This is a genomic window from Methylobacterium carpenticola (assembly GCF_042748905.1).
Classification (GTDB): Bacteria; Pseudomonadota; Alphaproteobacteria; order Rhizobiales; family Beijerinckiaceae; genus Methylobacterium; species Methylobacterium carpenticola.
The window spans coordinates 680,153-736,491 of record NZ_JBHZEO010000001.1; the positions used below are offsets into that span (position 1 = coordinate 680,153).

The window sequence follows — 56,339 nt, forward strand, 5'->3', positions numbered from 1 at the left end:
CCTCACCCTCGTGCCGCTGCCGCCCTACAGTCCCGAGCTGAACCCGGTCGAGCGTGTCTGGCTCTACCTGCGCGAGCGCTACCTCTCCCATCGGCTCCTCGCCGACGACGAGGCCGTCGTCGAGGCGTGCTGCCGGGCCTGGACTGCGCTCGCGGCAGAGACCGGCCGCATCAAGTCCCTCTGCGCCTACCCCTACCTGAAACAGATCAGTTCATAAGTGCGGCGGTATTGAACCTGTTGGGTTCCCGTGTCAGGAAATCGAGATCGGGCGCCGATGGTCTCCTGCCCGCCTGTGACGCCGGCGTTGCTCGCATAGCGGTGTGGCTGACCGGTATGGTCAGCCACACCGCTTGCCCCCTCCTGTGAAATACTCGTTAGCGCCGGACCGGCGTTCGATCCGGCGAAGAGCGCCTCAGGCGCGGCTCCACTCCCGGACCATCTGCCGCTGCTGCCCGAGTCTCTCAATACCGAGACTCATCACGTCGCCCGGCTTGAGATAAATCGGAGCGGGTTTCTTGCCCATCCCGACCCCTGGCGGTGTGCCGGTGGTGATGATGTCGCCAGGAAGCAGGGTCATGATGCTGCTGATGTAGCTGACCAGCTTGGCGACGCTGAAGACCATCGTCCGTGTGTTGCCAGTCTGCATTCTTACTCCATTAACATCGAGCCACATATCTAATTGTTGTGGATCTCCGACTTCGTCTTTGGTGACGAGAACTGGACCGATCGGGCCGAACGTGTCGAAGCACTTGCCCTTATCCCAGGTGCCGCCGCGCTCCAGCTGGTACTCGCGCTCCGAGACGTCGTTCACGAGGCAGTAGCCGGCGACATGGTCCAACGCCTCGGCTTCGTCCACGGAACGGGCCGTCTGGCCGATGACGATCCCGAGTTCGACCTCCCAGTCGCTCTTGGTCGAGCCGCGCGGGAGCATGACGTCGTCGTTGGGGCCGACGATGCAGGTGGTCGCCTTGAAGAAGACGATCGGTTCCTGAGGCAGCGCCATGTTCGCCTCGGCGGCATGATCGGCGTAGTTCAGGCCCACGGCGACGAATTTGCCGACCTTGCCGACGGGACATCCAAGGCGGGGCGTTCCGTCCACGACGGGCAGCGTTGCAGGGTCGAGCCCGGACAGGCGCGCAAGCGTGCTCGGCGCGAGGACCTCTCCATCGATGTCCCGGATCTCGCCGGACAGGTCCCGAATTCGACCGTCGGCATCCAGTAAACCGGGCTTTTCCTGCCCGGGGGAACCGTAGCGCAGGAGTTGCATAGTTCGTCTCCTTTTTGAGCAAACGACATCCGCTGCGGCGGGACAGCGTCCCGCACGCGCGGCAGAACTTGTATTGGTGGCCGTCTAGAGCATTGTCCGACGAAATGGATCCCGGTTCGTCGCAGAAAATGCGGTAAAATCAAAGACCTAGAGCGGCGCCTGATTGCAACGTGATCGGGCGCCGCTCTAGGCGGGACCGGGCTTGATCCTCGGCAGCACCTTCTCCACGTCCTGGTCCGCCTGGTTCTGCAGGCGGGCGTCAGGGGCCCGTGCGGCGTCGTGCTCCAGCAGGACCTCCGCGACCGTATCGGGATCGAGCTCCTGCGCCTGCGCCAGCAGTCTCTCGGCCTCCTCGGGTTGCCCGATTGCCTGGTGGTGCAGCCCCCTCTCGGCGAGGCTGCGGGCCTCCGCTGCTCGCCCCGCCGGATCTGCGGCATGCGTCGGCCGCTCGCGGTCAGCCATGTGCGCCTCCCTTCCGTCGACGGGTCTCAGACGGTTGCCCCGATCGGCCAGGGCGCGAATTCGGCCGAGCCGGCGTCGTACGACTCGCTCTTCGTGCGCTCGCCCGAGGCGACCCTCAGGATGTGCTCGAAAATCCGCTGCCCAGCCTCTTGGATCGTTTCCGACCCGTCGATGATCGTTCCGCAGTTGATGTCCATGTCCTCTTCCATGCGCTGGAACAGGGGTGTGTTGGTCGCGATCTTGACCGAGGGGGCCGGCTTGCACCCGAACACGCTGCCGCGGCCCGTGGTGAAGCAGACCAGGTTCGCGCCGCCTGCAACCTGACCCGTCGCGGCAACGGGGTCGAAGCCGGGTGTGTCCATCAGGACGAAGCCGCTCTTGGTCACCGCCTCGGCGTACTTGACGACGTCGACAAGGTTCGTGCTGCCAGCCTTCGCCATCGCCCCGAGCGACTTCTCGATGATGGTCGTGAGCCCGCCCGCCTTGTTGCCGGGGGAGGGGTTCGCATTAATCTCGGAGCCGTGCTTGCGGGTGTATTCCTCCCACCAGCGCATCAACCCGACGAGCCTCTCGCCGACCTCGCGGCTGACCGCACGGCGGGTGAAGAGATGCTCGGCGCCGTACGACTCGGTGGTTTCCGCCAGGATGACGGTGCCTCCGTTGCGGACGATCAGGTCGCTCGCGATGCCGAGGGCCGGGTTGGCGGAGACACCCGAGTACCCATCCGAGCCGCCGCATTGGAGCGCGACCTTCAGATGATGGGCCGGGACGGGCTGCCGGCTCACGCCGTTTGCCTCCTTCAGGACCTCCCGCACGAAGTCGAGGCCTGCCTGCACCGTCTTGCGGGTGCCCCCCATGCTCTGGATGTCCATGTTGCGGATGCGATCGGTCAGCTTGTGCTCGCGAAGTATCTCGCCGATCTGGTTCACCTCGCAGCCGAGGCCGATCATGATGATGTGGGAGAAATTCGGATGACGTGCGTAGCCGGCGAGTGTTCGGCGCAGCAGGGCGAGTTCCTCCCCCTCTCCCATGCCACAACCGGTCTTGTGAGTGAGCGCGACGACGCCGTCGACGTTCGGGAACTCGGCCAGCGGGTCGTTGCCGGTGAATGGGTTGCGCTTGAACGCGTCGGCAATCAGGCCGGCGGTATGAGCGCTGCAGTTCACGGAGGTCAGGATGCCGATGTAGTTTCGCGTCGCGACGCGTCCATCCGGGCGGACGATACCCTCGAATGTCGCAGGCTCGGCGAAGTAATCGGTGGGCTTCGCGTCCACGCCATAAGCGTAGTCTTTGTCGAAGTCGCCCATTCCCATGTTATGGACGTGCACGTGCTCGCCCGGAGCGATAGGCTGGGTCGCAAAGCCGATGATTTGATTGTACTTGAGGACCGGCTCGCCGTTCTTGATCGGCCGCACCGCGATTTTGTGCCCTGGGGGAATGCGTTGCACCGCCGTGACACCGCCTCCGGCCGGCGCACCGGGCAGCAGGGTGCCCCGGCCGATCACCACGTTGTCGGCCGGGTGAAGCTGAATCACGGGATGGATTGAGGGAGCGCTCCGGTCCGCGCTCAGCGCTTGCTCATGCATGGGCTTCCTCCTCGATGGTGGAGACGGTGCGGCGCGGCTGCCGATCCGCCGCGCTCGTTTCAGTTTCACCTGAACATCAGAATGTCTGACGTTTAATGGATGCAACTTCGGCCTGTCAACCGTTCTCGGCACGGGGGCGGAAAACGGCGCTGCTTGCAGCGCTTCCGCTTGCCTCGCGCGCAGATTGCGCCCATCTGTCTGACATTCAAGAGGATCGCTGGCTCCGGGACATCCGGTCCGGGCCACCCGGCCTCTGCGACCGGAGTATGATTATGGCCAAGTCAGCTGGTCTTCGGGTGGTGTCGACTCCGTCCGGGCGAGCGGCGCCGGGGACGTCCGCGTCGGAGCAGCACCTGAAGCCGCTGCCACGGGCGACGCTGCCGCAGGAGATCGTCGCGGCCATCGCCGAGCTCATCTTGAAGAGGGTCTGGAAGCCGGGGGACTGCATCCCGCCCGAGAAGGAGCTGGCGGCCCGGTTCGCCGTCGGACGCTCCACGATCCGCGAGGCGATCAAGAGCTTGGTCATCCTCGGCGTGATTGAGGCCCGTCCCGGCGACGGCTCCTACATCCGCGAGGCAACGTCCCAGTTGCTGTCCGGCGCGTTCCAATGGGGCTCCCTGCTGACTGAGCAGAACCTGGGCGACCTCGTCGATGTGCGCGTGCTGATCGAGGTCGAGTGCGCAGGCCGCGCTGCGGCCGCCGGCGCGCCGGGCGTCGGCGCCCATCTGCTGCAGATCGTGGAACGTATGGGCGACGAGCGCAGCCGTTCCAAGGCGTTCATGGATCTTGATAACGAGTTCCATACGGCGATCGCCGCGGCTTCGGGCAACCCGCTCTACCTGAACCTGGCGCAGACGCTCCAGAGTCTCGTCGCCGTCTGGTACCTGGATACGTACCGGCTCGAACGAACGAAGGCAGCGACCCTCAAGGAGCACCTCGCGATCGCCAAAGCGATAGAGGCGCGGGACGAGCATGGGGCTCGTGAAGCGATGCGGCAGCATCTGCTGCGCGCCGCCGAGCGGCTGCGCAAGATCGTGGACACATCCGGGAGTGCCGGGTCGGATCAGCCCGCAGCACCTGCTGCGTCCGCCTGATCCAGGGCCAACGGGCAGGATGCCGGAGCGGGCAATCGAGCTCGCCCTCCCTGCCCTCGGCAGCCGGGGGCGGCCCCCGCGCAAGGCACGAGTGCCGACCCTGCACCGGGTAGTCCTGCACGAGGCACGGCAGAAGGCGCCGGACGGCCTCCGCGACCCTCATGCGCACCGTCGCGAGAGGCGGGAGGCATGGCCAGGGCATTGTCCCGGCCCCTTATGATACGGTTTCCGGACGATCACTTTCGGAAACCGTATCACGAGCCCGCGCGGCGCCTGAGCGAGGCCGGTTTCCGCATCGCGAAGCGATCATCCGGAAACCGTATGAGACCTGTGCGCGGCAGGTGTTGAGAGACCTGGGCGCGGCCCGCCGATGCGACCATGCATGGTAGCTCATGACATGATGGACCCCGATACGGTGTAGTCCGAAGGCTTCGCGCGCAGGTCTCGTTACGCCTGACAAGGCGCGCGCTCGTCCCCTGACGGGACCGGCCCGGCCTGGATGCCGATCGTCCGGGCTGACCTCAAACATCAGACAATCTGAATTTCGCGCTTGACGGACGACGCGGCGTTCCGGCAAATGTCTGACGTTCACAACATCATACGCATGCTGCTAGGGAGGCAAGCGATGAGCACCATCACCGACGCCCGCATGAGCCGGCGGGGCCTGCTCCTGGGGACGGCCGCGGCGACCACCGTCAGCACGTTCGGCATCAGGACCGCCAAGGCCGCCGCGGCCTACGAATACAAGTACGGCACCAATGTTCCGGCGACCCACCCTCTCTCGATGAGAGCGCAGGAGGCCGCCGACGCCATCGCCAAAGAGACCGACGGACGCTTCCTGCTCCGGGTCTTTCCCAATAACCAGCTCGGCGGCGACACCGATATGCTGGCGCAGTTGCGAAGCGGCGGGCTCGAATTCTTCTCGGTCTCCGGCGTCGCCGGGCTGTCAACCCTGATCCCAGCCGGCGCCATGTACGGTATCGGCTTCGTTTGGCCGGACTATCCGACCGTCTGGCGGGCGATGGATGGCGAACTCGGCGTGCTGCTCCGCAAGCAGATCAATGCCGCCGGGATCTTCGTGATGGATCGAATTTGGAACAGCGGGTTCCGGCAGATCACCACGCGCTCCACGCCGATCACGAAGCCGGAGGATCTCGCCGGGCTGAAGATGCGGGTGCCGGTGAGCACTCTATGGACGTCGATGTTCAGCGCTCTCGGCGCATTTCCAACCAGTATCAACCTTTCCGAAGTCTACTCCGCGTTGCAGACGAAGGTGGTCGATGGTCAGGAGAACCCTCTCGTAACGATCTCGACGGCGAAGTTCTACGAGGTGCAGAAGCACTGTGCTCTCACCAATCACATGTGGGACGGTTACTGGTTCCTCGGCAACCGCCGCGCCTGGGAGCGTCTGCCGACCGATCTCAAAGAGATCGTGAGCCGCCACATCAACGGCGCCGCGCTACGCCAGCGCGCCGATGTGGAGAACCTCGGCAACAGTCTGCGGGCGGAGCTTCAGGGACAGGGGCTCGAATTCACGGAGCCCGACCGGAGCGCCTTCCGCGAGAAGCTGCGCAAGGCCGGGTTCTACGACCAATGGCGAAAGAAGTTCGGCGATCAGGCCTGGGGCGTCCTCGAGGAGGCCGTCGGCAAACTGGCGTAGCGCACGAGCCAAGGCCGGTCGGCGCACGACCGCGGCCCGGGGGACCGAACCGCAGCAAGGAGGAGGAAACATGAAGACGGCGAGCACGAACCTCGTGGGCGAACTGGCGCCCCATGGCATCCTGGACGGCATCCCCCTTGGCTCACGCCGATGGGCCGCCCGGCTGGACGCAGGGGTGGGCCTCCTCGTCGAGATCCCTGCGGCCATCCTCGTTCTGACCGAGATCGTCGTCCTCCTCGCCGGCGTGATCGGGCGCTACCTGTCGCGCCCGCTCATCTGGACGGACGAGCTCTCGTCCATCCTCTTTCTATGGCTGGCGATGCTCGGAGCCGTCGTTGCATTCCGCCGTGGCGAACACATGCGCATGACGGCCCTGGTCGCCATGGCGAGCCCGCGGACCCGCGCCTTCCTCGACGTGATAGCCATTGCCGCGGCGCTGGCGTTCGTCGCGCTCCTGATGGAGCCATCCCTCAACTTCATGATGGATGAGTCCTTCCTCACCACCCCGGCGCTGGAACTCTCCAACGCGTGGCGCGCGGCCGCGCTGCCGGTCGGGTTCGGGCTGATGCTGGTGATCGCTGTGCTCCGCCTGATCGAGGTCGGGAACCGGCGCTTGGTGCTCGTGGCGCTGGCGCTCGTCGGAGCCATCGCCGCCGGCCTGGCCGCGCTCGAGCCGGTGCTGCGCGAGCTCGGCAATCTGAACCTGCTCGTCTTCTTCGTCGGTATCGTCGGCGGGCTGGTGTTCAGCGGCGTACCGATCGCGTTCTCGTTCGGGCTGGCGACCGTTGGCTTTCTCGGCCTCACCACGAACGCGCCCATGGAGGTCGTGGTCGGGCGCATGGATGAGGGCATGTCGCACCTCATCCTGCTCGCGGTGCCGCTCTTCGTGTTCCTCGGCCTGCTGATCGAGATGACCGGCATGGCGCGCGCGATGGTGACCTTCCTTGCCAACCTGCTCGGCCATGTCAGGGGTGGCCTGTCCTACGTGCTGATCGGTGCCATGTACCTGGTCTCCGGCATCTCGGGGTCCAAGGCCGCGGACATGGCCGCCGTCGCGCCGGTCCTGTTCCCCGAGATGAAGCGCCGCGGCGCCGATCCCGGCGACCTCGTGGCGCTGCTCGCGACCACCGGCGCCCAGACCGAGACCATCCCGCCGAGCCTCGTCCTGATTACCATCGGGTCCGTGACCGGCGTCTCGATCGCCGCGCTGTTCACCGGCGGCATGCTGCCCGGCGCGGTGCTGGCCGTCGCGTTGGGGGCCGTCGTCTGGTGGCGCTACCGGAATGAGGATCTCTCGCACGTACGCCGGGCCGGTGCGCGGGAGATCGGTCTCAGCCTGCTCGTCGCCCTCCCGGCGCTGGCACTGCCCTTCGTGATCCGGGCCGCGGTCATCGAAGGCGTCGCGACCGCCACCGAGGTCTCGACCCTCGGCATCGCCTACTCGGCCCTTGCCGGGCTGCTCATCTACCGGCGGTTCGACTGGCGCAGGCTGATGCCCATGCTCGTCAGCACGGCCGCCCTGTCCGGGGCAATCCTGCTCATCATCGGCGCCGCCACGGGCATGGCCTGGTCTCTGACGCAGTCCGGATTTTCGCGCCAGCTCGCAGCCGCCATGACGGGGCTTCCCGGCGGAGCGGCAACCTTCCTCGCCGTCTCGGTCCTCGCCTTCGTGGTGCTGGGCAGCGTGCTGGAGGGCATCCCCGCCATCGTGCTCTTCGGCCCGCTGCTGTTCCCCATCGCGCGCGAGGTCGGGGTGCACGAGGTGCATTACGCCATGGTGGTCATCCTGGCCATGGGCGTCGGCCTCTTCGCTCCGCCGTTCGGCGTCGGCTACTACGCCGCCTGCGCGATCAGTGGCGTCAGCCCCGACGCGGGCATGAGGCCGATCCTCGGCTACGTCATGGCCCTGCTCGCAGGCCTGGTCCTGGTCGCCGCGATCCCCTGGATCTCCATCGGATTCCTTTGAGGCGACTCCCGCGCGCCGGCCGGTCGCTGACACGCATCGGCTCCCACCACCTCGCACCGAGAACGACGATGCCCAGAACTCACGACACCACAGACAGTTTCGACTACGTGATCGTCGGCGCAGGGGCTGCGGGCTCCATCCTGGCGAACCGCCTGACGGAGGATGGCCGCACCACCGTCTGCGTGCTGGAGGCGGGCCCGAGGGACTGGCACCCCTTCCTGCACATCCCGGCAGGCTTCATCAAGGTGCTCTTCGACCCCGCCTTCACCTGGCAGTTCTCGAGCGAGCCGACGGCCAACACCAGCGGCCGGCGCATCCCGATCCCGCAGGGGCGCACGCTCGGCGGCTCGACCTCCATCAACGGGCTCGCCTACAACCGCGGCCAACCGTCGGATTTCGACGAATGGGCGGCATCGGGCAATCCGGGCTGGGGATACGAAGACGTGTTGCCCTACTTCAAGCGCACGGAGCGCAAGATCGGGGCCTGCGACGAGGCCTTCCGCGGAAGATCGGGAGAACAGGCCGTCACCGACATGGATTGGGTTCACCCAATCTGCGAGGCGTTCATTGCCGGAGCCGTGGGGCAGGGCATGCCGCGCAATCCGGACTACAACGGCACCAGCCAGGAAGGCGTGGGCTACTACCAGCGCACGATCATGAACGGCTGGCGGCAGAGCACCGCTCGCTCCTTTCTCCGCCCGGCGAAGAAGCGGCGCAACTTGGAGCTGCGCACGAGGGCCCAGGCCACGGCGATCCTATTCGAGGGGAAGCGTGCGACAGGCGTGCGTTACGCATGCGGCCCGAGCCGGGACACCCCATGCGAGGTGCGGGCCCGGCGCGAGGTGATCGTATGCGGCGGAGCCATCAACACGCCGAAGCTGCTGCAGATTTCGGGGGTCGGTCCGGCGGCGCATCTCCAGTCCATCGGTGTTCCGGTCGTGCACGAGCTGCCCGGCATCGGCGAAAACCTCCGGGATCACTTCTCGGTCCGCATGGTGGCCAAGGTGAAGGACTGCCTCACCATGAACGAGTTGGCGCGCGGGGCCCGTCTCGGGGGCCAGATCGCGCGGTGGATGGTGGGCCTTCCCAACATCCTGGCCTTGAGCCCGTCGCTGGTGCATTGGTTCTGGAAGTCGAGGGAGGGGCTGAACGCTCCTGACATCCAGGGCGTGTTCACGCCAGCGAGCTACCGCGAAGGCTATATCGGCGTCCTCGACGATTATCCTGGCATGACCTGCGGGGTATGGCAGCACCGGCCGCAGAGCACCGGTTACGTCCGGGCCCGCTCGTCCGATCCGTTCGAGCACCCGGTCGTACAACCGAACTATCTCGAGGACCCCTACGACCGGGAAGTCCTGCTCGGGGGTATGCGGGTGGCACGCCGGCTGCTCCGCAGCTCGGAGCTGGCCAGGTTCTTTGACGCCGAGACCATGCCTGGCGACGGCGTAGTCGGTGACGACGAGCTGCTCGATTACGCCCGGCGCTTCGGCGTGTCCTCCTATCACGTCATGGGCACGGCCCGTATGGGCCCGGCCCGCGACGCGACAACGGTGGTCGACGACCAATTGCGTGTGCATGGGATCGAGAGGCTGCGCATCGTCGACGCCTCCGTCATGCCGAACATGCCGTCCGCGAATACCTGCGCCTCAACGATGATGATCGCGGAAAAGGCGGCGGACATGATCAGGGGATTGCAGCCCCTCTCGCCTGGTGGCTCGGCCAGGGCAGCGGCCTAAATCCAGACGTTTTCTCAAATACTTGGAATGCTTGCGGAGCGCATCATGAAAGCCATGGAACTGCAACGCTGTGCCCGGATCGCCGTCGAGATGTGCGGCTCCGTCAAGCCCGGGGAGCGGGTGCTGGTCGTGACCGACACGATGCGCGACCAGTCGGTGGCCCAGGCGCTCATGGCGGCAGCCATGGCGGCAGAGGCCGAGCCGGTCCTGGTCGTCATGCCAACGCGGCGGAGCAGCCCACAGGAACCTCCGGCAGCGGTCCGTGCGGCCATGCAGGAGGCGGATCTGACGTTCCTCTACACGACCTATTCGCTGACCCACTCCTCGGCCCGCGTAGCAGCGCAGAAAGCCGGTGCGCGGGTCATCACCATGCCTGGAGTGACCGAGGATGGGTTCCTGCGCACCCTCTCGGTGGACATGGACCGTTTGGTCGCCCTGACGAACCGTCTCGCGGAGCGGGTTGCGCGGGCGCGCACCGCCCGGGTCACGACCGAGCTCGGGACCGACATGCGTTACGAGCTGGAGCACCCCTTGGCGACGCTCGACGGCGTCGCCAAGGATCCCGGCGACCTCGACGCCTTCCCTCCGGGCCTGTTCCTCAGCGTTCCGAGGGCACGAAGCGCATCGGGCGTGGCCGTCGTGGACGGTTCCATCACCCAGATCGGCCGCGTGACGTCGCCAGTGACGATGTCGTTCGAAGACGGCCGCCTCGTCTCGATCAAGGGCGGCAGCGAGGCGGCCAGGCTGTCCAACTTGCTGGCATCGCTCGACGATCCGAACGCCTACGCGTTTGCCGCATGGGGCATCGGGACGAACCCGGGGGCGGCTCTCATCGGCGAGGATCCCAGCTTTGAAGGCGAGCGGATATACGGGTGGACGCACGTCAGCACAGGAAGCAGCGCGACCCTGCCCGGCGGCACGGTACGGGCCAAGATCCACCTGGATGGCATCATCGGTCGGCCGACGATCTACCTCGACGAGGAGATGATCCTCGACAGCGGGAAGTTCGTCGGAGAATTTGCCGAGGCGTGAGAGCAAGGGGCACAGTCCCAAGTGGGACGCTGCAACGCACATGAACTCTTTCTGCCTCGATGACCTCGGGTATGCATAACAAGTATCGATCGCGCTTGATGAGAAGCTACAAATAGCAAGCTCGATCTTTATGATTGATCCGACCAACGGAGAGGGACTGGCCATGGCCAAGAACCACTACGACATTGCCCTCTTGCCCGGCGACGGCATTGGACCCGAGGTGACGGACGCTGCCGTCGCCGTCCTCACCGACGCCTTGAAGCGTCACGGCATCACTCCACACTACACCACCTACGAGGCGGGTGCGGCGTATTATCAGAAATCAAACGAGGCGATTTCAGCCGCGTCCATGAAGGCCGTCGGTGAGGCCGACGCCATCCTGCTTGGCGCGATGGGCTTGCCGGACGTGCGTTACCCGGACGGCACCGAGATCGCACCTCAAATCGATTTGCGCGAGCACTACGGCCTGTTCGCCAGCCTGCGCCCCTGCCGCCTCTTCCCGGGTGTGCCCACCCGTGTCCGCGCCGACACGATCGACATGGTGGTCATCCGGGAGCTGACCGAAGGCCTGTTCGCTGGCCGTCACGACCCGACGGAACCGAACGATGAAAGCGCCAGCGACCGCCTGACGATCACCCGCGCCACGAGTGAGAAGCTGTTCCAACTCGCCTTCGCTCAGGCGCGCCTGCGTCGCCGGCTGCATGGTACACCCGGGCACGTCACGCTCCTCGACAAGTCCAATGTGCTGCGCAGCAACGCCTTTCTCCGGAAAGTTTTCGACGAGGTGGCAGCCCGGCACCCCGATATCGGGACAGCGCGTCTCTACATCGATGCAGGCTCGATGATGCTCGTGACCAACCCCGAGCGGTTTGACGTGATCGTCACCGAGAACGTGTTCGGTGATATCACCTCCGAGATCGCGGCCGGCGTCGTCGGTGGCCTGGGCGTGGCGCCCTCGGGCGACGTCAGCGAGACACATGGCATGTTCCAGCCGAGCCACGGCACCGCGCCTGATATCGCGGGCCAGGGGGTCGCAAATCCCATCGCCGCCATTCTGTCGGCCGCCATGCTGCTCGACTGGATGGCCGACCGGCACGCGGACGAGCGCTGCGCCAGCGCCGCAGCGGCGATCCGCGCGGCGACCTGCCAGGTCCTCACCCATGGACCGAAGACTCGTGACATCGGCGGCACGGCCGGAACGGCTGACGTCACCCGGGCGATCCAGAATGCGCTGACCTCCAGCGCTCTGGCTGCGTAAGGAGGCGGGCATGTCGACAGTCGCGATCGTCGGTTGCGGCGCGATGGGCTCGGTCTATGCCGCGCTCATGGCGTCCGCCGGCCACGAGGTGCATGCCGTTACGCTCTGGCCCGATCACGCCGAAGCAATGAGGACGAAAGGCTTGCGTGTCGAGGGAGCGAGCGGTGATCGCACCGTGCAACTCGCCAGTGCCGGCACGACCACGGACGCGATTGGGACCTGCGATCTCGTGATCATCGCCACCAAGGCGTTCGACGTCGAAGCAGCGGCACGCTCGTGCGTGTCACTGATCGGACCGGAAACCGTGGTGCAGACCATCCAGAACGGCCTCGGCTCACCTGAAATTGCAGCTTCTATCCTGGACAAAGACAAGATCGCTGTCGGGGTCGTTGGCGGTTTCGGCGCCTCAATGCGCGGACCCGGTCATGTTCATCACAACGGATTGGAGATGATCCGCTTCGGCGCCTTGGCCGGGTTGCCGTTGCGGCGCTTGCAGGCCGCGGCCAAGATCTGGGAGCATTCTGGGTTCAAGGTCCATCTCTTCGATGATGTCCAGCGCATGGTCTGGGAGAAGTTGATCATGAACGTTACTTTCTCGGGGACCACCTGCGTGACGGGCCTCACGATCGGCGGCGTCATGGCCGATCCAAACGCTTGGCAGGTGGCACTGGGTTGCGCGACGGAGGCGATCGCGGTCGCTGAAGCGATCGGCGTGGTGCTCGATGTCGGCGATCCGATCGAGCACATCAGGAAGCTTGGCGGCAAGATCCCCGACGCCAGGCCCTCGATGCTCCTCGACCACAGCGCGGGCCGCCGCGGCGAGGTCGATGCGATCAACGGCTCGATCCCACGCTTGGGCAAGCAGTACGGTGTCCCAACGCCGATCAACGAGACGGTCGTCGCCATCATCAAGGCACGAGAGGCGGGCTTCGCCGCTTGATCGACTCCTGATCGAGCCGGTCGATCCTGATGAGGCGTTCGGTCTGGGTGACCTGAGATGCGCCACCCGCTCCCGTTTGTGGGAGGTTATGTCAACAAGACGAGCGATTCCCCACGGCCGGGGTCGCCGCGTCCGCTGACGCGCTTGGCGCCGGAGGCCCGCGAGGCGGCTGGCGGCAGGGAATCGTGGTCATGGCCTGCCTCCATCGGGTGGCCCGGCTGGTATCCAATGCAGGGTGGGCTTGCAGGCGCGGTGAGGCGAGACCGTTCGGTCGATATTCTGGGCGGAGGCTGCCACCAGCGCCAAGCCTGACGTCTTGCGGAACAAATTGCGTTCCCGCGTCACGACGCTTGAACAGTCCTGCACAGTAATTTCCTCACTCCTTGATGCCGTGAACATTTGGAGTATCTTGAGCGTGTCACAGGCTTGGCCATTCGGGTGCCTGTGAAGGGGGGGACAGGCCGTGTCCCGCAAGCAGCAAGAGCAGGGGACCCCGCTTCAGACGGACGCTGAGCCATCAGTGTACCGCGCGTATCTGCTCAGCCCGGACGATCGGATCGTAGGCGTTCAGTCCATCGAGGCTCACGATGATATCGAGGCGTTGATGGGCGCCCGCATGCTCGCAGTGACGAACGCCGTGGAGCTATGGAATGGCTCTCGCCGCATTATCCGCGTGGACAGACGGGCGCATTGATCTTGTGGCCATGAAGCATCGTTGCGGCCTCACTCCTGTCGCGCCACGGAGCGTTCTGGCATGATCGCCCATGGTCTGAACGATCATGAGCGGTCATGGTTATCGATGGAGGGCCAAGCTGTCGTCCAACGCGTGGCGCCTCCAAGCCGGATGCCGATCTGAGAAACGGCGCCTTATCACTTGGCTTCCGCGGTTTTCTCCTTGAGGGTGTAGGAGCCGATCTTCATGCCGATCGTCTGAATTGCGCCCTCGGTCGCCGAGGCGATGCGCCCGCTCTCGATGCGGAAGGTGCCCGACGCTCCCGTGTACTTGCCCGTGCCGCCGATCCACTGGCCCTCACCGACGTTCTTCGGTCCGAGCGGCTGCGAGGCGTAGGTATAGCGCTCGTAGATGTGATCGCCATCAGCGTCCACGAATTGACAGTAGCCGGAGTTCTCGAACACTTTCTCGTTGCCGTCCATCTGGAACGTGCTCAGGCAACGTCCAGACATCCCGTTCATGAACGGCTTACCGTCCGCATTCACCGCAGTCATCATGCCGACATTGACTGCGGCTGCGCGATTCGGTCCGATCGTCACCGGCTTCGTTCCGGCGGGGCTGGTGAAGGTATAAGAAACTCGGAAGTTGTCTTGCTTCGGTAGCTCGGCAGCTTGAGCAGAAACGCCCACGGCGAGGCTTGCCGTGGCCATGATAGCCAGCTTGTGCATAGCCCTACTCCCTAGACAGTCGATGTTGACTATCAAGATACATGCTGATGTGCGCGTTGGATTGGGTCAAGCGCCATTTCGAATTAGGGCCTGTCGTCACTTGAGCCAATCGAGAGTGGCGGCCAGACAAAGGATGCCCATGAAGCTGACGGCGGTCTTTTCGTAGCGGGTGGCGATGGCCCGCCACTCCTTGAGCCGGGCCCAGAGCCGCTCGACAATGTTGCGGTTGCTGTAGATCCACTCAGGACAGGCGAGCGGGGCCTCGTTGCCCTTGGTCGGGATCGCTGGCCGTGCACCGGCGGTCCAGATCGCCTCGCGAAAACGGTGGCTGGAGTAGCCGCGGTCACCCACCACCCACTGCGGCACGCCGGGCAGTCGATCGAGCAACGGGAGAGCGTGCGGCAGTTCATGCGCCTGGCCGGGCGCGAGGCGGAACGCGATCGCGCGTCCTCGCCCGTCGGCGATCACGCAGGCCTTGGTGCCATAGCCGCCACGCGAACGGCCAAGAGCTTCACGATGGTCTCGCTCGGCTCCAGATCCCCCCTTTTGGCCGCGCCCGCCGCCTTCTGGTGAGCCCGAATGCTCGTGGCGTCGAGAAACACCATGCCGAGCGCGACGCCGCGGGTCTGCACGAGGTCGAGCAGCCGCTCCCAGACACCGGCGCGCGCCCAGCGGATGAAGACCTGGGCGGCTTGCCACCAGGGACCCAGCTCGGCCGGGATGGCGCGCCAGGAGGCGCCGTTGTGATGCCGCCAAAGGATGGCTGAGATCGTGCGGCGCAGTTCAAGGGGCGGCGTCTTGCCTTTGGGCCGGCAGGCTTCCACCAGCGGCTCCAACTCGGCCCACTGGGCGTCCGTCAGCATCGCGTCTCCTCACTCAAAGTGGGGAAACGCTCATCAGCCCAGAGGGTTCAAGCGACAACAGGCCCTAAATCCTATACTGTGAGGGGCGGCATAGGTCGGATTGATTAATCCGTTGCCTTGTCGATCCGACGGATCCCGAGATCTCGACGGGGCAGTCCGTGATCGTATCTGGGCGTCCGATAACGCTATTCATCGCCGGACTGTGGGCGGGCGCTGCGGATTGTGGTGGCTCACCCGCACGTGCGGCCCCGGCCGCAGGGACTCGGGACAACCTCCACGGTCCGGGAGGCGGTCGCCGCCTGCGGCACATCGAGCAGGACGCGGTAAGAGGCCGCCGGCCGGCACCCTGACACCTTCAAGGCGCCGCCGGCAGGAAGATTCCCGGAGGTGATCCCCGGGGCTACAGCCCCGTCCCGACCAAGCGCGGCCAGCAAGCGCGGCCAAGCGGCGGTGGTCGTCGTCTCGCGGGAGGCCCTGAGGAGCCGGTCGCCCGGCAGGGCTTTCGTGCGCTGGCGCCGGAGGCCCCCTTCGGTCACCAGCGACTTCGCGGCGACGAGCCGGCCTCACCAATTTCCCTCAAGCAGGTCCTGCAATATCGGGCGATCCAGCGTCAGGCCGGCGACCCGTCGCTCGAGCTTGCCGTTCTTGGAGCTTGCCGTTCTTGGCGGGATCGGGGGCAGGACGTCCGTCCGGACCGTGAGCCAGAGGGCGCGTGGCGGAGACTGGGAACCGCGTCGCTGGCGGAGGGTCCGCTCAAGACGACCGAACACCCGACGAGGAGGGATCCAGGCCTCGTCGGGTGTCCGCAGCCGTGATCAGAGATGCTTAACGGCCACCGCCGCCAGCGCCGTTGCCACCGCCACCGCCGCTCCCCTGAGGGATGGCCCGCTCAGGCTGGTCTGCATTGCTGCCTGCCGCAGCATCGGTGCTGATCTGCGAGGCTCCCGTGCCGTCGGGGGCGTAGAACAGATCGGCCTCGTTGCCCGTGGTGCCCGGCGCACGACCGAGCGTTCCAGTCGTAGCAGGATCGCGCGGCAACAAGGTTTGAGCGTTCGCAGCCCCGGCGGTCGCGAGAGCAAGTGCTGTTAAGACAGCTGCCGTGATTGAGCGCATTACGATTCTCATGTTGGAGGTACGGCTCCAACGCAGGCACGGCGCCCTGGTTCGCCGCCTGTCATCGATTATTTTGCTTCGGCACGAAACGACACAAATACGCCCGGCACAGGGTTAGGACCTTGCCGAGCGTATTTGCTGACGCAGAGAGGTGATGGGGGGCCAACGCCAGCTCTCGGCGAGTGTTCCATCTCCGAAAGGTGGCCGCCCGATCCCAAGCTGCCGCTGCCGCGGGTCAGATGATCGGCCGCTCGATCCGGCAGCACACGCAGTCTGCGCCCAGCACGTCCTCCGTCCGCCCCTTCAGCGCACAGGCGAGCGCCTTCTCGATCAACTCGCGTCCGTAGCCCCGCCGCGCCGCCTTCTCGGGCTGCAGGTTCACACCGCTCTCGACCCAGTTCAGGGCCACGTGCTCGACGGCGCCTTCATCGCGGGTCAGCGCCCACGTGACGGAGAGCCGGCCGGCCTCGTCCCGCAAGGCGCCGGACTTGATCCGTGGATCGACCGGACTCCGTACGGGTTGCCGAGGAACACCCGGGCTTTTCGGGAACTTGGTCCCGCCGAGCGTCCGGACGAATGGCGTCCGGATGCGTCTCCGTTCCTCCCGGGAGCCAACCGCATGCACCGCCGCAGCTTTCTCGCCAGCATGTTATCCGCCACGGCCGCCCTCGCCGTCACGCGGACTGCCGTCGCGCAGCCGACGCCGGCCGGCGCGATCCCGACGCCGATCTATCTCGCCATGGCCACGAAAGGCGGGCTCTTCCTCGAGAACACCGCCCGCGATGCCTTCGCCAAGACCGCCAATCCGCGGGTGAAGAAGTTCTCCCGGGCGGAAGTCACCGAGCAGGTCAACCTCGCCAACAAGATCGACGCCGTGACGGGCGGGGCGCCCCCGGCCGCGGCCGGCGGTCCGCCCGGCCCCGGGGGCGTGGTGGGCGGCCTCGTCGCCGCGCCCTTCGCGGTCGCGGGCGGCGTGGTGGGGGCTACGGCGGGCGCGGTCGGCGGTGCGCTGGGCGTCCCGCAGGGCGGGGGCGGCATGACCTCGGACGAGCAGAAGGCCCAGATCATGGCCCAGCTCAGCGGCATGCAGCCGGGCCCGCAATACGACGCGATGTTCGTCAACGCGTCGCTTCAGGGCCATCAGGAGGCGCTCGCCATCCACGGGTCGTATGCCCAGAGCGGCGAGGACCCCGCCCTCCGCCGGATCGCCCGCGGGGCCCTGCCGCTGATCAACCTGCACATCTCCCAGCTCAGCCAGATGCAGCGGGCGATGGGCGGTCCGCAGGGCTGAACGCCCCGCATCGCGCGCCAAGCGCGCGATGCCTCGCGCCGAGGCCCGCCGCCCGGCGGGCCTCGGCTGACAGCTGGCCTACCGGCCGTTCCGCTTCAGCCACGCCCTCATCTCGGCGATCTCCTTCTCCTGATCGTCGATGATCTTCTGGGCCATGGCCCGGGTCTGCGCATCCTTGGCGTGCTTGAGCGCCACCCTGGCCATGTCGATCGCGCCCTGGTGGTGCGGGATCATGTGCGTGCGGAAGTCGATATCGGGGTTGCCGGTATAGGCGACGTGCATGGCCCGCATCATCGCCCTGTCGGCCTCCTCGAAATCCCGGGTCGAGGGTGCGTCACCCGTGGTCGTGCCGCCGTGGTGATGAGCGGGGCTCTGCGCGAGGGCGGTGCCGGCCAGGCCGGCGGCGAGCAGCGTGGCGGTGAGTGCAATGCGGGTGGCGGTCATGGAATCCGTCCTGTCGGTGGGGGTCAGTTGAAGCGGCCGCTGGCCGTGGTGCCGTCGGGGGCGGTGAGCTGTACGGCGCCCTTGGGCACGGGGCCGAGGGCGACCTCGGCGGTTCCGGTCAGCTTGCCGGCATCGTCGGGCGCCAGCGCGATGCGCGCGGGCCTGCCGTTCACGACCAGGATCGCGGTGCCGCGGAACCCCGTCGCGGGCAGGGGCGTCTCGTTGCCGTCCAGGACGTAGACCTCGATGATCCTGTCCCGGGCGACGAGTTCGAGGTGATACCGGCCGGCATCGGTGACCCGGCCACCATTCCGGCCGGTGGAATCATGGGCGCAGACCGGCAGGGCGAGCAGCAGGCTGCCGGCCGCAGCGAATCTCCAGGCGATCATCGCGTCGTATCTCCTTCCGAAGGGGGGTTTGCCGAAGGGGGTTTGGGGGGCTCAGAACGCCGCGTGCGGCGGTGCGGGCACGCTGGCGGCGAGGGCGGTCGGGACGGAATGGGCGCGCAGACGCTCGAGCGGGGCGCGGCCGAACCGCAGGAACAGGACCGGCGTCAGCACCGCGTCGAGCAGCGTGGCGCTGATCAGGCCGCCGAAGATCGTCACCGCCACCGGGTGCAGGATCTCCTTGCCCGGGCTCGCCGGGTCGTGGAGCAGCGGCACCAGCGCGATCCCGGCCGAGAGCGCGGTCATCAGCACCGGGGTCAGCCGCTCCAGGCTGCCGCGGATCACCAGATCCCGGCCGAACGGCACATCCTCGTGGAGCGCGAGGTTCAGGTAGTGGCTGATCTTCAGGATGCCGTTGCGCGCCGCGATGCCGGTCAGGGTGACGAAGCCGATCATTGAGGCGATGCTGAGGGGCTGGCCGGCCAGCCACAGGGCGGCCACGCTGCCGATCAGCGCCAGGGGCACGTTGCCCATCACGATCAGCGCGAGCGCCGCGGAGCGGTAGCGGCTGTGGAGGATCGCGAAGACCAGGGCCAGGGAGAGCGCCGACAGGACCGCGATGGTCCGCGTCGCCTCCTCCTGGGCCCGGAACGTGCCCTCCAGCTGGGCGGTCACGCCCGGCGGCAGGGGCTCCTGCGCCACCGCCCGGCGGATCGCCGCCACGATGGCGGCCCGATCGCTGCCGTCGCCGGTATTGGCCTGCACCACGATGCGGCGGCGGGCATTCTCGCGCAGGATCTGGTTGGGGCCGTCCGTCTCGCGGATCTCCGCGACCTGGGCGGCCGGCACCCAGCCTGACGGGGTTTCGAGCAGCAGGTTCCCGAGGCCCGCGGTGGTGCGCTGCTCCTCCGGCAGGCGGATCAGCACGTCGAAGCGCCGGATCCCGTCGACCAGGGTGGAGACCACCCGTCCGTTGGACAGGCGGCTGATCTGGTCGGCGACCGCCGCGGGGGACACGCCGTAGAGGGCGGCGCGGGTGTAGTCGACGCGGATCTCCAATTGCGGGATCCGCATCTGCTTCTCCACCTGCAGATCGACGAGGCCCGGGATCGCGCTCATCCGCTCGCGCAGGCCCGCGGCGACGCGCCGGAGCGCGTCCAGATCCTCGCCGTAGATCTTGAGGGCGATCTCGGCGCGCACGCCCGACAGCATGTGGTCGAGGCGGTGCGAGATCGGCTGGCCGACATTGACCGAGACCGGCAGAACGGCCAGGCGCCGGCGGATCTCCGCCGCCAGGGCGTCCCTGGATCGGGCCGCGTCCTCCGTCAGCGCCACCTCGATCTCGGAGGCGTGGACGCCCTCGGCGTGCTCGTCGAGTTCGGCCCGGCCGGTGCGGCGGCCGACCGAGGCCACCCCGGGGATCTCCAGCAGCAGCCGCTCGGCGATCCGGCCGACCCGGTCGCTCTCGGCGAGCGAGATGCCCGGGTTGAAGGCCATGCCGACCGTGAAGCTGCCCTCGTTGAACGGCGGCAGGAAGGCCCGCGGCAGCTGCCAGGCGGCGATGCCCGCGGCGAGCACCGCGACCACCACCGTGGCGGCGAGTTCCCGCGGATGGCGCAGGGCCGCCCGCAGCAAGGCCGCATTGCCGCGCTTGAGCAGGGCCGGGAGGCGGCCGTCCCGCTCCTCCAGGCTCCTCAGCCCCGGCAGCAGCCAGGCGGCGAGCACCGGGGTCAGGGTGATCGAGGTCGCGAGGCTGGCCAGGATCGCGATGATGTAGGCCTGCCCGAGGGGGGCGAAGAGGCGGCCCTCGATGCCCGAGAGGGCGAAGAGCGGCACGAAGACCAGGATGATGATCAGCGTCGCGTAGACGATGCCGGAGCGGACCTCGCCCGAGGCCTCCACCACCACCCGATGGACGCTGCGCGGGCTGCCGGCCCGCCGGTTCTCGCCGAGGCGCCGGACGATGTTCTCGACGTCCACCACGGCGTCGTCGACCAGTTCGCCGATGGCGATGGCGAGCCCGCCCAGCGTCATCGTGTTGATGGACAGGCCGCAGAGGTGGAAGACCACGGCCGTGGTCAGGATCGACACCGGGATGGCGGTGAGCGAGATCACCGTCGTGCGCAGGTTGAGCAGGAACAGGAACAGCACCACCGCCACGGCGGCGATCGCCTCCAGCAGCACCCGCCCGAGCGTGGCGATCGCGGTCTCGATGAAGTCGGCTTGGCGGAACAGGATCCGGTCGGCCCGGATCCCGTCCGGCAGGGCGGGGCTCAGCTCCGCGAGCGCCTGCTCGATGGTGCGGGTGAGCGCGACGGTGTCGATGCCGGGCTGCTTCTCGACCGACACGATCACCGCCGGCCGGCCCATGGCGCCCGCCTCGCCACGCTTGGCCCGGGGGGCGAACGAGACCTCGGCGACCTGGCGCAGCAGCACCGGCGCGCCGTCGCGCGTGGCGACCACGAGGGTGCGCAGGTCGTCCAGGCTCATCGTGCGGGCGACGGCCCGGATCAGATATTCGCGGTCGTGCTGGTCGGTGAAGCCGCCGCCCGCATCGGTGCCGAACTGCGTCAGGGCGGCCTCCAGCTGGGCATTGGTCACGCCGAGCACCCGCATCGCTGCCGTGTCGGGCGCGACGCGGAACTGGCGCACCTCGCCGCCGATCGGGATGACCTGCGCCACGCCGGGAATGGCCAGCAGCCGCGGCCGGATCACGAAATCCGCCGCCTCGCGCACCGCCATCGGGCCGGCCTCCTCGCCCGTCACCGCGATCAGCAGGATCTGGCCCATGATCGAGGCGATCGGGCCCATCTGCGGGGTGACGGCGCGCGGCAGCCGGTCTTGCGCCAGCGCGAGGCGCTCGGCGACCTGCTGGCGGTTGCGGATCAGGTCGGTGCCCCAGTCGAATTCGACGGTGACGATCGACAGGCCGATGCCGGAGACCGAGCGCAGGCGGGTGACGCCCGGCAGTCCGGTCAGGCGGGTCTCGATGGGGACCGTGACGCGCTGCTCCACCTCCGGGGGCGCGTAGCCCTCGGCCTCGGTCATGATCGTGACCGTGGGCCGGTTGAGGTCGGGGAAAACGTCGACGGGCAGCGTGGTGGCCGTGAAGGCGCCGAGGAGCACCAGCACCAGCGACGCGGCGAGGACGAGCAGGCGGTGTCTCAGCGAGCGGCCGACGAGGAACGTGAACATCGGGCCGGCTCCTCAGCGCACCTGATCCAGGAGCTCGGCGCCCTGGCTGACCACGCGCCGCCCCGCCGCGAGGCCGGCGGCGACCAGCACGCGGCCGCCATCCAGCGGCTCGACGCGGACCGGGCGGGCCGCGAAGCGCTCGGCGGTGATGTGCTCGTAGACGACGTCCTGGCCGCTGCCGGTGCGCACGATGGCGGATCGGGGCAGGGCGAGCCCGCGCCGCTCGTCATCGGTGGCGGCGAGCACCGTGACGAACTGGCCGATCCGCAGGCCGCCGGTCCCGCCCGCGATCGCGAACTGAACCGGGATCGCCTGGTTGCGGTCCGCCAAGCCGGAGCCCCGCCCGATCAAGGGCAGGATGCGGCCATCGGCGAGGCGCGCGCTGGCGGCCTGCGTGGCTCCGAGGGCGTCGAAGCTCAGCGCCTCGACCCAGAGGCTGTTCGGGTCGATGATCCGGAAGACCATCTGGCCGGGGCTGGCCATCTGGCCGGCCACGGCCGCGGCCTCCGCGATCACGCCGTCGACCGGGGCCACCAGGGCCTCGGGCTCGGCGCGGATCGCGTCGAGGGCCGCGCGGCGGTCGCGCAGGCCCTTCAGCTCGTCGAGGGCCTCGTCCAGCTGGACCTGCGCGATGGTCCCGTTGGGTGCGAGCCGCCGGTAGCGCTCGACCCGCCGCTGCACGATCGCGATCTGCTGGTCGAGTTCGCCCTGGCGCTGGCGCATGTCGGAGAGGTCGACCCGCTGCACGGGCGGGGTCACGCGGGCGAGCACCTCGCCGGTCCGCACGGGCGCGCCGAGCCGCGGGAAGACGCCCGACGGGGGCGGGGACAGGCGCCCGCCGACCGAGGATTGCACCACCCCGCTGGCATTCGGATCGGCGATGATCCGCCCGGGAAGGCCGATCGTGCGGCGGTGGGGGCCGATCGCGGTCATGACGGTGCGGAGCGCGAGGAGGCGCTGCGTCGGCTTGGGCACGAACACGCTGCCGTCGGGCAGGCGCTGCGCCAGATCGCCCGCCGGCTCGTCGCCGGCACGGGGCGGCACCAGGGCGGCGGCGCCCTCCCGCGGCCCGTGATCCTCGTCGCCATGCGCGAAGGCGCTCGCGCTCAGCAGCACCGTCACGGCGACGGCGAGCACGGCGATCACCGGCCCCCGGCGCCCCCGCGCCAGCAGCGTGACGAGGCTGCCGAGCAGGAAGGCCCCGCCCGCCACCGCCAGCAGGGCCGGGTCCGCCCGCCCGGTGAGGCGGGGCCCGTGCGCGGCCGGCCGGGCGGCGGGCGGATCCGGCAGGTCCAGTGCCACCGGCAGCACGTCGGCGTCGCCGCCGGCCGTGATCGTGACCATCAGGTCGTAGCGGCCGGGCGCCCGCAGCCAGGGCGCGGGCAGCCGGTAACTGCCATCGGCGACGGGCGCCGCATCGGCCGGCCCGGCCGGGGTTTCGACGGTCAGCGTGGCCCCGCGCACCGGCTCGCCGGTCTCGAAGCGGTCGAGATGGAGGATCAGCGCGCCGTCGCCCGGCACCGCGACCAGCTCGAACGCCGTCGATGCGGCCTCGCCGCGCGGCGCGATGGTCCTCGAAACCGGTGGCGGGGGAGCGCCGTGGTCGTGCCCGTCATGCGCGTGAGCGGAGCCTGCGAGCAGGGGCGCCGCCACGGCCAGCGCGCGCAGCGCGGCCGTCCTGGGTGGGAACATGGGTGGATCTTTCGCCGATGGACGCGGGCGTTCTCCGCCGCGCGGGTTCCAAGCGGGGCCGCCGGAGGCATCCCTGCTCGGAAGGCGGTTCTTCGCATCATGGTCGCCGCCGAAGGGGTGAGCGCTCCGGCGAATGATGCTCAGGCGATCGATCTCGGAGGTCTGGGGAGGGTTTCCCGCGCGATGCCGGCCGGGAGCGGCTCGGCCGCCGCGATCAGGCGTGCGGCGGCGCCGGGCGCGGGCAGGGCCGGGAGCGGGAAGGGCACCATCATGCCGGGCATGCAGCAGGAGGGGCCCATGGCGCAGCAGACGCCGCCGCAGGGGCGTTCCGCCGGCCCCTCGGCCCGCGCTTCTGCCTTCGCCGGCCGGCCGGCCGGGATGGCCAGGGCTGTCCGGCCGACCACGGCCGTGACGGCCCCCAGCGTCTCCGGCGCCAGCCCGGCGGTGCGGGCCGCGGGGGCCGCCGGATGCGCGTGCCCCGCATGGGTGTGCCCCGCATGGGCCTGCGCCGCCGACGCGCCGAACGCCGCGGCGATCATCACGATCACCACGGCCATCAGGCGCGCGAGGGACAGCAGCGGCGGCATGCGATCACGCTAGCACGATCCGGCCCGGCCCGGAAACGGTGCCGCGGCCGCGGAGGTCGCCCGGGGAAGCGCCGCCGGGCATGATCTAGAGCGCTATCCGAGCGGGCTGAAACAGCTGGCGGGGTGATGGGTTGGTCGGCGAAGGAGAGCGCCGATGTCCTCAGCCCTGTCCGTCGATCTGCGTCAGCGCGTGGTCCATGCCGTCGAGGCCGGCGCGTCCCGACACCAGGCAGCCGAACGCTTCGGGGTCAGTCTGGCGAGCGCGAGCCGTTGGTGCGGGCAGTTCGCCCGTGAGGGTCACGTCGCCCCTAAGCCGATGGGCGGAGATCAGCGCTCGCACCGGATCGAGGCGCAGGCCGACCTGATCCTGTCGCTCTACGAGGCGAAGCCCGGCATCTACCTGCATGAGTTCCGTGCGGCTCTGGCCGAGCACGGCGTTGGCGTGGCCCAGAGCAGCCTCTCGCGCTTCTTCAAGCGCCACGGCATCTCGCGAAAAAAAGCACCGGCCACGCCGCCGAGCAGGAGCGGCCGGATGTGAGGGCCGCGCGCGAGGCGTGGTTCGAGGGCCAACTCGACCTCGATCCGGATCGCCTCGTGTTCATCGACGAGACCGCAGCCAGTACCGCCATGGCCCGCCGCTACGGGCGCGCGCCGCGCGGCGAGCGCTGCCGGATGAGCGTGCCGCGGGGTCATTGGAAAACCACCACCATCACGGCGGGCTTGCGCACCAGCGGCATCACCGCACCCTGGCTGCTCGACGGCGCGATGAACGGGCAAGCCTTCCGCACCTACGTGGCGGACGTGCTCGCCCCCACCCTCCAGCCCGGTGACACGGTCGTCATGGACAACCTGCCGGCTCACAAGGTCAGCGGTGTCCGCGAGCGCATCGAGGCCGCAGGAGCCCAGCTCCTCTACCTCCCGGCGTACTCGCCTGACTTCAACCCCATCGAGCTAGCCTTCGCGAAGCTGAAAGCTCTGCTGCGCAGCGCGGCGGCGCGAACGATCCCAGACCTCTGGGACGCCATTCGGCGCAGCCTGCAGCGCTTCGCCCGGGCTGAGTGTCGAGCCTACTTCGCCGCTGCTGGCTACGACGCAACCTGATCGGATGCCGCTCTAGCTGCGGGGCGGCGGAGGGCGTATGATCATGGAAAGGCACCCGGTCAGCTCCCGGATACGGGATCTGCCGGATTGTAACGCCGTCCCGGAGATCCGCCGCGTGGTTCGGCGCTCAGAACAGTTTCGCCTGCATCCGCCGGGTCGATCCGACTGATCCATGTGAATGTGCCGGGCGTCGGGGCAAGGGCCTATGCTGGGACGACCAATCGGCTTGTCCTCGGCATGATGCATCATTTCGTCCGCAAACTGGAACATTTCGTCCGGCTCTCGGGCGAGGACAAGGTCGCGCTGTCGCGCTTCGGTAGCGATATTCGCCAGTTCCGCGTCCGCGAGGACGTCATCCGCGAGGGCGACGCGCCGAAGGTTCTGCGGTTGATGATGTCCGGCTGGTGCTGCCGCTACAAGACGCTCGAGGACGGCCGGCGGCAGATCGTCGGCTTCTTCCTGCCCGGCGACCTCTGCGACCTCAACACCTTCATCCTGCGCGAGATGGATCATTCCATCGCGGCGATCACGCCCGTGACCCTGGCGCAGATCCCGCCGGACCTGTTCAACGAGGTGACGCTCGCTCATCCGCGCCTGCTCCAGGCCCTGTGGTGGGAGGCGCTGGTGCGGGAGGCGATCCAGCGCGAATGGACCGTCAATCTCGGCCAGCGGGACGCGCTGGAGCGGGTGGCGCATCTCCTGTGCGAGGTCTTCATCCGCCTGCGCTGCGTCGGGCTCACCGAAGGCAACAGCTGCGAGTTCCCCATCACCCAGGCCGATCTCGGCGACACGACCGGGATGACCACCGTCCACGTCAACCGCACGCTGCAGGAGATGCGCGCCCGCGGCCTGATCGTGCTCAAGGGCAAGACCCTGGTGATCCCGGATCTCGACGCCCTCCAGCAGGTCGGGCTGTTCAATCCCAACTATCTGCATCTGGAGCGCGAGGGGGCTCACCTCGACACCAACGAGGCGTGACGCGCCGGCCCTCGGGGAACGACCTCCGGGGAACGGTGCGGCGCGAGGCGGGTTGTCGTGCCCGGTGGGAGGCCGGGCGGCGGGCGGATGAGTCAGGCAGAGCGAATCACGGCGGGCCGGGAGAGCACCCTCGGTCTGATGCTCCAGGCGGTCCGGCAGGCATCGGACCTCGCGGTCATGGAACTCGAACTCCTGGCGATCGAGATCGAGCGCATCCGCCGCATGGCCGGCCGCGTCGGCTCGTCCTTCGGGGGCGGGCTCCTGTGCCTGTGCTGCGGGGCCTTCCTGCTCCTCGTGGCGGCGGTCAAGGCCCTGGCCTGGCTCACGGGATCGGAGGTGGCGGGCGCGCTGATCGTCGCCGCACCGTTCATCCTGGCCGCCGGGGGGCTGGGCTGGTGGGGCACGGCCAAGATCCGGTCCGTCGGCCGGCCCTGAGCACCCTATCCCACCCACCAACCCGGAGCCTGCTTGACCGGTTTTGCAGCTATCCTGCCCACGCCCTCAGGCCGAGGGCGAGAATAGGATCGATGGTCTGCTGAGGGCGGCTGCCGGGAGCAGTCCAACCGGTGAATTGCATCGGGCAAGTCTGCTCGGGGCTCCGGGCCGCCCGCGCTCAGCTGCGCAGGCCCGGCGCCTCCTGGCCGGTGCGCGCCACGTATTCCGTGTAGCCGCCCGGGTATTGGTGGACGCCCTCGGGCGTGAGTTCGAGCACGCGGTTCGACAGGGCGGCGAGGAAGTGCCGGTCGTGCGAGACGAACAGCATCGTGCCCTCGTATTGCGACAGGGCGGCGATCAGCATCTCCTTGGTGCCCATGTCGAGGTGGTTGGTGGGCTCGTCGAGGACGAGGAAGTTCGGCGGGTCGAACAGCATCTGGGCCATGACCAGCCGAGCCTTCTCGCCCCCCGACAGGACCCGGCAGCGCTTTTCGACGTCGTCGCCGGAGAAGCCGAAGCAGCCCGCGAGTGCGCGCAGCGAGCCCTGCCCGGCCTGGGGAAAGGACTGCTCCAGGAATTGCAGGATGGTCTGGTCGCCGCCCAGCACCTCCATGGCGTGCTGCCCGAAGTAGCCGAGCTTCACGCTCGCGCCCATCGCCACGCGGCCGTCGTCCGGCTGGGCGGTGCCGGTCACGAGCTTCAGGAGCGTGGACTTGCCTGCCCCGTTGATGCCGAGCACGCACCAGCGCTCCTTGCGGCGCACCGCGAAGTCGAGCCCGTCATAGATGGTGCGGCTGCCGTAGCGCTTGTGCACGTTCTTCAGGCTGACGACGTCGTCGCCCGAGCGCGGCGCGGGCTGGAACTCGAACGCCACCGTCTGGCGCCGCCGCGGCGGCTCCACGCGCTCGATCTTGTCGAGCTTCTTCACCCGGCTCTGCACCTGGGCCGCGTGCGAGGCGCGGGCCTTGAAGCGCTCGATGAACTTGATCTCCTTGGCCAGCATCGCCTGCTGGCGTTCGAACTGGGCCTGCTGCTGCGCCTCGTTCTGCGCCCGTTGCTGCTCGTAGAAGGCGTAGTCGCCCGAATAGGTGGTCAGGCTGCCGCCGTCGATCTCCACGATCTTGCCGACGATCCGGTTCATGAACTCACGGTCGTGCGAGGTCATCAGCAGCGCGCCCTCGAAGCCCTTGAGGAAGGATTCGAGCCAGATCAGGCTCTCGAGGTCGAGATGGTTGCTCGGCTCGTCGAGCAGCATGACGTCGGGGTTCATCAGCAGGATGCGGGCGAGCGCCACCCGCATCTTCCAGCCCCCCGACAGGGCGCCGACATCGCCCTCCATCATCTCCTGGCTGAAGCTGAGGCCCGCCAGCACCTCCTGCGCCTTGCCTTCGAGGGCGTAGCCGTCCAGCTCCTCGAAGCGCGCCTGCACCTCGCCGTAGCGCCCGACCAGCGCGTCGAGCTCGTCCGCCCGGTCCGGATCGGCGAGCGCCGTCTCCAGCGCCTTCAGCTCCTCGGCCACCGCGCTCACGGCGCCGGCGCCGTTCATCACCTCGGAGACCACGCTCCGGCCCGACATCTCGCCGACATCCTGGCTGAAATAGCCGATGCTGACGCCCCGGTCGGTCGCCACCTGACCCTCGTCGGGCTGCTCCTCGCCGGTGATCATCCGGAACAGCGTGGTCTTGCCGGCGCCGTTCGGTCCCACGAGTCCGATCTTCTCGCCCCGCTGGAGCGCCGCCGAGGCCTCGATGAACAGGATCTGCTTGCCGTTCTGCTTGCTGATTTTATCGAGGCGAATCATCGATCTGACGGTGTCGGGACAGGTGACCCGCCCTTACGCGAAGGGGCGCGGGAGCGGCAAGGGGCGGCCTGGCCGGGCAGGCATGCGCCTGGCTGCGCCCGCGACGTCTCAGGCCGCCTTGGAGGCGATGGCGGGCTGCCCGGCAAGCGACCGGTAGAGCGCGGTCGGGCAGCATTCGCGCCCCGCGACGTCCGTGATCCTGACGTCCCTGGCGCCGGAGCTGAGCAGCGACAGGCCCTGCTCGATGGCGTTCAGCAAGGAGCCGTGCTGAAACGCAACGACACGCTTGTTGTGAAGTACTCTGACTGTGAAACTCACGGACCTGACCCTAGACTTCAAGAATTTCTTATGGCGCCCGATCCCCGGATCGGCAGCGCGGGTGCCGTATCGGCGATAAATGTCGGGATTGTGGAGAATGTGGACAAGCTTACGACTTTATTTCTCAGTCTCGGGTGGCGCTCGTCGGATGGTGGAGTCGATCAGGCTCGGATGATCCGGATCACAGGCAGGGGCTCAGGCCGAGGATCGGGGCGTGGTTCGCCAGCGTGACCACGAGCGCGACGAGGCTCGCCCGCAGGGCGGCCCGGGCGAGGAAGCATCCGAGGCCGTCCTCCGGGCCGGACCGCGCGAGGCGGCGGCGCGTCCAGGCGGGGAGTGCGCCGATCAGGGCGAGATGGGCGCCGTTCCTATGAGGCCGGGGCCGCCGCGAGCAGCGGCGCGGCCGGGCGCATCCGCCGCGTCAGGGAGGCGCCGAGCCGCAGGGCTGGGCGCTCCACGATCAGGAAGGCGGCGGCGGCCAGGAGCGTCGCCGCGACCGCGGCGAGGGGCAGCAGGATCGGGGCGACCGCCGGTGCGAGGGAGGCCGCGCCCGCATCCTCGAAGGCGATGCTCAGCAGCACCCCATGCAGCAGGTAGAGGCCGAACGAGCACTCCCCGAGGACGCGCGCGCCCGGCGTCGCCAGGAGCCCGAACAGGGAATTGCCGCAGGCGACGCAGACGAAGAACAGGGCGAAGAGCGGCAGGGTGGCCCCGTAGGGGTTGCGTGCCCCCACGAGGCCGACCGCGAGCGCGAGGAGCGCGACGATGGCCGCGGGGCGCGAGCGAAGGGGACGGGCGAGGGCCTCGCGAGCGCGGATCTCGTGCGCCAGCATCCCGATGGCGAAGAGCGGCAGGAAGCGCAGCAGCGGGATCGGCAGGCCCGCCTCCCGCCCGAGGATGCCGATGGCCAGGAGCAGCACCGGCACCGTCCAGCTCGGCAGCCGTCCGCGGATCAGGTCCATCGCCAGCGCGCAGGCCGGGAGCACGCCGAGATAGAACAGCCACTCGTAGCCCAGGGACCACAGCACGTAGGCGTTGACGCGCCCGCTCTGCGCGTCGCCGAGCAGGGGCGGCTCGTCCCAGGCCGCGATCCACTGCGCCGCGGCGCCCGGGAACGCCGCGTCGAGCCCCCGCCCGGTGCGGGCCGCGATGACGGCCGTGACGATCGCCACCGAGACGGCGACGAGCGGGACGATGCGGAAGACCCGCATGGCGACGAGGCGGGGCCAGGGCGTCGCCCGGAACCCCGCCAGGATGCGCGGATAGAAGACGAGGCCCGTCACCATGAAGAACAGGGCCACGCCGCCCGCGCCGAGCTGCGCGAACAGGTTGACTTTGGGCACGGACCAGACGCCCCCGAGGCTCGTCGCCTGCATCCAGACCACGAAGTGATGGACGAGCACCGCGAGCGCGAGCAGGCCGCGCAGGCCGTCGATGCAGCCGATGCGCGCCTCCGCCGGCGGCAGCGGAAAGCTCCGGCGGGCCAGCAGGCCGGCGAGCAGGGTCGCGGCGAGGGCGGCCGCACCGGCGCCGGCCAGGATCGCGGCGATCGGATAATGCATCTGCTTGGTTTCTCCCCCGTACGATCCTTGTCCAGGCGGCCGGGATTGCCAAGCCTGGAAGGCGGGGCGGATCGGCGCGGGTGCCCAGCGACGCGGCGGCAACCAAGCCCGATCCCGGGACGTTGCTGGGGTCCGAAACGGCTCCGCAACAGGGGATCCCGTCATGTTGAACCGCATCGCCACCGCCGCCGGGCTCGTGGTGCTCACCACCGGCCTCGCACTCGCCCAGACGCCCGCGCCGACGGCGCCGGCTCCCACCACCCCGGCCGCTCCCGCGCCCGGCGACATGAAGGAGTGGCAGGCGGCGAAACTCGCCAAGATCAGCCTCGCCGACGCGATCGCGACGGCGGAGAGCCAGGGCGACAAGGGCCGCGCCATCGACGCCGATTTCGAGAAGGCCGACAGCAAGAACCCGATGCACTGGAGCATCAAGGTCGTCTATCCGGACGGCAAGCTCGTCGAGCACGGCATCGATGCCGACACCGGCAAGCTCTACAAGAGCGAGAACCAGCCGATCGAGCGCTACTTCACCCGCCTGAAGGTCAGCGATTTCCAGAACGCCACGGTCTCGCTGAAGGATGCGCTCGCCATCGCCGAGCAGAAGGCGGGCGGCGGCAAGGCCTACGAGGCCGAGGTCGAGCGGGACGGGCAGTCCGTGATCTACGAGATCTCCGTGGCGCTGGCCGACCGCTCGCAGGAGGTCAAGGTCGGGCCGGACGGCAAGGCGGTGGGCGACTGACCGGCCGGCGGAGACCCGCCCGCGCGGGCCTCACCCAAGGGAACAGGTGGCTCGTACCCTCGTTGATCGCCGCAACCTCGGAGAGACTCATGGTCGATACCAGCAGCATCAAGGAACACATGCCGGTCGTGGGCTCGGATGGCGGCCATGTGGGGACGGTGGATCATCTCGACGGCCAGCGCATCAAGCTGACCAAGACCGATCCGGATGCCGGTGGCCATCACCACTTCATCCATCTCGACTCCGTCGCGGATGTCGCGGGCGGGCAGGTGCGCCTGAACCGCACGACCGCCCAGGCCAAGGACGAGTGGGCGACCGCGTAGAGCGCGGTCCTCCAACCGAGCCCGGCGGTCCATCGGGCCGCCGGGCCTCGCGCACGGGCTCCGGGGGGGCCAGGCCCGGCACGGCCACCGCCCGGCGCGATGGTGTGTCGGCTCCACAGATCAGCAGAGACAGGCCGCCGCGGACCGTATGACGTAAGGATACGATGAGGCCTCTGCCTAACCCGCGCGGGTTAGTCTGATGGATCGAGTTGTCAGGTCCTGTGAACGCTCCATAGGATACTGAGCGCTCGGTGACCGGATTGGTATCGGCGGCCGCGCTGCCTTGCCGTAGTGGCATATCGGCTGTCCATCCGGAGCGGAAACGATCATGTCAGACATCGAGCCGCCGCGTATCCTCATCGTCGACGACGACCGGCTGATGCGGAACCTGATGCGCGAGATCCTGATCCGCGGCGGTTTCCGGGTGATCGAGGCGGAGGACGGCCAGACGGCGCTCGGCCTGCTCGAGACGCTCTCGGGCCTGCGCGTCCTCGTGACCGACTGGCACATGCCCGGCGGGGTCGATGGCGGGCGCCTCGCGGTGCTGGCGCTGCGCCGCCGTCCCGAGCTGCGGGTGATGATGGTGTCGGGCGCCCAGCCGCAGGGCGGCGACTTCGCGGCCGTCGCCCGCTTCCTGCCCAAGCCCTTCATGGCCTCGGCGCTGCTGCGCGAGGTCGGCCGGCTCATCGACGCCCCGCGGGTGATCGGCCCCGTCGCCTGGGCGCGGCCGGCCGCCGCGACGTCGCATTGAGGGCGGCGCGCCGCCCTCGCGCCGGCGCGATCCGTCAGGCTGCCGAACCCAGCCCTGCCCGGATCTCGGCGCGGAAATCGTCGATCGGCACCAGCCGGCCGCCGCGCTCCGTGTGCCAGAAGGTCCAGCCGTTGCAGGCCGGCAGGCCCTGGACCAGGGCGCCGATCTTGTGGATCGAGCCGCAGGCCGGTCCGGCGCTGATCGTGCCGTCGGGGCGCACCAGCGCCTTGAAGCGGCGGCGCTCGTCGGTGAGCTGGCTGCCCGCCTGGATCAGCCCGGCTTCGAGCAGGGTGAGGAACGGCACCCGCGGCTCGGCGCGCTTGGCGGGCGCCGTCAGCAGCGCCGCCGTCGAGAGCGGCTCCACCGCGGCGATCCGCGCCCGGGCGGCCTCGGCGTAGACGGTTTCGCGCTCGATGCCGATGAACCGGCGTCCGAGGCGCTTGGCCACCGCTCCGGTCGTGCCGGTGCCGAAGAAGGGATCGAGCACCACGTCGCCGGGATTCGAGGCGGACAGGATGGTGCGGGCGAGCAGCGCCTCGGGCTTCTGCGTCGGGTGCAGCTTGCGCCCGTCCTCGCCCTTCAGGCGCTCCTCGCCCGTGCAGAGCGGCAGGAACCAGTCCGAGCGCATCTGCAGGTCGTCGTTGCCGCCCTTCAGCGCCTCGTAGTGGAAGGTGTAGCCCTTCTGGGCGCTGCGCGAGGCCCAGATCAGGGTCTCGTGGGCATTGGTGAAGCGCTTGCCGCGGAAGTTCGGCATCGGGTTGGCCTTGCGCCACACGATGTCGTTCAGGATCCAGAAACCAAGATCCTGCAGCGCGCTCCCGACCCGGAAGATGTTGTGGTACGAACCGATCACCCAGAGGGTGGCGTTGGGCTTCATCACCCGGCGGCAGGCCTGGAGCCAGTGGCGGGTGAAGGCGTCGTAAGCCTCGAAGCTCGCGAACTGGTCCCAGTCGTCGTCGACGGCGTCGACAGCGCTCTGGTCCGGCCGCAGCAGCGACGCGGCGCCGAGCTGGAGGTTGTAGGGCGGATCGGCGAAGACGAGATCCACGCTCGCAGGCGGGAGCGCATCGAGGGCGGCGACGCAGTCGCCGACGATGACCTCGTCGAGGGGAAGACGCGGGACGGATGGGACGAGACCCATCCGCGGCGCCGACGCAGCACGCCCGGTACGCGAGACCTGTTTCCGGGCGGCGGCGCCGGCGACCGCGGTACGCGGGGAAGCCATGGCGAACACCGGTTACGCGACTGACAAGCGGGACCATGGCCCGATCAGGGTAAAGGCACGGTTGCCTGCGGAAACAAAAGTCGTCTCGAATTGGGGCTGCAGTTTTTGCCGGGTGCCTCCGGCTCCCCGCGCGAAGACTGAAAATCCTAATAAACCGTAAACCAGCCCTAAGTTTTCACGAATAGTCCCGAATCCCCCGAGCAACGGTCCAGTCCAGGCCGCGATCGGTGGCCGGAATACGGGTGTGTAACGCCGGTCATAGTTTCGTCCGTTTCTTGCTCCATTGATTCCCGCACATCAACAATCATGGAATGCGGGATGAACAACGGTCTTGCTGGGCGTCGGTCGGTTGCGGCGTGTCTCGGGGGCGCTCTCGCCCTGGTCGGCCTGTGCGAGATGGGAGCCGTCGGCAGCGCCGCGGCCCAGACCGGCGGGGCCTCGTGGTATGCCTCCGGTCGGCGCACGGCGAGCGGCGAGCGCTTCAACCCCGACGGCCTCACGGCGGCCCATCGCAGCCTGCCCTTCGGCAGCCGGGTGCGGGTCACCAACACGGCGAACGGCCGCTCGGTGGTGGTGCGCATCAACGATCGCGGTCCCTTCGCGCATGGGCGCATCATCGATCTCAGCCGCGCCTCCGCGCGCGCCATCGGCATGGGCGGCGTCACGCGCGTCGCCCTCGAGCGGGTCGATTAAGGACGCGCACCGATCGCCGCGGAGCCGGCGGCCCCTGTCGCACGTTCAGCTTTCTTGGAACCGTCACGCTGGTTATGGACGACTCTCCCGGGCGGCGGCGTCCGGTGACCGTCCGCGGGCGGCGGACGCGAAGGAACTGACGCGATGGCGAAACCCCTGGTCGTGGTGATCCCACACCAACTCGGATTGGCCGAGGCGCACCGGCGTCTCGACGATGGGATCGGTGAAGCGAAGGCCCTGCTCCAGAAGGCGGGCCTGAGCATGGCGGACGCATCCTGGGAGGGCGAGCGCCTGTCCTTCGTGGTCGGCGCCCTGAACCAGAAGGTGGACGGCCACATCGACGTGGCGGCGGATTCCGTGCGCGTCGAGGTGAATCTGCCGCTGATCCTGTCGCTCTTCGCCAACAAGGTGCAGCAGGCGATCGGCCAGAACGGCGTCAAGCTCCTCACCAAGAAGTAGCCGGAACTCCTGCGGCAGGATCCGGTTGGCTCGGGACATCCAGTCAGGAGCATCCCGATGGCCAATCCCGGATCCCCGCCGGACCAGCCCACCGATCCCGTGCCGCCGAGCCCCGCTCCCGGCCCCGGCGGCCCGCCGACCACGGTGCCGCCCGAGGCGCCGGGCGACCGGCCGGTGGAGATTCCGGTCAACGATCCCGGCAGCTCGCCGGTGGTGACCCCGGATCCGGCGCCGGCCGGCCCGGCCAATCCCACCATGTGATCCGCTGTCCGGAAGCGATGGTCCGGAAAGCGGATCGCAAGCCTGCGCGGCGCGGAGCAAGGCTCCGCACCGCTCGGCGATCGCCGAGCGGTGCGGAAACCGAATGAGGCGGCAGGATCGGCGGGAAGTGCGCGAGCGGCTTTTGCCGGAGGCCGCGCGCTGCCATAAGCCGGCCATGGCCGCTCCCCCGCTCCTCACCCTTCAGGACGTCGCCCTCACCTTCGGCGGCACCCCGCTCATCACCCAGGCGGATCTCGCCATCGCGCCCGGCGAGCGCGCCTGCCTCGTCGGCCGCAACGGCTCGGGCAAGTCCACGCTCCTGCGCCTCGCCGCGGGTCTCGCGGAGCCCGACCGGGGCGTGCGCTTCCTCCAGCCCGGCGCCACGGTGCGCTACCTCGCGCAGGAGCCGAGCTTCGCGGGCTTTGCCACCACGCTCGCCTTCGTGGAGGCGGGCCTGGGGCCGGGCGACGAACCCTACCGCGCCCGCTACCTGCTGGAGAGCCTCGGGCTCACCGGCGAGGAGGATCCCGCCCGCCTCTCGGGCGGCGAGGCCCGCCGCGCCGCCCTCGCCCAGGCGCTGGCGCCCGAGCCCGACATCCTCCTCCTCGACGAGCCGACCAACCATCTCGACCTGCCCGCCATCGAGTGGCTGGAGGCGGAGCTGAAGGGCACCCGCTCGGCCCTGGTGCTGATCAGCCACGACCGGCGCTTCCTCGAAGCCCTGTCGAAGGCGACGATCTGGCTCGACCGGGGCGTGACCCGGCGGATCGAGCAGGGCTTCTCGGCCTTCGAGGCGTGGCGCGACGCCTTCTTCGAGGAGGAGGAGCGCGAGCGCCACAAGCTCGAGCGCAAGATCGCGGCGGAGGAGGATTGGCTGCGCTACGGGGTCACCGCCCGGCGCAAGCGCAACGTCAAGCGCCTCGCCGGCCTGCACGACCTGCGCCGCCAGCGCCGGGAGCATCGCGGGCCGGTGGGCAGCGTCAGCATGAATGCGGGCGAGGCGGAAGCCTCCGGCACGCTGGTGGCCGAGGCCGTCCAGGCCTCGAAATCCTACGAGGGACGGCCGATCGTCCGCGACCTGTCGCTGCGCATCCACCGGGGCGACCGGCTCGGCATCGTCGGCCCCAACGGGGCGGGCAAGACCACCCTCGTCAACCTGCTCACCGGCAATCTCGCTCCCGACGAGGGCAGCGTCCGGCTCGGGGCGAACGTGACCCTCAACCTCCTCGACCAGCGCCGCGCCGCCCTCGACCCGGCCCGCAGCGTCGCGGAGGTGCTCACGGGGGGCGGCAGCGACACCGTGACGGTGGGCGGGCAGAGCCGCCACGTCATCGGCTACATGAAGGACTTCCTGTTCGCCCCCGAGCAGGCGCGCACGCCGGTCGGCGTGCTCTCGGGCGGGGAGCGCAACCGCCTGCTGATCGCCCGGGCGCTCGCCACGCCGGCGAATCTCCTCGTCCTCGACGAGCCGACGAACGATCTCGACCTCGAAACCCTCGACCTGTTGCAGGAGATGCTGGCGGATTTCTCCGGCACGCTGATCCTGGTGAGCCACGACCGCGACTTCCTCGACCGGGTGGTGGATACGGTGCTGGTCTCGGACGGGGACGGGCGCTGGACGGCCTATGCGGGCGGCTATTCCGACATGGTCGCCCAGCGCGGCACCGGGGTGCAGGCGCGGCGCGGCGCATCCAGGACCGCGGAAGGCAAGACGGCGGAAGGCAAGACGGCGGAGGGCAAGTCCGTGGCCCCGAAGGCGCCCCGGGCGGAGCCCGCCGCGCGCCGCCGCCTCGGCTTCAACGAGCAGCACGAACTGAAGACGCTGCCGGGCCGGATCGCGGCCCTCGAGGCCGCCGTGCAGAAGCTGCGCACCGCGATCGCCGATCCGACGCTCTACGCCCGCGATCCCGCGCGCTTCGAGACCATCTCCCGCGGGCTCGCCACCGCCGAGACCGATCTCGCGGCGGCCGAGGAGCGCTGGCTGACCCTGGAGATGCTCCGGGAGGAGTTGGGGGGCTGATCCTCAGGAGAGGGCCCGGAGAGGACCAGTCTCCGAATCGGGAACCTTGGGGCAGACCGAAACGGTCCGTCCCCGCCCCGCCGCAAACACGCGATGTCAGGTCTTCCCCGGGGTCTTTTTCTATGCCGGCGAATCATCGCAACCATCCGCTGGACTGATTCCGGGGTCTCTGCTGGTCGATCGAACTCAAGCGGCCGGTCGCAACGGTCCATCCAGCCATCGAATCGGTGTGATGGCCCCAAGCTGGGGCAAGATTTCGTTGCCCGGGTGCAACAATGCGGCGGAAAGCCGGCCGTGGTCCTGCCGGGCAAGCGGAACAGTGTTGATCGGCCCGTGAGCCTCCCGCATGGTGCCTCTGCGCCGGACACAGCGTCCGGTGCGGTTCGGCCGCTGCCCCGTGCGGGAGGGCTGAGTCGGCGGGGATAAGAGTGGCGTGGGTCGGATCCCTCCGGGTCCGGGTGGCACAGTCGTTCACCCCAAGGGTCTCGAAACTTTGGAGGTCTCGATGAGGCTCGTGAAGAGCTTACTGCTCGGGTCTGCGGCTGGTCTGACGGTCGTGGCTGGGGCGCAGGCGGCCGATCTGCCGGTCAAGAAGGCAGTGCCGGTCGAATACGTTCGCATCTGCTCAACCCACGGCGCCGGCTTCTTCTACATCCCGGGCACCGATACCTGCCTGCGCGTCGGCGGCCGCGCCCGCTTCGAGGCGACCTACGTGCAGCCGATGCTGCGCTCGGCGGGTGACACGACCGGCTATCGCGGCCTCGGCCGTCTCAACCTCGACGCCCGCACGTCGACCGGCTACGGCACCCTGCGCGCCTTCGTCCGCTTCGAGCTCGCCAGCCGCACCGGCGCCTTCTTGAAGTCGGGCACCCAGGAGCGCATCGCCAACGCCTTCTCGGCGACCGGCATCGACACCACGACCCGCGCTCAGCAATACGTGAACGTCGACAAGGCCTTCATCCAGTTCGCCGGCCTCACCGCCGGTCGCGCGGCCTCGTTCTTCGACTTCTACGCCCACGACTTCGAAATCAACGCCCTGACCCTGGGCTCGGACGTCGCGTCCACGAACCTGCTCGCCTACACGGCGACGTTCGGCCAGGGCTTCTCGGCCACGATCTCGATGGAAGATCCGATCTTCCGCAAGACCCCGATCTTCGGCACGGTCGGCACCACGACGACGGCTCCGGGCTACATCGCCCCGACCAACGTCGCGCCGGTCCTGGTTCCGGGCGCTGTGGGCGGCTTCGCCAACGTCGACGTGATCCAGCGTTCGCGCATGCCCGACTTCGTCGGCGCCCTGCGCTACGACGCCGCCTGGGGCTCGGCCCAGATCTCGGCCGCCGTCCACGAGCTGAACGTCGGCGCCTTCGCCGTCAACACCGTCACCGTCGCCCGTCCGTCGAACGAGTACGGCTGGGCCGTGCAGGGCGGCGTGAAGGTCAACCTGCCCTTCATCGCGGCCGGCGACGCCCTCTACCTCCAGGGTGCCTACGGCGAGGGTGCCAACCTCTACACCGGCTACTCCTCGTACAACGGCAGCTACACGCCGTCCGCGAGCCCGATCGCCGGCACCATCACGGGCTGGTATTCGGACGCGATCCTCGACCCGGTCTCCGGCAAGCTCGAACTCTCGAAGAGCTTCACGGTCACCGCCTCGTACCTGCACTACTGGGCTCCGGAGTGGCGGTCGGCCTTCTTCGGCAGCTACGGCGAGATGAGCTTCAACAAGACCGCCCGCACCAACAGCGCGCTCTTGAACGTGGGCGGTCTCGTCAACCCGGTGACGGCGACGGCGGGCCTCGCGGCCTTCGCGCTCAGCCCGACCGCGCGTGACACCAACCAGATCGTCGCGGGCGCGAGCCTGATCTGGTCGCCGGTGAAGGATCTCGATATCGGTGTCGAGGGCCTCTACGTCCGCCAGGCGCTCAACAACGGCCGCGTGCTCGACCCGAACAAGGTCCAGGGCGTGAACCTGTCGACGGTCACGGCGGCGCAGCTCGCGACGCTGCCGACCGTGAACGCCACCGACACGTTCCAGGTCCGCATGCGCGTGCAGCGCGACTTCTAAGTCGCCCGCATTCCAGCCTCCTATCGCGGAGCCCCGGCGTCTCGCCGGGGCTCTTCGCGTTCGAGGACTTGATATTGGGGGCGCGATATTGGGGGACTTGGCGTATTGGGGGACTTGGCGTCCGGGGGCGTGCCTTGCTTGGGCCCCAAACGCGGCGCAGGTTTCCATCGGCGCATCCAGTCTCGCGCGTCGTCTTGAGGTGCATGCGTGTCGGTTCGTGCGATCGGCTGGCTCGCCGGCCTTCCTGCTCTGGCGGCGCTCGGCGTCGCCGCGGTCCATCTGGCGGAGCCGCGCCTCCACGGGGCGCTCACGGCGCCCGCCGAGGCGGTTGCCGCCGCCACCCTCGGCGAGACCGGGGAGCCCTGGCTGCGGGTGGAGCGGCGCGGGCGCGATCTCGTCGCCCTCGGCGATGCACCCACCGACCCCGAGCGCGAGGCCGCCCTCGACCGCCTGCGCGAGATCCCCGGCATCCGCCGCGTCGTCGACCGACTCGGCACCGTGGCCGAGCAATCCCCCTTCGTCTGGTCCGCCCAGCGCCGCTCGCCCGAGCGCATCGATCTGCGCGGCTACCGCCCGGCCGAGATGCGGCGGGCCGAGATCGAAGGCCGCCTCGCACAGGCCCTGCCGGACGGCGTGGCCGTGAACGACGCGGCCCGCGCCGCCCGCGGCGCGCCGGCGGGCTTCGCGGAGGCCGCCGCCTTCCTGGCGGGGCAGGCGGCCCGTCTCGCGCCCGGCGGCACGGCCGGCCTGCGCGACCGCACGCTGACCCTCGAGGGCGAGGCCGCCACGGTCGAGGATTACGAGGCGGTGCGCGCCACCCTCGCGGCGCTCCCGGCGGGGTTCGATCTCGGCCCGGTCGCCCTCGCTCCGGCCCTGGTGAAGCCCTTCACGTGGTCGGCGACGCGCCGTCCCGACGGCAGTATCCGGCTCGACGGCTACACGGTCTCGGACGCTGACCGGGCCGCGGCCCTGGCGGCGGCCCGCGCTCTCGCGGGCGGGGCGCCGGTGGAGGACGCGATGCGCACCGCCCGCGGCCTGCCGCCCGGCGTCGAGTTCCGCGCCCTGATCGACCGCGCCTTCGCGGCCCTCGCCCTGGTGCGCGACGGATCGGTCGCGCTCGACGGGGCGGCCCTGTCGGTCCGCGGCGCGGCCATCGACGCGCAGGCGGTGCAGGAGGCCGACGCGCTGACCACCGGCAGCCTGCCCGAGGGCCTCGCTCCCGGCCGCGTCGAGCTGACGGCGAGTCCGATCCGGCCCTACGGGGTGACGATCCGGCGCGATGCCGAGGCGGTGACGCTCACCGGGCACCTGCCGGATGCCCAGACGCGCACGGCCCTCCTCGCGACCCTGCGGCCCCAGCTCTTCGGCGAGCGCATCGTCGACCGCAGCCGGATCGCGGACGGAGCGCCCCCGGGATTGCTCGCCGCGCTCCAGGCGGCTGCGCTACCCCTCGTGCAGCTCGCCCGCGGCGAGGTCACGGTCACCGACCAAGTGCTGCGGCTCTCCGGCGAGAGCCTCTATGCGGAGAGCGCCCGCCGGCTCCGTGCGAGCGCCGAGCGTCTGGCGCCCGCGGGCTGGCGCGCCGAGGTGGCGGTGCGGGCCAAGGACGAGGTGGTGACCGGGGACGCCACCACCTGCCGCAGCGCCTTCGCGGAGCGGATCGAGCCCCGCGCCGTCCGGTTCACCCCCGGCAGCACCGATCTCCAGCCCGATTTCTACGCGACGCTCGACGATCTCGCGGCCCTGGCCCGGACCTGCCCCGGCGCCCGCATCGAGGTCGCGGGCCACGAGGATCCGCCCGGCTCCGCCCCGGCTCCGAAGCCGCCCGCCCCCAAGCCGGCCCTCGCCAAGTCGGCCAAGCCGCCCAAGGGCAAGACCAAGGGCAAGGAGGCCGAGGCGCCGCCCCCCGAGCCGGAGATGCCCGACGTGACCCTGCCGCAGCGTCGGGCCGCCGCCATCGTCGACTACCTGCTGAAGGCCGGGGTTCCGGCCGACCGGGTCGTGGCCGTCGCGGGCGATGCCCAGCGCCGCGCCGTCGCCTTCGCCCTGCGCTCGTGAGCCCGGCGATGCTGATCCTCGCCGCCGCCCTCTGGCCGGCCTGCCTCGTCGCGCTCCTGCTCGGGGCGGCGACCGGCTGGCTGATGCGCTGGCCCGACGGGAGAGTGGCGCGCCTCGCCGCCCTTGCGGTGGTGCTTCTCTCCGCCACCGCCGCTGGCATCGCCGCCCTGGAGATCGTGCCGGGCCGGGCCGGGCTGTGGGTCGAGACCGCCGCCCTGCTCCTCGTCCCCTACGCGGCCGGCTGCGGGCTCGGAGCCGTGCTGCCGCGGGCGGAGCGGGCGCGCCTGTCCCCGGCGGGGGAGGGGCGCGAGGGCTGATACGGTTTCCGGACGATCACTTTCGGAAACCGTATCACGAGCCCGCGCGGCGCCTGAGCGAGGCCGGTTTCCGCATCGCGAAGCGATCATCCGGAAACCGTATCACGAGCCCGCGCGGCGCCTGAGCGAGGCCGGTTTCCGCATCGCGAAGCGATCATCCGGAAACCGTATGAGACCGGGAAGGGTGCGCTCAAGCGCGACGGGTGCGGGGACCCGCTTGGGTCGCCGTTGCGGCCGATGCGGATTTCATCGCCCTTTCCGGGCTCGATCGGACCCGGAAAGCAGGATGATCGATCCGCGCCTCACCGCGCGCCGCGGCGCAGGTCGTCCTGGATCAGGAGCGCGCTCTTGCCCTCCAGCCGGTTGCGGTAGACCTGCAGGTTCTCGGTCACCCGCTGCACGTAGTTGCGGGTCTCCGTGAAGGGAATCCGCTCGACCCAATCGACCGGGTCGACCTTCGGGTCGCGGGGATCGCCGTAGGCGTCGATCCACTTCTTCACGTTCCCGCCGCCCGCATTGTAGGAGGCGAAGGCCAGGATGTAGGAGCCGCGCCAATCCTCCATCAGCTCGCCGAGATGGGCTTGGCCGAGCCGCGCGTTGTAGGCCGGATCGCTGAGCAGGCGGGCGGCGTCGAAGGTGGCGCTCACCCGGCGGGCGGTGCGCTGGGCGGTGGCCGGCATCATCTGCATCAGGCCCCGGGCCCCGACGCTCGACTGCGCCCGCGGGTCGAACTGGCTCTCCTGGCGGGCGATGGCGAACACCATCGCCTTCTCCACCTGCGGCACTGCCGAGGAGGCCTCGTAGGCGGGGATCCCGTTGGTCGGGTAGGCGTGCCGGTCCAGGGGCAATCCGCGCTGCACCGCGATCTTGCCGAGCGCCACCAGCGCCCGCGGGTCGCTGTCCGCCACCGCGATGTCGCCGAGCGCGTTCAGCTCCGCCGGGTCGTTCAGCCGCTGCGCGAAGTCGATGTAGAGGGGCAGCGCCTGCTCCCGCAGGCCGGCCGCCGCGAGGATGCGCAGGGCCCGCACCGCCGGGCGCGCCTCGAAGGAGGCCCGGGCCGCGCCTTCGAGCGTGCCGGGCGCCCGCAGGGCGAGGGTGTCCTGTCCGAGCTTCGCCCGGGCGAGCTGGCCGTAATAGGCGATCGGCTGGGAGGCGGCCCGCTCGTAGAAGGCCTTGGATTCCGCGGCCTGCCCCAACGCCTCCGCAGCCCGGCCCTGCCAGTAGGCGGCGCGTGCCACCGAGATCGGCGTCTCGGCGATCTCCGAGGCGGTGGAGAAGTGTCGGGCGGCAAGCGGCGCATCGCCGAGGAAGCGCAGGGCGATCCAGCCGGCGTGGAACTCCGCCTCGATGCGCTTCTCCACGGTCCTGGCGCTGTGCCCGGCCACCACCGCGTAGGCGGTCTTGGCATCGCCGAGGTCGAGGAGCTTGCGCGCCACGATGCGGCGCTCGATCCACCATTCGTCGGGATCGACCAGCACCTCCGGGTTGCGCGGCGCGGCGAGCAGCGCCGCCGCCGCCTCGGTCGGCTTGTCGAGCCGGCGCAGGAGCTGGGCGCGCGAGAACAGGTAGGAGGAATCGCCGCGCAGGCTCGGCGGCACCGCGTCGAGGGCGCTCTGGGCGTTGGGGGCCTTGGCCTCGACGGCGCGGCGCGCCCGCACCAGGGTGCCGTAGCTCCTGCCCGCGTAGGTGGCGGCGCGGCCGGCGGCCTCCCAATCCTCCTTCATCAGCGCCCGCTCCATGCGGGCGCGGTGATCGACCTCCGTGAGAACGCCCGGGAAGGCGTCGAGGACCTTGAGTTCGAGGGTGCGGCCGAAGCTCTCCTCGCGCCACAGGTCGCGCGCGAGCGTGGCGGCGTCCTCGGTGAGCCCTTCCGCCTTGAGGGCGAGAGCGAGGGCGAACTTGCCGGGCGGGCTCGCCGGGCGGCGCGTGGCGAAATAGGCCCGCACGACGCTCGGCGCCTTGCGCTGGCTCAGCAGCGCCTCTTCCACCCGCCGCCGGATCATGCCGCCCACCGGCCAGTCTGGGTTGTCGCGGATGAAGCCGACGACGCGCTCGAAGCCGACGCCCGCCCCCGCCCGGATCGCCACCCAGTCGAGGAGGGTGCGCACGGCCGGGTCGGTGAAGGCGTCGCGCTGCCGGTCGCCCTCGTCCACCTGCCCGCGCCGGTAGGCGTCGATGGCGCTGCGCAGGGCCGGGGCGTCGATGTCCACCGCCGGGGTCGGACGGCCCGGATCCGGCACGCTCGGGGCGGGCGGCGCCAGCGGCGTCAGGGTCGCGTCGGGGGCCGGAAAGGGGATGGGGGCCTCCGGATCGGCGGAGGCGTAGGCCGTGGCCGCGGCCGGCAGCGGCTTGGCTGGCAAAGGATTGGCCGGCAGGGAATTGGCCGGAAGCGCCTCGGCCGCGCGGGCGGAGGCGGGCTCCTCGGGACCTGCGGTGGCGCGCAGGGCTCCGGCGAGTTCCGCGCTCTCCGCGGCGGCCGGACGGGCGGAGACGGCGCCCTCGCCCTCGGGGTCCGCGGCCCGCACGGCCGGGCCGCCGAGAACCGCGAGCGCGGTGCCGGAGGCGAGGAGCGTGAGGACCGCGAGGCGGCGCCGTCGGGCCGGGAGCTGCATGGTCGTCGTTCCCCTAAGCGAGAGCGGACATGCCATCGTGGAAGCGCCGCCTTAAGAAGGCATTAACCGTGACTTTTGCGGTTTGCGCGAGGCCGGGCGACGGCCTATGTGTCGGGCGATACGGGACAGCCGCAGAAGCCCCGACCGGGCGAGGACCATCCGCATGACGTCGATTTCGCAGCGCCTGAGAGGCTCGCTCACCGCCCTCGTGACGCCGTTCCGCGACGGCGCCTTCGACGAGGCCGCCTTCCGGGCGTTCGTGGCGTGGCAGATCGAGAACGGGACCCACGGCCTCGTGCCCACCGGCACCACCGGCGAGAGCCCGACCCTGAGCCATGCCGAGCACGACCGCGTGGTCGAGGCCTGCATCGACGAGGCCGGCGGCAAGGTGCCGGTGGTGGCCGGTGCCGGCTCGAACTCCACCGCGGAGGCGGTCGAGCGCGCGCGTCATGCGGAGAAGGCCGGGGCGGACGCGGTTCTCATCGTCACGCCCTATTACAACAAGCCGACCCAGGAAGGGCTGTACCAGCACTTCAAGGCGGTGAACGACGCGATCGGCATTCCCATCCTGATCTACAACATTCCCGGCCGGTCGGTGATCGACATGAGCGTCGACACCATGAAGCGGCTCTATGAGTTGCCCAACATCGCCGGCGTGAAGGATGCCACCGCCAACGTGGCCCGCGTCAGCCTTCAGCGCCAAGCGATGGGAGAAGACTTCATCCAACTTTCTGGCGAAGATGCGACGGCGCTCGGATTCATGGCGCATGGCGGCCACGGCTGCATCTCGGTGAGCTCGAACGTGGCGCCGCGCCTCTGCGCGGATTTCCAGGAGGCCTGCCTCGCGGGCGAGTTCCGGTCAGCCCTGGCGATTCAGGACCGGTTGATGCCGCTGCACACCAACCTGTTCGTGGAGACGAATCCCTCGCCCGCCAAGTACGCGCTGGCCCGCCTCGGCCTGATGACCGAGGAGGTGCGCCTGCCGATGGTGCCGGTGGGGGAGGGGACGCGCCACGCCGTCGACGCTGCGCTTCGCCACGCCGGCCTCGTCAACTGACGAGCCCGCCGGCCGGGGCCCCATCCGCGTGGCGGGACGGGACGGCGCTCCCCATCTGTCATCCGCGGCATCGTCCGCAGTGGCGACCGATGCCGCGCGACCGGTCGCTGCCCCGAGTCTGTGATTGAACGCGCGCTTCCTCGCGCCGAATTGCCTCGTGCGGTTCGGCGGGGGACGAACAGGTCCACCCCGTCGCACAAGGCTTGAGAGAAGAGCCCGTTAATGGCCCCGAAATCGGATCCCGCCCGCCGCGTCGTCGCGGATAACCGCAAGGCGCGCTTCAACTACGAGATCACCGACACGGTGGAGGCGGGCATCGCCCTCACCGGCACGGAGGTGAAGTCGCTGCGCGGCGGCAAGGCGACCATCGGGGAGGCCTATGCGGGCCCCTCGGGGAACGAGTTCTTCCTGTTCAACGCCTACATCCCGGAATATCTCGAAGCGAACCGCTTCAACCACGAGACGAAGCGGCCGCGCCGCCTGCTGCTGCACCGGCGCCAGATCAACAAATTCCTCGGCGCCACCCAGCGCGAGGGCTACACGGTCATTCCGCTCAAGATCTACTTCAACGAGCGCGGCCGGGCGAAGGTCGAGCTGGGGCTCGGCAGGGGCAAGAAGCTCCACGACAAGCGCGAGACCGCCAAGGAGCGGGACTGGCAGCGCGACCGCGCCCGGCTGATGCGCGACAAGGGCTGAGGCCGGGCCGGCCCGGCCTGTCGGTCGCGCAGGGAACGTCGCGCAGGGAACCAAGCCGGAGGTCGGCGGTTCGTTTGGACCGTGAATTGACCTGAGGTGAGATGATGCGGGCCCTCCGCGCGCTACTCCTGACCGGGACGATGCTGCCCGCTCTCCTGCTGCAGTCCCTGCCGGGCCGGGCCGAGCCGGGGACGCCGGGGATCGTCAGAACCGCGCAGGCCGGCGGTCCGCCGGAGCGGGGTGGTCCCGAGCGGGGTGGTCCCGCGGAGCGCGGCGAGCATCCCGCCGGCCGGCCCGAGCGGAGCCCGGCGGCCGAGCGCCCCGAGCCGCGCGAACGTCCCGCCCCGCCCGCCGAGCGCGGGGAGCGTCCGGCGCCGCGCCCGGAACCCCGTGAGCGGGCTCCTGAACCGCGCGAGCGGGCACCCGAGCCCCGGGAGCGCAGCCCCGAGCCGCGCGAGCGTCCGGACCGTGGTGAGCGCCCGGAGCGTGGCGAGCGTCCGGCTCCGCGGCCCGAGCGGGAGCCCGCCGAGCCCGCGCGTCCCCGCGCCGAGCCGCCCGCGGCCCGCCAGCCGGAGCGGCCGATCCCGCCGCGCCCCCCCGAGGCCCAGCCGCCTCGCGAGGAGCGGCCGCGCCCGCCCGAGCCGCCGGCCCAGCGCCAGCCCGAGGCGCCCCGCCCGCCGGGCGGCCCCGAGCGGCCGAGCCAGACCCGCCCGACGCCGCCCGCTGCGAACGAGCCCGCCCGCGCACCGGCAGCCCCCGCCGAACCGCCGGCGCCGGCGCGCCGGCCCGATCAGCCCGGCGCGGCGCCCGCCCGTCCGCCGGGCGCTGCGCCACAGCCCGGTCAGGCCGCGCCGACTCCGTCACCCGCTCCCGCCGCACCCGCGCCGCAGCCGGGAACGCCTGCGCCGCCTCCCGCGCCCGGCCTTCCGCAGTCGGGCCAGCCGGCTCCGGTTCCGCCGGGCCAAGGCATGGCACCTGGTCAAGGCGTGGCACCCGGCCAGGCCGTGCCGCCCGCCGGTGGTCCCGCTGCCGTGCCGCCCGGGCCCGGCCGCGAGGGCCGCGAGTTCGACCGGCGGGACGGTTTCGAGCGCCGCGACCCGGATCGCCGGGGCTCCGATCGCCGCGACCGTCTCCCGGGCGGTGAGCGCCCGGATGACCCGGACTTCGTGCCCGGCGGCTTCCGGCGCAGCGACGTCGACGTGCGCAGCTACGACGAGGTGCGCCGCGCCCGCCGCGAGTACAACGAGGGCGGACGCCTCACCATCCGCGAACCCGGCCGGGTGATCGTGCGCGACAGCGACCGCTACTACATCCGCCACGACGAGACGGAGCGCTTCCGCGAACTCGACCGCGACGCCCGCATCGAGCGGCGCGGCTCCGAGGTGGTCACCATCATCGACCGGCCCGGCGGCGATCAGATCGTCACCGTGGTGGACGAGGACGGCCGCCTCCTGCGCCGCACCCGGCGCGCCCGCGATGGGCGCGAGGTCGTGCTGATCGACAACACCGTCGCGGGCCGCCCCCGCTCGATCGAGCGGGACGTCGTCGTGCTGCCGCCCCCGGACATCCGCATCCCGCGCGAGCGCTACGTCGTGGAGGCGGACCGGGCCGACGAGGGCCTGATCTACGAGGCGCTGACCGCACCGCCCGTCGCGCCCGTCGAGCGCCGCTACACCCTCGACGAGGTGCGCGACAGCCCGACCCTGCGCGCCCGCATGCGCAGCGTCGACATCGACACGATCACCTTCGACAGCGGCTCCTGGCAGGTCGCCCCCGATCAGGCCCGGCGCCTCGCGGCGATCGCGGATGCGATCAACCGTGCGGTGCAGCGCAACCCGCAGGAGGTGTTCCTGATCGAGGGCTACACCGACGCGGTGGGCAGCGACGTCGACAACCTCTCGCTCTCCGACCGCCGGGCGCAGGAGGTGGCGGCGGTGCTCACCCGCGACTTCCGGGTGCCGCCGGAGAACCTGACCACCCAGGGCTACGGCGAGCAGTACCTGAAGGTGAACACTCAGGAGGCGAGCCGCGAGAACCGCCGGGTCACGGTCCGCCGCATCACCCCGCTGATCCAGCAGCAGGCGGGCCGCCCATAGGGCGGCCCGCCGGCGGAGCGCCCCACGCCACCGCGCGTTGATGGCGAGGGTGGGACGCGAGAAGCCCGCCCGTTCCGACGGAGAGGAGCGCCCGATGCCGAGGATGTCCTGCGCCTGCTGCGGCGGGCCGTCGCCCCATCCGGCCCGCCGGGCCTTCCTGGCCGGGGCGGCGGCCGCGGCCGCGGGCCTCGTCCTGCCGGCAGCGACGGCCGTGGCGGCCCCGGCGGTGCCGAGGACCACGCTGACCACCGATCAGGCGCTCCAGCTCCTCCGGGAGGGCAACGAGAGTTTCCGCACCGAGGCCCCCTACCGCTCTCAGCAGGGCCGCGAGCGCCGCGTCGAACTCGCCCGCGGGCAGGCGCCGTTCTGCGTCCTCGTCGGCTGCTCGGACAGCCGGGTCCCGCCCGAATTGCTGTTCGGGCGCGGGCTCGGCGAATTGTTCATCGTCCGCAACGCGGGCAACACGGTGGACACCGCCGCCCTCGGCAGCATCGAATACGGGGTCGGGGTGCTCGGCTGCCCGCTGGTGGTGGTGCTCGGCCACGAGGCCTGCGGGGCGGTCGCGGCGGCGGTCGACGTGGTGGAGAAGAACGCGACCTTCCCGGGCGTGATCGGCGAGATGGTGCAGCCGATCATCCCGGCGGTGCTCGCGGCCCGCGGCCAGTCCGGGGACCTCCTGGATGCCGCGGTGCGCGCCAATGCCCGGCGGGTCGCGGGCCGGCTCAAGACGCAGAGCACGGTGCTTCAGGACGCGCTCCGCCAGAACAGGCTGCGCATCGTGGCGGCGCGCTACGGCCTCGCCGACGGGACCGTGGAGTGGTTCGAGGACATCTGACCCCGCTCCGGCCTTCAGAACTCCATGTCGAGTTCCTCGACCTCCTCGGGCTCGGCGTCGGCGTCGGCGATCCATTCCTGCATCAGGGGCCACGCCATGATGTGGTCGCGATAGGCGCCGCAGCGCGGCGCCAGGTGCACGCCATAGGTGACGAAGCGGGTGCAGACGGGGGCGTACATGGCATCCGCGATGGTCGGGGTCGCGCCGAACAGGAACGGGCCCCCGCTCGCGGCAAGCGCCTCCTCCCAGATCTCCTGGATGCGCGCGATGTCCGATTGCGCGCCGCCCCAGAGCTTGAAGTCGGTGTAGCGCGCCCGCAGATTCATCGGCAGCGCCGAGCGCAGGTTCATGAAGCCCCCGTGCATCTCGCCCGCGATCGAGCGGCACCACGCGCGGGCCACGATGTCGGCGGGGACGAGCCCCGCCTCGGGGCGCCACTCGTTGAGATATTGCGCGATCGCCAGAACGTCCCAGACGCGCACCGGGCCGTGGGTGAGGCGCGGCACCAGGAAGGAGGGCGAGAGGTGCAGGAGCTCGGCCCGGCTCGCCGCGTCACCGGCGCCCAGCACCTCCACGGCGAAGTCGAGGCCCGCCATGCGGCACAGGAGCCAGCCGCGCAGGGACCACGACGAGTAGTTTCGGCTCGATACCGTGAGCGTGGCCTCGGCCATGCGCATCCTCCCCGCGAGCCGGACCGGCCCGCTTCCCCACCGGCCGATCCAAGACTCGTGCCGGTCAAGCCTGCCCCGAAGGTCGAGTCCCGAGGGGCCGGTCCACGAAATCCGCTGCCCAAAATAGCGGCGGCGCGCGCCCGGCGCCATGCGGACGGGGCGGGGACGATCGCGCTTGGCACGTCTGTCGCATGCCTGAAGGGAATGGCCGCTAAGGCTCCGGCACCGCATCGACCGAACGGCACGTCGCGGATCGCCAAGCCTTGCCGTAGTCCGACCGTGGGCGGATGCTCCAGCCCCGGCATCTGTGGGGGAGTCCTCGGGCTGATGCTCTACGACGTCTTCGAGTTTCAGTCCGACCTCGCGGCCGGCACCCGGTCGTGGGGGCAGCTCCTCCACGACGGCATCAGCCCCTGGACCCAGGCGGGCTACGGGGAGCCGGCCACCTGGGTCGCCGCCACCGCCCGCATGATGCAGCGGGCGGGCCTCACCCATGCCCGGCCCTCCTACGGGATCGATGCCGTGACGGTGGGCAACCGCGAGGTGCCGGTGACCGAGGAGCCGGTGCTGCGCACGCCCTTCGGCACATTGCTGCGCTTCCGCAAGGACCTCGACAGCGAGCAGCCCCGCGTGCTCGTGGTGGCGCCGCTCTCGGGCCATTTCGCGACGCTGCTGCGCTCCACGGTGCGCACGCTGCTCGCGGATCACGACGTCTACATCACCGACTGGCACAATGCCCGGGACGTGCCGGTCTCGGCCGGCCGCTTCGGCTTCGACGACTACGTCGCCCACCTGATCCGCTTCCTGGAGACGATGGGGGAGGGCGCGCATCTCGTCGCCGTCTGCCAGCCCTGCGTCCAGGCGCTCGCCGCCGCGGCGGTGATGGCCGAGGAGCGCAACCCCGCCCAGCCGGCCAGCATGACCCTGATGGCGGGTCCGGTGGACACCCGCATCAACCCGACCAAGGTCAACCAACTCGCCACCGAGCGGCCGATCGCGTGGTTCGAGCGCAACCTGATCGCCACCGTGCCCCGCCGCCATGCCGGGGCGGGCCGCCGGGTCTATCCGGGCTTCATGCAGCTCTTCGCCTTCATGTCGATGAACGCGGCCCGCCACATGCACGGCCATCTCGACCTGTTCTGGCACATCGCGCGCGGCGAGACCGCCCGGGCGACCCAGATCGAGACCTTCTACGACGAGTATTTCGCGGTGCTCGACCTCACCGCCGAGTTCTACCTGGAGACGGTGAAGACCGTGTTCCAGGACGCGGCTCTCGCCCGCAACGCGCTCACCTATCGCGGGGCGCCGATCGACATGCGCGCCATCCGCAAGACGGCGCTGATGACGGTGGAGGGCGAGCGCGACGACATCTGCGCGGTCGGCCAGACCATGGCGGCGCACGACCTCTGCAGCAGCCTGCGGCCGTTCCGCAAGCGCCACCACCTGCAGGCCGGGGTCGGCCATTACGGCGTGTTCTCCGGCCGCAAATGGGAGAACCAGACCTATCCGCTGGTGCGCAACTTCATCCAGGCCAACGCCTGATCGGCCCGAAGGCGGCGAAATCCGGGTTCCCCGGCTCGGCAGCAGTTGGAAATCGCACCGAACTGGTGTAATGGGCCCAGCCAGGCGCAGCGTGTGCGCCGGCCTTAGCGGCAATCGCGATGTCCGCCCCTCCCGGTCCGGAACGGCCGGGCCCGGGGTGCATTCCGGTTCGCCGGGCGTCGCAGGACGGCCGCTGGCCGGCCACGGGATGATTGAATTCTAGAGGACAACACCCTTGCAGGTACTCGTTCGGGACAACAACGTCGATCAGGCGCTCCGCGTGCTCAAGAAGAAGATGCAGCGCGAGGGCATTTTCCGCGAGATGAAGCAGCGCAAGGCGTACGAGAAGCCGTCCGTGCGCAAGGCCCGCGAGAAGGCGGAGGCGGTGCGCCGCGCCCGCAAGCAGGCCCGCAAGACCGCGATCCGCGAGGGCCTGATCGCCGCTCCCAAGCCCAAGCCCCGTCCGCTGAACCCGCGCCGCCCGGCCGCCGCTCCGGCTCCCGCGTCGACCCCGGCCGGCGCCGCGTAAGCCTGCGCCCCCCGCTCCGGCGGGACACCGGATTCGTCATCACGATGAGGTCCGCCGCGTGAGCGTGCGGACCTCATCGTGCTTGTGCGCATGCGCTTGGGAGATACCGTCCGATGGCCTTCACCTGCACCGTTCCGGCCGTTCCGACCGTTCAGCTGGACGACGAGGCGGTGCGGATCACCCGCTGGGACTTCGCCCCGGGCGCCGTCACCGGCTGGCACGAGCATGGCTGGCCCTACGTGATCGTGATGGTGACGCCCGGCATCCTGCGCGTCCATGACGGCGCGGCGGTGACCGAGACGACCCTGGCCCAGGGACAGTCCTACCGCCGGCCCGCCGGTATCCGCCACGACGTGATGAACGGCTCCGACCACCCGATCGCCTTCGTCGAGGTGGAGCTGAAGCGGCCGGGCGCGCTCTGATCCGGTTTCCGGACGATCACTTCCGGAAACCGGATCATCCTCCCTGAAACGCGAACGGCCGGGGCGAGGCCCCGGCCGCGTGCGTCGTCCGGTGTGACGCGGATCAGCGCAGGAGCTGGAGCACGCTCTGCTGGGCTTGGTTGGCCAGCGACAGCGCCGAGATGCCGAGCGAGTTGCGGGTCGAGAGGGCCTGCGAGTTCGCCGCCTCCTCGTTGAGATCCGCATTCGTCAGGTTCGACGCGCCGGTGTCGAGCACGTTGATGATCTGCTTGGTGAAGTCCTGCCGGTTCTGCACCACCGCGAGGTTGGCGCCGAGCGACGAGGCTTGGTTCTTCAGGGTGCTCACCGCCGAGTTGATCGTCGTCAGCACCTTGTTGATGGCGTTGGCCTCCACGAAGTCGTTCTGGCCCACCGCCGCCAGGCCGAGATTCGCCGCCGTCACGCTCGAGCCGGTGACCGAGAGCGAGGAGGTGCTCTTCTCGTTGAAGTTGATCTTCAGCGTGTCCCCGGAGAGCAGGTTGACGCCGTTATAGCCCGAATCGGCGGCGAGCTGGTCGATCTGCGTCAGCAGGTTGTTGTAGGTGGTGACGAGCCCGTTGCGCGAGGTCAGGCCGTCGCCGCCGAGGGTGGCGGCCGAGGTGCCGGAGTTGAACGGGTTGTTGGTGCCCGTCGCCAGCAGCGTCAGGCTCTCGGCGCCGGCCTCGTTGGTGGTCGTGATCTTCAGCTGGCCGGTCGCGGTGTCGAGGGAGGCCTGGGCGTTGGCCGGGGCCAGCGCCGCGTTGAGCTGGGTCAGGGTCGCGATCTGGCCGAGCGCCGTGCCGAAGGTCAGCGACACCGCCGTGCCGGTGCCGACCTGGACCGAGATCGTCTTTCCGTCGAGCTGGCTCGGCGTGAAGGTCGACCCCGTGGTGGAGCCCTGGCCGGCGCCGAACGACTGCGTGCTGAAGCCGAGGTTGCTGACCTTCGAGGTGGCCGTGCCGCCGTCGCCGAGCGCGATGGTGGTGGAGGAATCGGCCGCCGTGAAGTTGAACTTGCGGTTGGTGGCGTCGTAAGTCGCCGAGACCGCGCCGCCGGTCGCCACGCTCACCTTCTGGGCAAGCGACACCAGCGTGTCGTTGCGGGCGATCGACACCGTCTTGCCGTTGACGGTGAAGTTGTCGCCGACATGGAAGCCGAGGCCGGTGGCGAGCGAGGTCGAGGTCGGCACGAAGACGCCGTCGACCTTGGCCGGGGAGGCGCCGAACAGGTTCGTGGTGCCGGTATCGGTGCCGATGGTGAAGGCGCCGCCATCGGCCGTGCCCTTGGCCACGATGTTGGCCCCGCTCGCCTCCACCGTCACCGCCGAGCCGCCGGATTTCAGCTGCGTGTTGATGGATTTGACCAGGACGTCCTGGCTGACGTCGTCGACGCCCTTGTTGAGGGTGATCTTGACGTCGTCGATGGTCAGCGTGGCGGTGTTGCCGGAGGCGAACAGCGCGGCGTCGATGTTGGTGGTGTCGCTGAGGTCGACCGCGCCGGTGATGGTCTGCTGGGTCACGCCCGTCGAGGCACCGATGGCGTTGTCGGCCACCGCGGTGGTCGCGCCGACCGAGAGCAGGTTCGAGGTGGTGGCGCCGGTGAGCGCGGTCGAGGCGACGCTGGCCTTGGCCGTGAAGGCGTTCGCCGAGGCGAGGGCCTGCTGGGCCACCGATTTCAGCTGGTCGGTCAGGCCCTGCAGCTTGGTGATGCCGGCATTGGCCGCCTGGATGATCTGGATGCCGTTCGACACGTTGTCGAGGAGGCCCGTCAGGCCCGCCGACCGGGACGACAGGCTGTCGGCCGTGAAGAAGTTGGTCGGGTTGTCGAGGGCCGAGTTGACCTTCTTGTTCGTGGCGAGGCGCGACTGCGTGGTGGCCAGAAGGTTGGCGGTGTCCTGCAGCGACAGCAGGTTCTGCCGCGTCGCGGCCGAGAGCGTGATACCCATGGGTCCGATCCCTTTTTCGATCGTTCAAGCCGTCGTTTTGACAGCGCGACCATTGGAGCGGCCCGACTCCTTGCGGCGGTCTTAAGTCGATCGCGCGGAATCCCGCGCGCTTTCGACATCGTTAACGATTTGCAACCACACTGGGGTGATCCGCGACAGGGACGTCGGCATGCCGCTTCGCATCACCCTCAAGCCCCACGAGCGCCTGATCATCAACGGCGCCGCGATCCGCAACGGCGATCGCGCGGCCGATCTCCTGATCGAGACGCATTGCCGCTTCCTGCGCGAGAGCGAGATCATCCGCGAGAGCGAGGCCGATACCCCGGCCAAGCACCTCTGCGTGACGCTCCAGGTGATCTACCTCGCCGACAACCCCGCCGAGGTCGAGGATCTGCTGGTGCGGCAATCGACCGATATCCTGCGCGTGATGCCGAGCGCGGCGCCCTACCTGCTCTCCATCCAGGACGAGGTGGCGGCCGGGCGCTATCACCACGCTCTCAAATGCGGGCGGGAGCTCGTCGTGCACGAGCGCGGCCTCCTGCAGGCCGCGGCGGAGCGCGGCGACGCCGCCTGACCTCTGCCTGCACATACCCGATCTCGGTATTGGTATTTCGCACGAACCGGTCCCGGCTCCACGCGTTGGCTCCCTGTCTCGCCCGCGCCTTGGAAGGATGAACCGGATGGCCGAGGATCTGCGCTCGCTCTACACGAACGCCCTCAAGAACACCCACGCCCTCGAATTGCAGGCCCTGCAGATCATGGAGCGGCAGGTCGAGCGCCTGGAGCGCTACCCCGAGATGGACGCGGCCCTGCGCCGGCACATCACCGAGACGCATGGCCAGCGCGACCGGCTGGAGGCGGCGCTGGGCGCCCTCGGCGAGAGCCCCTCGGCGCTGAAGGAGGGCGTGCTCGGGCTGATGGGCAATCTCGCGGCCCTCGCCCACACGCCGGCCCAGGACGAGATCCTGAAGAACGCCTTCGCCAACCGCGCCTTCGAGAATTACGAGGCGGCCGCCTACGATTCGCTCATCGCCATCGCGGAGGCGGCCGGGCAGACGGACCATCTCTCGGGCTTCCAGCAATCGCTCAAGGAGGAACTGGCGATGGCCCAGACCGTGGCCGATCTCGTCAAGCCGACCACCCGCCGCTACCTCGAACTGACCCTCGGGGGCGGGAAGGCCGACCGCTGACGCCAGCGCCCGCCGGCCCTGCGGCCCGCGCGGGTGCAGCCTCCTGCGATCGGGCCTATATGCGGGACACTTCTTCTCCCGGATCCCGATCGTGACGCAAACCACTCCTCCGGCGGATGGGGGCTCGGGGCGGCCCGGCCTCGTCGAGACCTACCGCCGCCTCTGGCCCTATCTCTGGCCGCACGGCCGCCTGGACCTGCAACGCCGCGTCTTCGCGGCCTTCTTCCTGCTCCTCGTCGCCAAGGGCGTCACCATGGTGACGCCCTTCACCTTCAAGTGGGCGACGGATGCGCTGGTGGCGGCGTCCGGGAGCAAGGAGGGCGTGCTGACCACGGGGCTGTGGGCCGCGCCGATGCTGCTGATCGGGCTCTACGGCCTGTCGCGGGTGGCGATGGCGCTCCTCACCCAGGTGCGCGACGGGCTCTTCGCCAAGGTGGCGATGCACGCGGTGCGCCGCCTCGCCCTCCAGACTTTCACGCACATGCACCGCCTGTCCCTGCGCTTCCATCTGGAGCGCAAGACCGGCGGCCTCACCCGGGTGCTGGAGCGCGGGCGCAACGGCATCGAGGAATTGTCGCGCCTGATGGTGCTGACGCTGGTGCCGACCATCGTCGAGTTCCTGCTGGTGCTCGGCGTGCTGGCCTACGAGTTCGACCTCGTCTACTCGCTCGTCGTGCTGGTCATGGTCGCGGCTTACCTGGGCTTCACCTACAAGGCCACGGAATGGCGCATCGCCATCCGCAAGCGGATGAACGAATCCGACACCGACGCCAACACCAAGGCGGTCGATTCGCTCCTGAACTACGAGACGGTGAAGTATTTCGGCGCGGAGGCCCGCGAGACCGACCGCTACGACGTCTCGATGGAGAAGTACGAAAAATCCTCGACGCAGACCTACGTCTCGCTCGCCGTGCTCAATGCGGGCCAGGCGGTGATCTTCACGATCGGCATGACGGTGGTGATGTGGCTCTCCGCGCGCGACATCATGGCGGGGAGGACCACGATCGGCGGTTTCGTGCTGGTCAACACGATGCTGGTGCAGCTCTCGATGCCCTTGAACTTCATGGGCATGATCTACCGCGAGATTAAGCAGGCGCTGATCGACATCGACGACATGTTCCGCATCCTGCACCGCAACCCGGAGATCGCCGACCGGCCGGGGGCGGCGCCGCTGGCGGTCGGGCCCGGGGTGGTGCGCTTCGAGGACGTGCGCTTCGCCTACGATCCGCAGCGGCCGATCCTGAAGGGCGTGAGCTTCGAGGTGCCGGCCGGGCGCACGGTGGCGGTGGTCGGCCCCTCGGGAGCGGGCAAGTCGACCATCTCGCGGCTCCTGTTCCGCTTCTACGAGCCGCAGGGCGGGCGCATCCTCATCGACGGCCAGGACATCGCGCAGGTGCAGCAGGATTCCCTGCGGGCCGCCATCGGCATGGTCCCGCAGGACACGGTGCTGTTCAACGACACGATCGGCTACAACATCCGCTACGGCCGCTGGGAGGCGAGCGAGGCGGAGCTGCGCGAGGCGGCGCGCCTCGCCCAGATCGACCGCTTCATCGCCGGTCTTCCCGAAGGCTACGACACGCCCGTGGGCGAGCGCGGCCTGAAGCTCTCGGGCGGCGAGAAGCAGCGCGTGGCCATCGCCCGCAC

General features: G+C 69.7%; 49 protein-coding genes and 1 pseudogene (2 of these 50 running past the window's edge). 32 read left to right on the plus strand and 18 right to left on the minus strand.

The features are described from left to right. Window positions 1-217, plus strand: a pseudogene (locus ACE101_RS03255) (IS630 family transposase) (its annotated part extends 320 nt beyond the left edge of the window); the annotation flags it as partial. A 195-nt stretch (window positions 218-412) separates the two neighbouring features. On the opposite strand, the gene ACE101_RS03260 reads toward ACE101_RS03255, so the two are convergent. The 3 genes from ACE101_RS03260 to ACE101_RS03270 form a co-directional block, all read right to left on the minus strand. Beyond that, window positions 413-1,267: a fumarylacetoacetate hydrolase family protein gene (locus tag ACE101_RS03260; RefSeq protein WP_379126109.1), complete on the minus strand. Its 855-nt coding sequence runs from the start codon at window positions 1,265-1,267 to the stop codon at window positions 413-415. A 186-nt stretch (window positions 1,268-1,453) separates the two neighbouring features. Beyond that, complete coding sequence (locus ACE101_RS03265) at window positions 1,454-1,729, minus strand: hypothetical protein (RefSeq protein ID WP_379126110.1); 276 nt, start codon at window positions 1,727-1,729, stop codon at window positions 1,454-1,456. A gap of 26 nt (window positions 1,730-1,755) precedes the next feature. After that, window positions 1,756-3,315, minus strand: a complete 1,560-nt coding sequence (locus ACE101_RS03270) for a UxaA family hydrolase (RefSeq protein ID WP_379126111.1) — start codon at window positions 3,313-3,315, stop codon at window positions 1,756-1,758. A gap of 272 nt (window positions 3,316-3,587) precedes the next feature. Between ACE101_RS03270 and ACE101_RS03275 the strand changes: the two genes are divergently transcribed. From ACE101_RS03275 to ACE101_RS03305, 7 genes are all read left to right on the plus strand, one after another. Next, entirely contained in the window at window positions 3,588-4,409 is an 822-nt protein-coding gene (locus tag ACE101_RS03275; protein ID WP_379126112.1) for a FadR/GntR family transcriptional regulator, read from the plus strand. Between the two features lie 625 nt (window positions 4,410-5,034). Next, window positions 5,035-6,069: a TRAP transporter substrate-binding protein gene (locus tag ACE101_RS03280; RefSeq protein ID WP_379126113.1), complete on the plus strand. Its 1,035-nt coding sequence runs from the start codon at window positions 5,035-5,037 to the stop codon at window positions 6,067-6,069. Between the two features lie 70 nt (window positions 6,070-6,139). Beyond that, the gene (locus ACE101_RS03285; RefSeq protein WP_379126114.1) at window positions 6,140-8,035 is read left to right on the plus strand and encodes a TRAP transporter large permease; all 1,896 of its coding nucleotides are present in this window, start codon (window positions 6,140-6,142) and stop codon (window positions 8,033-8,035) included. A gap of 68 nt (window positions 8,036-8,103) precedes the next feature. After that, window positions 8,104-9,771 (plus strand): GMC family oxidoreductase, encoded by a 1,668-nt coding sequence (locus ACE101_RS03290; RefSeq protein WP_379126115.1) that lies wholly within the window; start codon window positions 8,104-8,106, stop codon window positions 9,769-9,771. A gap of 45 nt (window positions 9,772-9,816) precedes the next feature. After that, entirely contained in the window at window positions 9,817-10,803 is a 987-nt protein-coding gene (locus ACE101_RS03295; protein WP_379126116.1) for an aminopeptidase, read from the plus strand. 163 nt (window positions 10,804-10,966) lie between these two features. Next, window positions 10,967-12,061, plus strand: a complete 1,095-nt coding sequence (locus ACE101_RS03300; RefSeq protein WP_379126117.1) for an isocitrate/isopropylmalate dehydrogenase family protein — start codon at window positions 10,967-10,969, stop codon at window positions 12,059-12,061. A 10-nt stretch (window positions 12,062-12,071) separates the two neighbouring features. Continuing rightward, window positions 12,072-13,001, plus strand: coding sequence for a ketopantoate reductase family protein (locus ACE101_RS03305; RefSeq protein WP_379126118.1), 930 nt, complete (start codon window positions 12,072-12,074; stop codon window positions 12,999-13,001). An 870-nt stretch (window positions 13,002-13,871) separates the two neighbouring features. Here ACE101_RS03305 and ACE101_RS03310 read toward each other — a convergent pair. The 3 genes from ACE101_RS03310 to ACE101_RS03320 form a co-directional block, all read right to left on the minus strand. Next, window positions 13,872-14,402, minus strand: coding sequence for a hypothetical protein (locus ACE101_RS03310; protein WP_379126119.1), 531 nt, complete (start codon window positions 14,400-14,402; stop codon window positions 13,872-13,874). Between the two features lie 96 nt (window positions 14,403-14,498). Continuing rightward, a protein-coding gene (locus tag ACE101_RS03315) for an IS5 family transposase (protein WP_379126120.1) occupies window positions 14,499-15,265 on the minus strand; the annotation gives its coding sequence in 2 pieces (ribosomal slippage) (window positions 14,499-14,950 and window positions 14,950-15,265; 768 coding nt in all). Between the two features lie 1,348 nt (window positions 15,266-16,613). Then, window positions 16,614-16,856 (minus strand): hypothetical protein, encoded by a 243-nt coding sequence (locus tag ACE101_RS03320; RefSeq protein WP_379126121.1) that lies wholly within the window; start codon window positions 16,854-16,856, stop codon window positions 16,614-16,616. Window positions 16,857-16,997: 141 nt separating this feature from the next. Between ACE101_RS03320 and ACE101_RS03325 the strand changes: the two genes are divergently transcribed. Further along, the gene (locus ACE101_RS03325; RefSeq protein ID WP_379126122.1) at window positions 16,998-17,669 is read left to right on the plus strand and encodes a DUF4142 domain-containing protein; all 672 of its coding nucleotides are present in this window, start codon (window positions 16,998-17,000) and stop codon (window positions 17,667-17,669) included. Between the two features lie 78 nt (window positions 17,670-17,747). On the opposite strand, the gene copM is transcribed toward ACE101_RS03325, so the two are convergent. The 5 genes from copM to ACE101_RS03350 all read right to left on the minus strand — a co-directional run bounded on the left by copM (window position 17,748) and on the right by ACE101_RS03350 (window position 23,973). Continuing rightward, window positions 17,748-18,113 (minus strand): CopM family metallochaperone, encoded by a 366-nt coding sequence (gene copM / locus ACE101_RS03330; RefSeq protein WP_379126123.1) that lies wholly within the window; start codon window positions 18,111-18,113, stop codon window positions 17,748-17,750. 23 nt (window positions 18,114-18,136) lie between these two features. Further along, entirely contained in the window at window positions 18,137-18,502 is a 366-nt protein-coding gene (locus ACE101_RS03335) for a hypothetical protein (protein WP_379126124.1), read from the minus strand. Between the two features lie 51 nt (window positions 18,503-18,553). Continuing rightward, a complete protein-coding gene (locus tag ACE101_RS03340; RefSeq protein WP_379126125.1) occupies window positions 18,554-21,694 on the minus strand; it encodes an efflux RND transporter permease subunit in 3,141 nt (1,046 codons plus the stop codon). 12 nt (window positions 21,695-21,706) lie between these two features. Then, window positions 21,707-23,386 (minus strand): HlyD family efflux transporter periplasmic adaptor subunit, encoded by a 1,680-nt coding sequence (locus ACE101_RS03345; RefSeq protein WP_379126126.1) that lies wholly within the window; start codon window positions 23,384-23,386, stop codon window positions 21,707-21,709. A gap of 140 nt (window positions 23,387-23,526) precedes the next feature. Next, window positions 23,527-23,973, minus strand: a complete 447-nt coding sequence (locus ACE101_RS03350; protein WP_379126127.1) for a hypothetical protein — start codon at window positions 23,971-23,973, stop codon at window positions 23,527-23,529. Between the two features lie 154 nt (window positions 23,974-24,127). Between ACE101_RS03350 and ACE101_RS03355 the strand changes: the two genes are divergently transcribed. The 3 genes from ACE101_RS03355 to ACE101_RS03365 all read left to right on the plus strand — a co-directional run bounded on the left by ACE101_RS03355 (window position 24,128) and on the right by ACE101_RS03365 (window position 26,487). Next, window positions 24,128-25,074 (plus strand): IS630 family transposase gene (locus ACE101_RS03355; protein WP_379126128.1). Its coding sequence is split into 2 segments (ribosomal slippage): window positions 24,128-24,464 and window positions 24,464-25,074, totalling 948 coding nucleotides; the frame shifts between segments, so codons are not numbered across the junction. Between the two features lie 240 nt (window positions 25,075-25,314). After that, the gene (locus ACE101_RS03360) at window positions 25,315-26,052 is read left to right on the plus strand and encodes a Crp/Fnr family transcriptional regulator (RefSeq protein WP_379138454.1); all 738 of its coding nucleotides are present in this window, start codon (window positions 25,315-25,317) and stop codon (window positions 26,050-26,052) included. Between the two features lie 138 nt (window positions 26,053-26,190). Continuing rightward, complete coding sequence (locus ACE101_RS03365; RefSeq protein WP_379126129.1) at window positions 26,191-26,487, plus strand: phage holin family protein; 297 nt, start codon at window positions 26,191-26,193, stop codon at window positions 26,485-26,487. 178 nt (window positions 26,488-26,665) lie between these two features. Here ACE101_RS03365 and ACE101_RS03370 read toward each other — a convergent pair whose 3' ends face one another. The 3 genes from ACE101_RS03370 to ACE101_RS03380 form a co-directional block, all read right to left on the minus strand. Continuing rightward, window positions 26,666-28,288: an ABC-F family ATP-binding cassette domain-containing protein gene (locus ACE101_RS03370; RefSeq protein WP_379126130.1), complete on the minus strand. Its 1,623-nt coding sequence runs from the start codon at window positions 28,286-28,288 to the stop codon at window positions 26,666-26,668. 108 nt (window positions 28,289-28,396) lie between these two features. Beyond that, on the minus strand, window positions 28,397-28,546 hold the full coding sequence (locus tag ACE101_RS03375) for a hypothetical protein (RefSeq protein WP_379126131.1): 150 nt from the start codon (window positions 28,544-28,546) through the stop codon (window positions 28,397-28,399). A gap of 428 nt (window positions 28,547-28,974) precedes the next feature. Continuing rightward, complete coding sequence (locus ACE101_RS03380; RefSeq protein WP_379126132.1) at window positions 28,975-30,168, minus strand: acyltransferase family protein; 1,194 nt, start codon at window positions 30,166-30,168, stop codon at window positions 28,975-28,977. Between the two features lie 163 nt (window positions 30,169-30,331). Here ACE101_RS03380 and ACE101_RS03385 point away from each other — a divergent pair, with 163 nt between their 5' ends. From ACE101_RS03385 to ACE101_RS03395, 3 genes are all read left to right on the plus strand, one after another. After that, window positions 30,332-30,907, plus strand: a complete 576-nt coding sequence (locus ACE101_RS03385) for a PepSY domain-containing protein (RefSeq protein WP_379126133.1) — start codon at window positions 30,332-30,334, stop codon at window positions 30,905-30,907. A gap of 89 nt (window positions 30,908-30,996) precedes the next feature. Beyond that, window positions 30,997-31,230: a DUF2171 domain-containing protein gene (locus tag ACE101_RS03390; RefSeq protein ID WP_379126134.1), complete on the plus strand. Its 234-nt coding sequence runs from the start codon at window positions 30,997-30,999 to the stop codon at window positions 31,228-31,230. 328 nt (window positions 31,231-31,558) lie between these two features. Beyond that, window positions 31,559-31,981: a response regulator gene (locus tag ACE101_RS03395; RefSeq protein WP_379126135.1), complete on the plus strand. Its 423-nt coding sequence runs from the start codon at window positions 31,559-31,561 to the stop codon at window positions 31,979-31,981. Window positions 31,982-32,015: 34 nt separating this feature from the next. On the opposite strand, the gene ACE101_RS03400 is transcribed toward ACE101_RS03395, so the two are convergent. Continuing rightward, window positions 32,016-33,206 carry a site-specific DNA-methyltransferase gene (locus ACE101_RS03400; protein WP_379126136.1) on the minus strand — a complete coding sequence of 397 codons (1,191 nt, stop codon included), beginning with the start codon at window positions 33,204-33,206 and terminating at the stop codon, window positions 32,016-32,018. Between the two features lie 318 nt (window positions 33,207-33,524). On the opposite strand from ACE101_RS03400, the gene ACE101_RS03405 reads away from it, so the two are divergent. From ACE101_RS03405 to ACE101_RS03435, 7 genes are all read left to right on the plus strand, one after another. Beyond that, window positions 33,525-33,899 carry a septal ring lytic transglycosylase RlpA family protein gene (locus tag ACE101_RS03405; RefSeq protein WP_379126138.1) on the plus strand — a complete coding sequence of 125 codons (375 nt, stop codon included), beginning with the start codon at window positions 33,525-33,527 and terminating at the stop codon, window positions 33,897-33,899. A 144-nt stretch (window positions 33,900-34,043) separates the two neighbouring features. After that, on the plus strand, window positions 34,044-34,358 hold the full coding sequence (locus ACE101_RS03410) for a polyhydroxyalkanoic acid system family protein (protein WP_379126139.1): 315 nt from the start codon (window positions 34,044-34,046) through the stop codon (window positions 34,356-34,358). A gap of 57 nt (window positions 34,359-34,415) precedes the next feature. Beyond that, window positions 34,416-34,619 carry a hypothetical protein gene (locus tag ACE101_RS03415; protein ID WP_379126140.1) on the plus strand — a complete coding sequence of 68 codons (204 nt, stop codon included), beginning with the start codon at window positions 34,416-34,418 and terminating at the stop codon, window positions 34,617-34,619. Between the two features lie 175 nt (window positions 34,620-34,794). Next, window positions 34,795-36,639 carry an ABC-F family ATP-binding cassette domain-containing protein gene (locus ACE101_RS03420; RefSeq protein ID WP_379126141.1) on the plus strand — a complete coding sequence of 615 codons (1,845 nt, stop codon included), beginning with the start codon at window positions 34,795-34,797 and terminating at the stop codon, window positions 36,637-36,639. A gap of 505 nt (window positions 36,640-37,144) precedes the next feature. Continuing rightward, on the plus strand, window positions 37,145-38,707 hold the full coding sequence (locus ACE101_RS03425) for a porin (protein ID WP_379126143.1): 1,563 nt from the start codon (window positions 37,145-37,147) through the stop codon (window positions 38,705-38,707). 207 nt (window positions 38,708-38,914) lie between these two features. Then, window positions 38,915-40,765, plus strand: coding sequence for an OmpA family protein (locus ACE101_RS03430; RefSeq protein ID WP_379126144.1), 1,851 nt, complete (start codon window positions 38,915-38,917; stop codon window positions 40,763-40,765). Window positions 40,766-40,773: 8 nt separating this feature from the next. Then, on the plus strand, window positions 40,774-41,082 hold the full coding sequence (locus ACE101_RS03435; protein WP_379126145.1) for a hypothetical protein: 309 nt from the start codon (window positions 40,774-40,776) through the stop codon (window positions 41,080-41,082). Between the two features lie 302 nt (window positions 41,083-41,384). On the opposite strand, the gene ACE101_RS03440 is transcribed toward ACE101_RS03435, so the two are convergent. Then, window positions 41,385-43,694: a lytic transglycosylase domain-containing protein gene (locus ACE101_RS03440; RefSeq protein WP_379126146.1), complete on the minus strand. Its 2,310-nt coding sequence runs from the start codon at window positions 43,692-43,694 to the stop codon at window positions 41,385-41,387. Between the two features lie 163 nt (window positions 43,695-43,857). Between ACE101_RS03440 and dapA the strand changes: the two genes are divergently transcribed. The 4 genes from dapA to ACE101_RS03460 all read left to right on the plus strand — a co-directional run bounded on the left by dapA (window position 43,858) and on the right by ACE101_RS03460 (window position 48,378). After that, window positions 43,858-44,751 (plus strand): 4-hydroxy-tetrahydrodipicolinate synthase, encoded by an 894-nt coding sequence (dapA, locus tag ACE101_RS03445; RefSeq protein WP_379126147.1) that lies wholly within the window; start codon window positions 43,858-43,860, stop codon window positions 44,749-44,751. A 222-nt stretch (window positions 44,752-44,973) separates the two neighbouring features. Then, complete coding sequence (gene smpB / locus ACE101_RS03450) at window positions 44,974-45,447, plus strand: SsrA-binding protein SmpB (protein WP_379126148.1); 474 nt, start codon at window positions 44,974-44,976, stop codon at window positions 45,445-45,447. Between the two features lie 101 nt (window positions 45,448-45,548). After that, window positions 45,549-47,543, plus strand: a complete 1,995-nt coding sequence (locus tag ACE101_RS03455; protein ID WP_379126149.1) for an OmpA family protein — start codon at window positions 45,549-45,551, stop codon at window positions 47,541-47,543. Window positions 47,544-47,637: 94 nt separating this feature from the next. After that, window positions 47,638-48,378, plus strand: a complete 741-nt coding sequence (locus ACE101_RS03460) for a carbonic anhydrase (protein ID WP_379126150.1) — start codon at window positions 47,638-47,640, stop codon at window positions 48,376-48,378. A gap of 14 nt (window positions 48,379-48,392) precedes the next feature. On the opposite strand, the gene ACE101_RS03465 is transcribed toward ACE101_RS03460, so the two are convergent. Then, complete coding sequence (locus ACE101_RS03465) at window positions 48,393-49,049, minus strand: glutathione S-transferase family protein (RefSeq protein WP_379126151.1); 657 nt, start codon at window positions 49,047-49,049, stop codon at window positions 48,393-48,395. 327 nt (window positions 49,050-49,376) lie between these two features. Here ACE101_RS03465 and ACE101_RS03470 point away from each other — a divergent pair, with 327 nt between their 5' ends. The 3 genes from ACE101_RS03470 (at window position 49,377) to ACE101_RS03480 (ending at window position 51,542) form a co-directional block, all read left to right on the plus strand. Beyond that, entirely contained in the window at window positions 49,377-50,591 is a 1,215-nt protein-coding gene (locus ACE101_RS03470) for a polyhydroxyalkanoate depolymerase (RefSeq protein WP_379126153.1), read from the plus strand. A 235-nt stretch (window positions 50,592-50,826) separates the two neighbouring features. Further along, entirely contained in the window at window positions 50,827-51,120 is a 294-nt protein-coding gene (gene rpsU, locus ACE101_RS03475) for a 30S ribosomal protein S21 (protein WP_379126154.1), read from the plus strand. Window positions 51,121-51,233: 113 nt separating this feature from the next. Continuing rightward, a complete protein-coding gene (locus ACE101_RS03480) occupies window positions 51,234-51,542 on the plus strand; it encodes a cupin domain-containing protein (protein WP_379126155.1) in 309 nt (102 codons plus the stop codon). Window positions 51,543-51,645: 103 nt separating this feature from the next. Here ACE101_RS03480 and ACE101_RS03485 read toward each other — a convergent pair whose 3' ends face one another. Continuing rightward, a complete protein-coding gene (locus ACE101_RS03485) occupies window positions 51,646-53,505 on the minus strand; it encodes a flagellin (protein WP_379126156.1) in 1,860 nt (619 codons plus the stop codon). A 169-nt stretch (window positions 53,506-53,674) separates the two neighbouring features. Here ACE101_RS03485 and ACE101_RS03490 point away from each other — a divergent pair, with 169 nt between their 5' ends. The 3 genes from ACE101_RS03490 to ACE101_RS03500 form a co-directional block, all read left to right on the plus strand. Continuing rightward, window positions 53,675-54,079, plus strand: a complete 405-nt coding sequence (locus ACE101_RS03490; protein ID WP_379126157.1) for a flagellar biosynthesis repressor FlbT — start codon at window positions 53,675-53,677, stop codon at window positions 54,077-54,079. A gap of 106 nt (window positions 54,080-54,185) precedes the next feature. Then, a complete protein-coding gene (locus ACE101_RS03495) occupies window positions 54,186-54,695 on the plus strand; it encodes a ferritin-like domain-containing protein (protein ID WP_379126158.1) in 510 nt (169 codons plus the stop codon). 91 nt (window positions 54,696-54,786) lie between these two features. Continuing rightward, window positions 54,787-56,339: the 5' portion of an ABCB family ABC transporter ATP-binding protein/permease gene (locus tag ACE101_RS03500; protein WP_379126159.1), read on the plus strand. It continues 403 nt past the right edge of the window; the window shows 1,553 of its 1,956 coding nt (coding positions 1-1,553); it begins with the start codon at window positions 54,787-54,789; the stop codon falls past the right edge of the window.

Excerpts from the sequence above, each read along its gene's own strand:
- ACE101_RS03260 (WP_379126109.1), bottom strand. The coding sequence starts at position 1,267 with ATGCAACTCCTGCGCTACGGTTCCCCCGGGCAGGAAAAGCCCGGTTTA.
- ACE101_RS03325 (WP_379126122.1), top strand. The coding sequence starts at position 16,998 with ATGCACCGCCGCAGCTTTCTCGCCAGCATGTTATCCGCCACGGCCGCC.
- ACE101_RS03350 (WP_379126127.1), bottom strand. The coding sequence starts at position 23,973 with ATGCCGCCGCTGCTGTCCCTCGCGCGCCTGATGGCCGTGGTGATCGTG.
- ACE101_RS03340 (WP_379126125.1), bottom strand. The coding sequence starts at position 21,694 with ATGTTCACGTTCCTCGTCGGCCGCTCGCTGAGACACCGCCTGCTCGTC.
- ACE101_RS03480 (WP_379126155.1), top strand. The coding sequence starts at position 51,234 with ATGGCCTTCACCTGCACCGTTCCGGCCGTTCCGACCGTTCAGCTGGAC.
- ACE101_RS03435 (WP_379126145.1), top strand. The coding sequence starts at position 40,774 with ATGCTGATCCTCGCCGCCGCCCTCTGGCCGGCCTGCCTCGTCGCGCTC.
- ACE101_RS03390 (WP_379126134.1), top strand. The coding sequence starts at position 30,997 with ATGGTCGATACCAGCAGCATCAAGGAACACATGCCGGTCGTGGGCTCG.
- ACE101_RS03365 (WP_379126129.1), top strand. The coding sequence starts at position 26,191 with ATGCTCCAGGCGGTCCGGCAGGCATCGGACCTCGCGGTCATGGAACTC.
- ACE101_RS03420 (WP_379126141.1), top strand. The coding sequence starts at position 34,795 with ATGGCCGCTCCCCCGCTCCTCACCCTTCAGGACGTCGCCCTCACCTTC.
- ACE101_RS03385 (WP_379126133.1), top strand. The coding sequence starts at position 30,332 with ATGTTGAACCGCATCGCCACCGCCGCCGGGCTCGTGGTGCTCACCACC.
- copM (WP_379126123.1), bottom strand. The coding sequence starts at position 18,113 with ATGACCGCCACCCGCATTGCACTCACCGCCACGCTGCTCGCCGCCGGC.
- ACE101_RS03380 (WP_379126132.1), bottom strand. The coding sequence starts at position 30,168 with ATGCATTATCCGATCGCCGCGATCCTGGCCGGCGCCGGTGCGGCCGCC.
- ACE101_RS03440 (WP_379126146.1), bottom strand. The coding sequence starts at position 43,694 with ATGCAGCTCCCGGCCCGACGGCGCCGCCTCGCGGTCCTCACGCTCCTC.
- ACE101_RS03490 (WP_379126157.1), top strand. The coding sequence starts at position 53,675 with ATGCCGCTTCGCATCACCCTCAAGCCCCACGAGCGCCTGATCATCAAC.
- ACE101_RS03360 (WP_379138454.1), top strand. The coding sequence starts at position 25,315 with ATGCATCATTTCGTCCGCAAACTGGAACATTTCGTCCGGCTCTCGGGC.
- ACE101_RS03405 (WP_379126138.1), top strand. The coding sequence starts at position 33,525 with ATGAACAACGGTCTTGCTGGGCGTCGGTCGGTTGCGGCGTGTCTCGGG.
- ACE101_RS03470 (WP_379126153.1), top strand. The coding sequence starts at position 49,377 with ATGCTCTACGACGTCTTCGAGTTTCAGTCCGACCTCGCGGCCGGCACC.
- ACE101_RS03290 (WP_379126115.1), top strand. The coding sequence starts at position 8,104 with ATGCCCAGAACTCACGACACCACAGACAGTTTCGACTACGTGATCGTC.
- ACE101_RS03270 (WP_379126111.1), bottom strand. The coding sequence starts at position 3,315 with ATGCATGAGCAAGCGCTGAGCGCGGACCGGAGCGCTCCCTCAATCCAT.
- ACE101_RS03295 (WP_379126116.1), top strand. The coding sequence starts at position 9,817 with ATGAAAGCCATGGAACTGCAACGCTGTGCCCGGATCGCCGTCGAGATG.
- ACE101_RS03285 (WP_379126114.1), top strand. The coding sequence starts at position 6,140 with ATGAAGACGGCGAGCACGAACCTCGTGGGCGAACTGGCGCCCCATGGC.
- ACE101_RS03415 (WP_379126140.1), top strand. The coding sequence starts at position 34,416 with ATGGCCAATCCCGGATCCCCGCCGGACCAGCCCACCGATCCCGTGCCG.
- ACE101_RS03335 (WP_379126124.1), bottom strand. The coding sequence starts at position 18,502 with ATGATCGCCTGGAGATTCGCTGCGGCCGGCAGCCTGCTGCTCGCCCTG.
- ACE101_RS03400 (WP_379126136.1), bottom strand. The coding sequence starts at position 33,206 with ATGGCTTCCCCGCGTACCGCGGTCGCCGGCGCCGCCGCCCGGAAACAG.
- ACE101_RS03345 (WP_379126126.1), bottom strand. The coding sequence starts at position 23,386 with ATGTTCCCACCCAGGACGGCCGCGCTGCGCGCGCTGGCCGTGGCGGCG.
- ACE101_RS03300 (WP_379126117.1), top strand. The coding sequence starts at position 10,967 with ATGGCCAAGAACCACTACGACATTGCCCTCTTGCCCGGCGACGGCATT.
- ACE101_RS03460 (WP_379126150.1), top strand. The coding sequence starts at position 47,638 with ATGCCGAGGATGTCCTGCGCCTGCTGCGGCGGGCCGTCGCCCCATCCG.
- smpB (WP_379126148.1), top strand. The coding sequence starts at position 44,974 with ATGGCCCCGAAATCGGATCCCGCCCGCCGCGTCGTCGCGGATAACCGC.
- ACE101_RS03465 (WP_379126151.1), bottom strand. The coding sequence starts at position 49,049 with ATGGCCGAGGCCACGCTCACGGTATCGAGCCGAAACTACTCGTCGTGG.
- ACE101_RS03275 (WP_379126112.1), top strand. The coding sequence starts at position 3,588 with ATGGCCAAGTCAGCTGGTCTTCGGGTGGTGTCGACTCCGTCCGGGCGA.
- ACE101_RS03410 (WP_379126139.1), top strand. The coding sequence starts at position 34,044 with ATGGCGAAACCCCTGGTCGTGGTGATCCCACACCAACTCGGATTGGCC.
- ACE101_RS03305 (WP_379126118.1), top strand. The coding sequence starts at position 12,072 with ATGTCGACAGTCGCGATCGTCGGTTGCGGCGCGATGGGCTCGGTCTAT.
- ACE101_RS03265 (WP_379126110.1), bottom strand. The coding sequence starts at position 1,729 with ATGGCTGACCGCGAGCGGCCGACGCATGCCGCAGATCCGGCGGGGCGA.
- ACE101_RS03395 (WP_379126135.1), top strand. The coding sequence starts at position 31,559 with ATGTCAGACATCGAGCCGCCGCGTATCCTCATCGTCGACGACGACCGG.
- ACE101_RS03495 (WP_379126158.1), top strand. The coding sequence starts at position 54,186 with ATGGCCGAGGATCTGCGCTCGCTCTACACGAACGCCCTCAAGAACACC.
- ACE101_RS03485 (WP_379126156.1), bottom strand. The coding sequence starts at position 53,505 with ATGGGTATCACGCTCTCGGCCGCGACGCGGCAGAACCTGCTGTCGCTG.
- ACE101_RS03310 (WP_379126119.1), bottom strand. The coding sequence starts at position 14,402 with ATGCACAAGCTGGCTATCATGGCCACGGCAAGCCTCGCCGTGGGCGTT.
- ACE101_RS03455 (WP_379126149.1), top strand. The coding sequence starts at position 45,549 with ATGATGCGGGCCCTCCGCGCGCTACTCCTGACCGGGACGATGCTGCCC.
- ACE101_RS03370 (WP_379126130.1), bottom strand. The coding sequence starts at position 28,288 with ATGATTCGCCTCGATAAAATCAGCAAGCAGAACGGCAAGCAGATCCTG.
- ACE101_RS03425 (WP_379126143.1), top strand. The coding sequence starts at position 37,145 with ATGAGGCTCGTGAAGAGCTTACTGCTCGGGTCTGCGGCTGGTCTGACG.
- dapA (WP_379126147.1), top strand. The coding sequence starts at position 43,858 with ATGACGTCGATTTCGCAGCGCCTGAGAGGCTCGCTCACCGCCCTCGTG.
- ACE101_RS03280 (WP_379126113.1), top strand. The coding sequence starts at position 5,035 with ATGAGCACCATCACCGACGCCCGCATGAGCCGGCGGGGCCTGCTCCTG.